The sequence below is a fragment of the Bariatricus sp. SGI.154 genome, from assembly GCF_050313795.1.
Classification (GTDB): Bacteria; Bacillota; Clostridia; order Lachnospirales; family Lachnospiraceae; genus CAMBRQ01.
On sequence record NZ_JBNPMC010000007.1, the window covers coordinates 1 to 57671 of the forward strand.

General features: G+C 41.9%; 60 protein-coding genes and 1 riboswitch (1 of these 61 running past the window's edge). Of the genes, 56 read left to right on the top strand and 4 right to left on the bottom strand.

Annotation, left to right across the window (positions count from 1 at the left end; genetic code table 11):
* Positions 1-25: 25 nt before the first annotated feature.
* The 10 genes from ACQRBN_RS05080 (at position 26) to ACQRBN_RS05125 (ending at position 11442) form a co-directional block, all read left to right on the top strand.
* Positions 26-994: a Gfo/Idh/MocA family protein gene (locus ACQRBN_RS05080; protein ID WP_427737981.1), complete on the top strand. Its 969-nt coding sequence runs from the start codon at positions 26-28 to the stop codon at positions 992-994.
* A gap of 11 nt (positions 995-1005) precedes the next feature.
* A complete protein-coding gene (locus tag ACQRBN_RS05085) occupies positions 1006-1560 on the top strand; it encodes a prolyl-tRNA synthetase associated domain-containing protein (RefSeq protein WP_427737899.1) in 555 nt (184 codons plus the stop codon).
* 123 nt (positions 1561-1683) lie between these two features.
* Positions 1684-2295, top strand: a complete 612-nt coding sequence (locus tag ACQRBN_RS05090; RefSeq protein WP_427737901.1) for a DUF4143 domain-containing protein — start codon at positions 1684-1686, stop codon at positions 2293-2295.
* 211 nt (positions 2296-2506) lie between these two features.
* Positions 2507-2872 (top strand): helix-turn-helix domain-containing protein, encoded by a 366-nt coding sequence (locus ACQRBN_RS05095; RefSeq protein WP_427737902.1) that lies wholly within the window; start codon positions 2507-2509, stop codon positions 2870-2872.
* Positions 2873-2875: 3 nt separating this feature from the next.
* Positions 2876-3679 carry an ImmA/IrrE family metallo-endopeptidase gene (locus tag ACQRBN_RS05100; RefSeq protein ID WP_427737903.1) on the top strand — a complete coding sequence of 268 codons (804 nt, stop codon included), beginning with the start codon at positions 2876-2878 and terminating at the stop codon, positions 3677-3679.
* A gap of 3 nt (positions 3680-3682) precedes the next feature.
* A complete protein-coding gene (locus ACQRBN_RS05105; protein ID WP_427737905.1) occupies positions 3683-4618 on the top strand; it encodes a hypothetical protein in 936 nt (311 codons plus the stop codon).
* Between the two features lie 99 nt (positions 4619-4717).
* Positions 4718-7474: an NYN domain-containing protein gene (locus ACQRBN_RS05110; protein ID WP_427737906.1), complete on the top strand. Its 2757-nt coding sequence runs from the start codon at positions 4718-4720 to the stop codon at positions 7472-7474.
* A gap of 106 nt (positions 7475-7580) precedes the next feature.
* Entirely contained in the window at positions 7581-8051 is a 471-nt protein-coding gene (locus tag ACQRBN_RS05115; RefSeq protein WP_427737907.1) for a hypothetical protein, read from the top strand.
* A 52-nt stretch (positions 8052-8103) separates the two neighbouring features.
* Entirely contained in the window at positions 8104-10221 is a 2118-nt protein-coding gene (locus ACQRBN_RS05120) for a HaeIII family restriction endonuclease (RefSeq protein WP_427737908.1), read from the top strand.
* Between the two features lie 57 nt (positions 10222-10278).
* Positions 10279-11442, top strand: a complete 1164-nt coding sequence (locus ACQRBN_RS05125; RefSeq protein WP_427737909.1) for a DNA cytosine methyltransferase — start codon at positions 10279-10281, stop codon at positions 11440-11442.
* Between the two features lie 111 nt (positions 11443-11553).
* Here ACQRBN_RS05125 and ACQRBN_RS05130 read toward each other — a convergent pair whose 3' ends face one another.
* Entirely contained in the window at positions 11554-12822 is a 1269-nt protein-coding gene (locus tag ACQRBN_RS05130; RefSeq protein ID WP_427737910.1) for a hypothetical protein, read from the bottom strand.
* 124 nt (positions 12823-12946) lie between these two features.
* Here ACQRBN_RS05130 and ACQRBN_RS05135 point away from each other — a divergent pair, with 124 nt between their 5' ends.
* A complete protein-coding gene (locus ACQRBN_RS05135) occupies positions 12947-13468 on the top strand; it encodes a very short patch repair endonuclease (RefSeq protein ID WP_427737911.1) in 522 nt (173 codons plus the stop codon).
* A gap of 31 nt (positions 13469-13499) precedes the next feature.
* Here the strand turns inward: ACQRBN_RS05135 and ACQRBN_RS05140 are convergent, their stop codons facing one another.
* On the bottom strand, positions 13500-14849 hold the full coding sequence (locus ACQRBN_RS05140) for an MATE family efflux transporter (RefSeq protein ID WP_427737912.1): 1350 nt from the start codon (positions 14847-14849) through the stop codon (positions 13500-13502).
* Positions 14850-14927: 78 nt separating this feature from the next.
* Between ACQRBN_RS05140 and ACQRBN_RS05145 the strand changes: the two genes are divergently transcribed.
* Together ACQRBN_RS05145 and ACQRBN_RS05150 are read left to right on the top strand one after the other, a co-directional pair.
* Positions 14928-15719 (top strand): MerR family transcriptional regulator, encoded by a 792-nt coding sequence (locus ACQRBN_RS05145; protein WP_427737913.1) that lies wholly within the window; start codon positions 14928-14930, stop codon positions 15717-15719.
* Positions 15720-15798: 79 nt separating this feature from the next.
* Positions 15799-16692, top strand: a complete 894-nt coding sequence (locus tag ACQRBN_RS05150) for a DMT family transporter (protein WP_427737914.1) — start codon at positions 15799-15801, stop codon at positions 16690-16692.
* Here the strand turns inward: ACQRBN_RS05150 and ACQRBN_RS05155 are convergent.
* A complete protein-coding gene (locus tag ACQRBN_RS05155; protein WP_427737915.1) occupies positions 16689-17237 on the bottom strand; it encodes a TetR/AcrR family transcriptional regulator in 549 nt (182 codons plus the stop codon). The two genes, ACQRBN_RS05150 and ACQRBN_RS05155, sit on opposite strands and share 4 nt — an antisense overlap.
* 228 nt (positions 17238-17465) lie before the next feature.
* On the opposite strand from ACQRBN_RS05155, the gene ACQRBN_RS05160 reads away from it, so the two are divergent.
* Positions 17466-18329, top strand: a complete 864-nt coding sequence (locus ACQRBN_RS05160) for a DegV family protein (RefSeq protein ID WP_427737916.1) — start codon at positions 17466-17468, stop codon at positions 18327-18329.
* A 64-nt stretch (positions 18330-18393) separates the two neighbouring features.
* Positions 18394-18825, top strand: a complete 432-nt coding sequence (locus tag ACQRBN_RS05165; RefSeq protein WP_427737917.1) for a hypothetical protein — start codon at positions 18394-18396, stop codon at positions 18823-18825.
* Between the two features lie 182 nt (positions 18826-19007).
* Here the strand turns inward: ACQRBN_RS05165 and ACQRBN_RS05170 are convergent, their stop codons facing one another.
* A complete protein-coding gene (locus tag ACQRBN_RS05170) occupies positions 19008-19328 on the bottom strand; it encodes a helix-turn-helix domain-containing protein (protein ID WP_427737919.1) in 321 nt (106 codons plus the stop codon).
* Positions 19329-19455: 127 nt separating this feature from the next.
* Here ACQRBN_RS05170 and ACQRBN_RS05175 point away from each other — a divergent pair, with 127 nt between their 5' ends.
* From ACQRBN_RS05175 to ACQRBN_RS05375, 41 genes are all read left to right on the top strand, one after another.
* Positions 19456-20025: a hypothetical protein gene (locus ACQRBN_RS05175; RefSeq protein ID WP_427737921.1), complete on the top strand. Its 570-nt coding sequence runs from the start codon at positions 19456-19458 to the stop codon at positions 20023-20025.
* Positions 20022-20741, top strand: a complete 720-nt coding sequence (locus ACQRBN_RS05180) for a LytR/AlgR family response regulator transcription factor (protein WP_427737923.1) — start codon at positions 20022-20024, stop codon at positions 20739-20741. Before ACQRBN_RS05175 ends, ACQRBN_RS05180 begins: the two co-directional genes overlap by 4 nt.
* Positions 20742-21184: 443 nt before the next feature.
* Positions 21185-22063 carry a sensor histidine kinase gene (locus ACQRBN_RS05185; protein WP_427737924.1) on the top strand — a complete coding sequence of 293 codons (879 nt, stop codon included), beginning with the start codon at positions 21185-21187 and terminating at the stop codon, positions 22061-22063.
* 268 nt (positions 22064-22331) lie between these two features.
* On the top strand, positions 22332-25514 hold the full coding sequence (locus ACQRBN_RS05190; RefSeq protein ID WP_427737925.1) for a type 2 lanthipeptide synthetase LanM family protein: 3183 nt from the start codon (positions 22332-22334) through the stop codon (positions 25512-25514).
* A gap of 179 nt (positions 25515-25693) precedes the next feature.
* Positions 25694-26119, top strand: coding sequence for a hypothetical protein (locus ACQRBN_RS05195; protein ID WP_427737926.1), 426 nt, complete (start codon positions 25694-25696; stop codon positions 26117-26119).
* Between the two features lie 61 nt (positions 26120-26180).
* Positions 26181-27275 carry a hypothetical protein gene (locus tag ACQRBN_RS05200; RefSeq protein ID WP_427737927.1) on the top strand — a complete coding sequence of 365 codons (1095 nt, stop codon included), beginning with the start codon at positions 26181-26183 and terminating at the stop codon, positions 27273-27275.
* Entirely contained in the window at positions 27272-28039 is a 768-nt protein-coding gene (locus tag ACQRBN_RS05205) for a hypothetical protein (RefSeq protein ID WP_427737928.1), read from the top strand. Before ACQRBN_RS05200 ends, ACQRBN_RS05205 begins: the two co-directional genes overlap by 4 nt.
* A complete protein-coding gene (locus tag ACQRBN_RS05210) occupies positions 28036-28878 on the top strand; it encodes a hypothetical protein (RefSeq protein ID WP_427737929.1) in 843 nt (280 codons plus the stop codon). The genes ACQRBN_RS05205 and ACQRBN_RS05210 overlap by 4 nt, the downstream gene beginning before the upstream one ends.
* Before the next feature lie 3 nt (positions 28879-28881).
* A complete protein-coding gene (locus ACQRBN_RS05215) occupies positions 28882-29523 on the top strand; it encodes an ABC transporter ATP-binding protein (protein WP_427737930.1) in 642 nt (213 codons plus the stop codon).
* Between the two features lie 122 nt (positions 29524-29645).
* Positions 29646-29939, top strand: coding sequence for an IS3 family transposase (locus ACQRBN_RS05220; RefSeq protein WP_427737931.1), 294 nt, complete (start codon positions 29646-29648; stop codon positions 29937-29939).
* 703 nt (positions 29940-30642) lie between these two features.
* Positions 30643-32232 carry a hypothetical protein gene (locus ACQRBN_RS05225; protein ID WP_427737932.1) on the top strand — a complete coding sequence of 530 codons (1590 nt, stop codon included), beginning with the start codon at positions 30643-30645 and terminating at the stop codon, positions 32230-32232.
* Between the two features lie 20 nt (positions 32233-32252).
* On the top strand, positions 32253-32774 hold the full coding sequence (locus tag ACQRBN_RS05230) for a YcxB family protein (RefSeq protein WP_427737933.1): 522 nt from the start codon (positions 32253-32255) through the stop codon (positions 32772-32774).
* A gap of 73 nt (positions 32775-32847) precedes the next feature.
* A complete protein-coding gene (locus tag ACQRBN_RS05235; protein ID WP_427737934.1) occupies positions 32848-33372 on the top strand; it encodes a YcxB family protein in 525 nt (174 codons plus the stop codon).
* A gap of 786 nt (positions 33373-34158) precedes the next feature.
* Positions 34159-34278: a phage holin family protein gene (locus ACQRBN_RS05240; protein ID WP_427737982.1), complete on the top strand. Its 120-nt coding sequence runs from the start codon at positions 34159-34161 to the stop codon at positions 34276-34278.
* A 159-nt stretch (positions 34279-34437) separates the two neighbouring features.
* On the top strand, positions 34438-34824 hold the full coding sequence (locus tag ACQRBN_RS05245; RefSeq protein ID WP_427737935.1) for a hypothetical protein: 387 nt from the start codon (positions 34438-34440) through the stop codon (positions 34822-34824).
* A 53-nt stretch (positions 34825-34877) separates the two neighbouring features.
* Complete coding sequence (locus tag ACQRBN_RS05250) at positions 34878-35714, top strand: hypothetical protein (protein WP_427737936.1); 837 nt, start codon at positions 34878-34880, stop codon at positions 35712-35714.
* A 61-nt stretch (positions 35715-35775) separates the two neighbouring features.
* Positions 35776-36132 (top strand): hypothetical protein, encoded by a 357-nt coding sequence (locus ACQRBN_RS05255; RefSeq protein WP_427737937.1) that lies wholly within the window; start codon positions 35776-35778, stop codon positions 36130-36132.
* A gap of 20 nt (positions 36133-36152) precedes the next feature.
* Entirely contained in the window at positions 36153-36314 is a 162-nt protein-coding gene (locus tag ACQRBN_RS05260) for a hypothetical protein (protein WP_427737938.1), read from the top strand.
* A 21-nt stretch (positions 36315-36335) separates the two neighbouring features.
* The gene (locus tag ACQRBN_RS05265) at positions 36336-36488 is read left to right on the top strand and encodes a hypothetical protein (RefSeq protein WP_427737939.1); all 153 of its coding nucleotides are present in this window, start codon (positions 36336-36338) and stop codon (positions 36486-36488) included.
* Positions 36489-36561: 73 nt separating this feature from the next.
* Positions 36562-37002: a hypothetical protein gene (locus tag ACQRBN_RS05270; RefSeq protein ID WP_427737940.1), complete on the top strand. Its 441-nt coding sequence runs from the start codon at positions 36562-36564 to the stop codon at positions 37000-37002.
* Between the two features lie 215 nt (positions 37003-37217).
* On the top strand, positions 37218-37703 hold the full coding sequence (locus ACQRBN_RS05275) for a Panacea domain-containing protein (RefSeq protein ID WP_427737941.1): 486 nt from the start codon (positions 37218-37220) through the stop codon (positions 37701-37703).
* Complete coding sequence (locus ACQRBN_RS05280) at positions 37696-38496, top strand: hypothetical protein (RefSeq protein WP_427737942.1); 801 nt, start codon at positions 37696-37698, stop codon at positions 38494-38496. The genes ACQRBN_RS05275 and ACQRBN_RS05280 overlap by 8 nt, the downstream gene beginning before the upstream one ends.
* 201 nt (positions 38497-38697) lie before the next feature.
* The gene (gene fliB, locus ACQRBN_RS05285) at positions 38698-39846 is read left to right on the top strand and encodes a flagellin lysine-N-methylase (protein WP_427737943.1); all 1149 of its coding nucleotides are present in this window, start codon (positions 38698-38700) and stop codon (positions 39844-39846) included.
* A 42-nt stretch (positions 39847-39888) separates the two neighbouring features.
* The gene (locus ACQRBN_RS05290) at positions 39889-41244 is read left to right on the top strand and encodes a M18 family aminopeptidase (RefSeq protein WP_427737944.1); all 1356 of its coding nucleotides are present in this window, start codon (positions 39889-39891) and stop codon (positions 41242-41244) included.
* A 29-nt stretch (positions 41245-41273) separates the two neighbouring features.
* Positions 41274-42005 (top strand): DUF554 domain-containing protein, encoded by a 732-nt coding sequence (locus ACQRBN_RS05295; protein WP_427737945.1) that lies wholly within the window; start codon positions 41274-41276, stop codon positions 42003-42005.
* A 151-nt stretch (positions 42006-42156) separates the two neighbouring features.
* Positions 42157-42513, top strand: coding sequence for a hypothetical protein (locus tag ACQRBN_RS05300; protein ID WP_427737946.1), 357 nt, complete (start codon positions 42157-42159; stop codon positions 42511-42513).
* 173 nt (positions 42514-42686) lie between these two features.
* A complete protein-coding gene (locus ACQRBN_RS05305; RefSeq protein WP_427737947.1) occupies positions 42687-43196 on the top strand; it encodes a shikimate kinase in 510 nt (169 codons plus the stop codon).
* Positions 43197-43674: 478 nt separating this feature from the next.
* Positions 43675-44967: a UDP-N-acetylglucosamine 1-carboxyvinyltransferase gene (locus ACQRBN_RS05310; protein ID WP_427737948.1), complete on the top strand. Its 1293-nt coding sequence runs from the start codon at positions 43675-43677 to the stop codon at positions 44965-44967.
* 138 nt (positions 44968-45105) lie between these two features.
* A complete protein-coding gene (locus ACQRBN_RS05315) occupies positions 45106-46284 on the top strand; it encodes an MFS transporter (RefSeq protein WP_427737949.1) in 1179 nt (392 codons plus the stop codon).
* Between the two features lie 194 nt (positions 46285-46478).
* Positions 46479-47030 (top strand): CD3072 family TudS-related putative desulfidase, encoded by a 552-nt coding sequence (locus ACQRBN_RS05320; RefSeq protein WP_427737983.1) that lies wholly within the window; start codon positions 46479-46481, stop codon positions 47028-47030.
* A 22-nt stretch (positions 47031-47052) separates the two neighbouring features.
* Entirely contained in the window at positions 47053-47613 is a 561-nt protein-coding gene (locus tag ACQRBN_RS05325) for a CD3073 family putative ECF transporter S component (RefSeq protein ID WP_427737950.1), read from the top strand.
* An 11-nt stretch (positions 47614-47624) separates the two neighbouring features.
* Positions 47625-48500 (top strand): energy-coupling factor transporter ATPase, encoded by an 876-nt coding sequence (locus ACQRBN_RS05330; protein ID WP_427737951.1) that lies wholly within the window; start codon positions 47625-47627, stop codon positions 48498-48500.
* Positions 48497-49360, top strand: a complete 864-nt coding sequence (locus tag ACQRBN_RS05335; RefSeq protein ID WP_427737952.1) for an energy-coupling factor transporter ATPase — start codon at positions 48497-48499, stop codon at positions 49358-49360. The genes ACQRBN_RS05330 and ACQRBN_RS05335 overlap by 4 nt, the downstream gene beginning before the upstream one ends.
* Complete coding sequence (locus ACQRBN_RS05340; protein WP_427737953.1) at positions 49357-50157, top strand: energy-coupling factor transporter transmembrane component T family protein; 801 nt, start codon at positions 49357-49359, stop codon at positions 50155-50157. Before ACQRBN_RS05335 ends, ACQRBN_RS05340 begins: the two co-directional genes overlap by 4 nt.
* A gap of 148 nt (positions 50158-50305) precedes the next feature.
* Positions 50306-50405: riboswitch (SAM riboswitch) on the top strand.
* 148 nt (positions 50406-50553) lie between these two features.
* Positions 50554-51741: a methionine adenosyltransferase gene (metK, locus tag ACQRBN_RS05345; RefSeq protein WP_427737954.1), complete on the top strand. Its 1188-nt coding sequence runs from the start codon at positions 50554-50556 to the stop codon at positions 51739-51741.
* A gap of 200 nt (positions 51742-51941) precedes the next feature.
* The gene (locus ACQRBN_RS05350; RefSeq protein ID WP_427737955.1) at positions 51942-53438 is read left to right on the top strand and encodes a HAMP domain-containing sensor histidine kinase; all 1497 of its coding nucleotides are present in this window, start codon (positions 51942-51944) and stop codon (positions 53436-53438) included.
* On the top strand, positions 53431-54120 hold the full coding sequence (locus ACQRBN_RS05355; protein WP_427737956.1) for a response regulator transcription factor: 690 nt from the start codon (positions 53431-53433) through the stop codon (positions 54118-54120). The genes ACQRBN_RS05350 and ACQRBN_RS05355 overlap by 8 nt, the downstream gene beginning before the upstream one ends.
* Before the next feature lie 156 nt (positions 54121-54276).
* Positions 54277-55656 carry a TrkH family potassium uptake protein gene (locus tag ACQRBN_RS05360; protein ID WP_427737957.1) on the top strand — a complete coding sequence of 460 codons (1380 nt, stop codon included), beginning with the start codon at positions 54277-54279 and terminating at the stop codon, positions 55654-55656.
* 12 nt (positions 55657-55668) lie between these two features.
* Positions 55669-56310: a potassium channel family protein gene (locus ACQRBN_RS05365; protein ID WP_427737958.1), complete on the top strand. Its 642-nt coding sequence runs from the start codon at positions 55669-55671 to the stop codon at positions 56308-56310.
* Between the two features lie 83 nt (positions 56311-56393).
* A complete protein-coding gene (locus ACQRBN_RS05370) occupies positions 56394-57194 on the top strand; it encodes a TrmH family RNA methyltransferase (RefSeq protein ID WP_427737959.1) in 801 nt (266 codons plus the stop codon).
* 142 nt (positions 57195-57336) lie between these two features.
* On the top strand, positions 57337-57671 hold the 5' portion of the coding sequence (locus ACQRBN_RS05375) for an NfeD family protein (RefSeq protein ID WP_427737960.1). 109 nt of this gene lie beyond the right edge of the window; only the first 335 of its 444 coding nucleotides appear in the window; its start codon is at positions 57337-57339; its stop codon lies off the right edge, out of view.

The following is a 57671-nucleotide window of genomic DNA, read 5'->3' on the forward strand; positions in this document are numbered from 1 at the left end:
TTTATGGAATAGGAGGAAATGAATGATGAAATTTGCAATCTTAGCACCAGGCGGTATCGCTCATAAAATGGCGCAGGCAGTAGCAGGTCTGCCGCAGGTGGAACGTTATGCAGTGGCATCCAGAGATTACGGAAGAGCGAAAGAGTTCGCAGATCGCTGGAAATTCGAAAAAGCCTATGGTTCTTATGAGGAGATGCTTAACGATCCGCAGGTGGAACTGGTATATGTGGCAACTCCGCATTCCCATCATTATGAATATGCGAAGATGTGCTTAGAGCATGGGAAACATGTTCTGGTGGAGAAGGCATTCACGGTCAATGCAATTCAGGCGGAGGAATTGATCAAATTGTCACATGAAAAAGGGCTTCTGCTGGCAGAGGCGATCTGGACACGCTATATGCCAAGCCGGAAGATGATCGATGATCTGATTGCCAGTGGCGTGATCGGCGAGGTGACTTCGCTGACGGCGAACTTAGGTTATGTGCTTCCGCATAAAGAGCGTATGCAAAGTCCGGCGCTTGCAGGCGGCGCGCTTCTGGATCTGGGAGTCTATCCGATTAATTTTGCATTGATGGTGTTCCATGAAGAGGTGAAAGAAGTGATGTCTGCGGCGGTGATGTCACCGAAGGGAGTCGATTGGAGTAACAGTATTACGTTGACTTTTGAAAGCGGCAAGATGGCAGTTCTGCACAGCAATATGCTGGCGTTGACAGACCGCCAGGGAGTCATCCACGGAGATAAGGGATATATTGAAGTTCAGAACATCAACAATTGTGAAGAGATCCGCGTATTCGACCTGGATCGCTATATGACTGCATGGTATGTGGTGCCGGAACAGATTAATGGATATGAATACGAAGTGCTTTCCTGTATCAAGGCAATTGAAGAGGGGAAGGTTGAGTGTGAAGAGATGCCTCATAGCGAGATCCTGCGGGTAATGCGTCTGATGGATGGTATCCGGGCAGACTGGGGTATGAAGTTCCCTTGTGAATAGAGGAGAAAAAAATGGAATTATATGAAGGGCGCCCTGCACATACAGAAGGGCGCGAGGAAAAGGAAATAAAGGTATATGATCTGCTGGATTCTCTGGATATCCCTTATTACCGTACGGACCACGAGGCGGCTTTCACGATAGAGGCATGTCTGGATGTGGATAAGATTCTGGGGCTTGAGATATGTAAGAATCTGTTCTTATGTAATCGACAGAAGACGGCGTATTATCTGCTTGTTATGCCTGGAAGAAAGGCTCTTAAGACGAAGGAATTGTCAAAACAGATCCCGACATCGAGACTGTCCTTTGCCTCGGGCGAGGACATGGAAGAGTATCTGAATGTAACGCCGGGGTCGGCAACGATTATGGCGTTGATGTACGATACAGAGAACCGGGTGCAGTTACTGGTGGATGAAGAAGTGCTGAAGGATGAGGAATTCGGGTGTCATCCTTGTGTGAATACTTCCAGTATGAAACTTCGGACGGAGGATGCATTCGGCAGATTCTTGGAGGCGGTGCATCATGATTATATAACGGTCAGGCTGAGTGGTGATCGTGTTGGTGAGTGAATTAGATAAACAGGTGTTGAGATTTGCCCCTTTCTGTAATTTGGCGATTGAACCATAGATTACGGGAAGGGGCTTTTAAATATCCTCGTTATCCTAAAATTAATCTTCAAAAAAACTGCGATTTTGTTTGATGCAATTCCTGCACAGTTAAACAAGAATGCTTCAAGATATCAGGTCTCCAGCGTATTAGAGGGGGAAAGGGCAGATGGCATCCTGGAATTGATTGCTGAATTAAAGGATTCCAAGACCGTTCTGGTATCGTATCATTCCAATGATCCGAACGCAGGGATGTCCAATAATAAAGATTTGGCAAGGTTTAAATTGTTCTTATGCGATACAGGATTGTTTACTACATTGATGTTTAAAGACAGAGATTTTACTGAAAATATAATTTATGAAAAACTTCTGAGTGACAAAGTTAATGCTAACCTGGGGTATCTTTATGAAAATGTAGTTGCCCAGACGCTGACAGCCAATGGAAATGAATTGTTTTATCACACATTCATGAACAAAACTTCCAGACATAATTATGAGGTTGACTTTCTGCTGGCAAGGAAGAATAAAATATGTCCGCTGGAAGTTAAGTCTTTCGGGTATAAGACACATGCGTCTTTGGATGCGTTTACGAAAAAGTTTTCGGATAGAATTCTGCGGAGATATTTGATATATACGAAAGATATGAAGAAGGATGGAGATATTATCTGCTTGCCGGTGTATATGACGTGTTTTTTATAAAAAGTGTAAAAGTAACAAATTGCGGCAAAAATCAGCCCTTTTGGGACTTAGTGGAGAAAATTGAGAATAAGATGAATAAAGAATGTAAGAAAAAGGCGAGAAATCTTATTTCATGAGATAAATGCATTGCATCGTTGTTCAAAATAAGTATAATAATATATAGTAGAGAGAATAACAAACTGCCAATGTAAAAAGAAAAGGAGTGGGTAACATGACAAAGTACATTGATAATGTAAATGCTTACCTGTCGCAGATGAAAATTAAGCAGACATATATCAGTATGAAGGCTGGAATTGATACAAAAAAGTTATCACGCATCTTGACTGGAACTCAGGATATAAGCAGTACAGATATGGAGAAAATTGCAAATGCATTAGGAAAGAAAATAGAGTTCTTCTTAACGGATTCTTTTCGTGTACCCAATATTAATAGTTTGGCACCTGAGAAGATTGCCTTTTATGCAGGTGAGCCAACAGAGCGGCAGGAGGAAATTGCTACTAAATTATTCCAACTAATGGAAAATATTGATGAAGTTATGAGTGCAAAAGGTCGTTTTTTAAATATATCTAGGGAGTAGTGCATGAATATAAGTCGTTTTAGAAAGATAATTGAGTATAGCGATTCAAATAAAGATGATATTGAATCTAAAGTGAGAAAATTCTATTCTCTGGTTGGAATGAGTAGTGATAAAGAAGTGTTAAATATTCTGCAGATTGTAAGAACTTTTTTTTTAAGAAGAGGATATCTTGTCCTGGAGATTCCTTTTGCAGACGAAGAAATAGGTGCTCTTTGTTACAAAGGTGATGCGCTGGGGTATATTGTGCTTAATACTTCACTGCCTAAAGTGAATGTAAATTTTGCCATATGCCATGAGATTTATCATGTGTATTTTCAAAAAGGTGAATTCAAACCCAGGGTAGAATTTGCAAATGATCATTATTATGAGTATGAAGATGAGTTTGCTGCAAATCTATTCGCTGGAATGATCCTGATGCCAGAGACAAGTTTTAGACTTATGTATCACAAGTTTAAGACTGATTCTAAAGGGAATGAACTGGATACCATGGTTCGCTTAATGAATTATTATGAAGTGCCGTATATGTCTGTTCTTATTCGATGTAATGAGTTGGGTTTAACCGAATCGAACAGCATTTCAGAAGAATTTTTCAATATGGATTGTGAAACTATTAGAGAGAAGTTTGTAGAACTTTGGCTGGATTATAGTATTCTGGAAGCAACCAAGAAAGATGATTATGCTCATCTGGAGAGTATAGTGAACCAGTTTGGAAGAGAATACATCAAAGATTCCTATCTGAATGAAAGAACGCTAAAAAAGGTAATCAGAAATATGCGGATATTATATTCTGAAATAAAGGGGGAGTAGTATATGGCAACTGTTTATACAGATACTCCCCATAATTTCGATAAGATAGAATCCTTTGTGATCATAGATACAAGTACAATTGTTGCGGAGATTTATAGAAGGAAAAGGTGCTATTTCTATGATGCGTGCTCATTCAGAAGACATGCGAATCTGGATGCCCGAGAGTCCGAGTGTTTGCTTGAATATATGAAAAGGCAAGATGGAATTGTCGTTATCACCAGATGTATATTAATGGAATTGGCATCATACAGTGGGATATTGAATCAAGAATACATTCAATATATAAAGGACATAAAAACTTTTGGTATCAATGTCCTGATTATGTATGAGGAAGACTTATTTGCAATAATGGATATGTGTTTTGGTACAAACGCGGCAATTAACAGTTATCTAATATGGGCTGTGAGAATGATAAAAAGCCCGGTAAGTACAATTACCGAAACTTTTGATCAAAATGCTGATTTATGTGATGAGGTTATCAAAGGGAAAAACTCTGAAAATAGAGGAATATACAAGCGATTCTTTGAAACAGTCAGAAATAATAAGGAATCAGACGATAATTTGGGCGAAGAGATGTTGGCGATCTGCCTACATATTTTATCACATATTCCTGGTGAGGATGACGGAAAGTTCTGCGTAATTACAGATGATAAAAGCGCCGGAAGTAAGATTGATACGCTATTCCAAAGAACATCAGATCAGCATAGAGGGAAGAAAATTATAATATTTAGCACGCCCAAATTAGTGCCATTTATGTATGCGGAAAACATTTTGACAGATAAAGAATGCATGAAAGCAATTCTGAGTGTGGGAAGTAATGGAAACATTGTGGTATTGGGGACGCGAAATTATGATCTGCGGACAAATGAAATATCTACAAGTTGTGATGAACTTGCAGATCTAATAATGACTCCGAATGCAATACATATTATATTTTAGTTGCCAAGCATTCGGAGGGGCTGCCAGTGGCAAGTTCTGTAGGTCAAAAACGCGTATGCCCACTGTAAGATGAATCTCTATAAAAGAAGAGGAATTATAATGGAAGATATATCAGAGAACAAGCAAAAAAAGCATATCTGCGTGGGCATTCTCGCCCATGTGGATGCCGGCAAGACAACATTATCGGAGAGTATGCTGTATCTTAGCGGCAAGATCAGAGAACTTGGCCGTGTAGACCACAAGAACGCATATCTGGATACTTATGAATTGGAGAGAAACAGAGGGATCACCATTTTCTCCAAGCAGGCAGTGTTCGAACTTGGTGATAAGAAAGTAACACTTCTGGACACCCCAGGGCACGTAGACTTCTCCGCAGAGATGGAACGTACTTTACAGGTTTTGGATTATGCAATCCTCGTAATTAGTGGAATGGACGGTGTGCAGGGGCATACTCGTACGCTCTGGAATCTGCTTCGCCGTTATCGTATCCCGGTTTTCCTATTTATTAATAAGATGGATCAGGAGGGGACGGACAGAGAACGTCTGCTTCGAGAACTGAAGATCAGCCTGGATGAGGGATGTATTGCATTTGATGAGGATGAAAGTGTACTTTTTGAGAATCTGGCTATGTGTGAGGATGCGGCTTTGGATGAGTATCTGCAAAGTGGGGAACTGTGTGTAGAGACGATGATCCGGCTGATTGAAAAGAGAAAGGCTTATCCTTGCTATTTTGGCTCTGCGCTGAAACTTCAGGGAGTGCAGGAATTCATGGCTGGTCTTAGGAAATATACAGTTCAGAAGGCCGGTTGTAAGTTGGCAAAGCATCCAAAGGGAGCGACAGAGGACAGATTTGGCGCAAAGGTATACAAGATTTCCAGAGATGCTCAGGGTAACCGCCTGACCCATCTTAAGGTGACCAGTGGAGCATTGAAAGTGAAAGATATTCTGGCAAATGAAGCGGATGCGGAAGAGCACTGGGAAGAAAAGGTCAATCAGATCCGCATCTATTCCGGAGAAAAATACGAAACTGTGCAGGAAGCGGAAATGGGAAGTATCTGTGCAGTTACCGGTTTGAATTATACTTATCCGGGGGAGGGGCTTGGAGTAGAAAAAGAATCTCAGGCACCGGTTCTGGAACCAGTCTTAAATTATCGGATCGGACTGCCGGAAGGATGTGATGCTCACACGATGCTTCGCAATCTGCGTCAGTTGGAGGAAGAAGATCCGATGCTTCGGATTGTGTGGAATGAGGAATTGGGTGAGATCTATGCGCAGATCATGGGCGAGGTGCAGATTGAGATACTGCAGAGCCTGATTCAGGAGCGTTTTCATGTAGCAGTGACATTCGACACCGGTAATATAGTATATAAAGAAACGATTAAAAATACGGTAGAAGGTGTAGGTCATTTTGAACCGCTTCGTCATTATGCGGAGGTGCATCTTTTGTTAGAGCCCGGAAAACCGGGAAGTGGTCTGGTGTTGGATACTGATTGCAGTGAGGATATGCTGGACAAGAACTGGCAGCGTCTGATATTGACGCATCTGGCAGAGAAAGAGCACAGAGGCGTATTGACAGGAGCACATCTTACGGATGTGAAGATTACATTAACTGCCGGACGGGCACATCTGAAACATACGGAAGGTGGAGATTTCCGGCAGGCTACATACCGGGCAGTCCGTCAGGGATTGATGCAGGCAGAGAATGTGCTGTTAGAGCCATATTATGAATACCGTCTGGAACTTCCGTCTGAGATGGTTGGACGTGCCATGATTGATATTCAGAAGATGTCCGGTGAGTTTGAGCCTCCGGAAACAGATGGAGAAATATCTATTTTGACGGGAAGTGTTCCGGTAGCGACTATGCGGGATTACCAGATGGAAGTCAATAGTTATACGAGAGGACGAGGCAGACTTAGCTGCACTTTTAAGGGATATGAGCCTTGTCATAATGCAGAAGAGGTGATAGAAGCAAGTGGATATGATCCGCAGCGGGATTTGGATAACCCGACCGGGTCAGTATTCTGTTCTCATGGCGCTGGTTTTGTTGTTCCTTGGGATCAGGTGCTTGAGTATATGCATATTGAGAGTCAGCTGCAAAAGGAGTCTGAGACAGAGTATACAGAGCAAGGAGACATGCTGGCAGCGAGAGCAAAGGCGCTTGCTCAGAAAAGAAACATCCAGCCATCTTTAAGTTATAAAGAAGAGAAAGAGTTAGAAGAGATATTTATCCGTACTTATGGGAAGATCGAGCGAAGATTAAGTCCTGCTTCTAAGACGGTAAATGGCGAGACGAAGAGAAGAGCACAAAAGAAGGAAGAACCAGTACAGGAATATCTGCTGGTAGACGGCTACAACGTTATATTTGCCTGGGATGATCTGAAAGAACTGGCACAGGACAATATCGAAGCGGCAAGAAATAAACTGATGGATATTCTCAGTAACTATCAGGGGTTCAAGAAGTGTATCGTGATTCTGGTATTTGATGCGTATAAGGTAGACGGCTATGCGTTAGAGATTCAGAAGTATCACAATATCCATGTGGTCTATACCAAGGAGGCGGAGACGGCTGACCAGTATATCGAGAAAGTCGTACATCATATAGGGAAGAAGTATCATGTGACGGTTGTGACATCCGACGGAGTTGAGCAGGTTGTCACTTTGGGTCAGGGCGGCACGCTGATCTCCTCGCGGGAATTCAGGGAGGAGTATGAGATTGTAAGGCGCCAGATCCGGGAAGAGTATGAAAGCCGCAGAGAGACTGGCAAGAATTATCTGTTCGATCACATGGATGAAAAACTGGCGGAAGAGATGGAAGATGTGAGACTGGGGAGGAAGAAAAGGATTGGAAATAATTAGTAAAGGGCAGGAAACCAAAGTATATTCTGTAGTTGTAAAACGAATAGGTTTTGATTGAAATTGCAGAACAGATGTTCTATAATGGATATGGGGAGATGGTCTTGGCATGAAAGAATATATGAAAAAGGCGTTAGTTATATTACGAGAGGGGAAAATTCATAAAGACTATGTAATGTTAGGAAATGCAAGTTTGATAGAAACGATAGAGAACACTTTTCGAAGTATAGAAAGAGAGATTAGAGTATGCCTTATAAGTAAAAATGTGAAAAAGGTTCAAGAATGTTGGCTCAATGAATTAGAGGAATATAATTGGAAGAACTTAAAAAAATGTAATTTGTTAGTCTTTTCAAAAGGTACAGGCAGGGATATGCCTATGGAAAGATTTAGATTTTGGGTGAAGAAAAGTTGTGTTAAGAACCATTATGAAGGAATTGTTGCGTGTACAGCAACAGAAATATTTGTATTTCCACAGTTAAAATATCAAGATATTTATCTCATAAAGAATATAGTTCGTAATGCTTGTAAAAGCGAGGTAGATATGGCGATGATAGGAAGTACTGATTGGATATTTGTATAAATATTATTAAACCAATATTGGGAATAAAGAATTATTAAGTGGAGGTCGATATATGGGATTTAAAGTGATTTCAATGTTCTCCGGTGCGGGGGGCTTGGATATGGGATTTCACAATAAAGGATTCGATATATTGTGGGCGAATGATTTTGATAAAGATGCGTGTGATACATATGATCTGTGGGCTAATTATAATGCTGATGGAACGAGAAAGAAGATCGAAGAGCGTACGGAGATAGTGTGTGGAGATATTGCGAAGGTTGATCTTAAGTCGATATTACCAGGGGTAAAGATAGATGTTATATTAGGCGGATTCCCATGTCAGGGATTTTCGCTGGCAGGTCCAAGGCAGGTTGATGATTCGAGAAATGTGTTATATCAGCATTTTGTAGAATTGGTTAGGATTAAAAGACCAAAAGTTTTTGTGGCTGAGAATGTAATTGGGATCAAGACGTTAGGTGGCGGAGTCGTATTTAAGAAAATATTAGAAGATTTTTCTTTGTTGGATTATACGGTGTCAGCACCGACAATCAATGCTAAAAATTTTGGTGTGCCGCAGGATCGTATGAGAGTGTTGTTTATTGGAATTAGGAATGATATCTGTAACGGCGGAGCATATAGATTTCCGGAAGGGAGTCTAGAAGTAGTAACCTTGGGAAAGGCATTGAAAGATCTGGAACCGGTAGGTATGAATGACGTATGTCAGGCGCCATTTTCGTCAAGGTATATGTCGCGGAATAGAAAAAGAGGGTTTGATGATGTGTCCTTTACGATACCTGCAATGGCAAAGCAAGTTGCGCTAAGTCCTGATTCTGATGGGATGAAGTATGTGGGTGTTGATCAGTTTGAATTTATAGGGAATCATAATCGGCGTTTGAGTTACAAAGAAACCGCGGCTATTCAAACATTTCCAAAAGGCATGGTGTTTTGCGGAAATCTGGATAGTAAATATAAGCAGATTGGAAATGCGGTTCCGGTTAAATTAGCAGAAGCAATTGCTGTAGAAGTGAAAACAATTCTTACAGTTGAGGATTTGCGCCCATTTCTCAATTTTGAAAATCCGGAAGATGAATGTTATGGAAAAAAAAGTGATAAGAGGATTAATAATACCGTGATTTCCGGTAAAGCATTTGAGTATGCAACTTTAATCGAGACTTATAACATTTTGCAGGAAAAGGGATGGGAGAAATCGCAGTTAGAGATTAAAGATGATAAGAATTATAATAGTATAGCAAGGGCTTATGAGATAGTAAGAGGATGGGATGAAGAAGATGAGAGTGAGGATGATCAGTTTCATATAGAGATTATGAAGAATCCTTATAACCGGGCTGCAAGGGTAGCTGCGTTATATTTGTATAAGGCAGAACCAATATTACAGAATCCCAGGGGGCTGTATGGCGTATTTAGAGCATTGCCAGATTCTGCAGGAGTTCATGGGGATGTCAGAGATATAGGTTTTGCTATTTATTCGGATAGTGAGCATATTGAAAAAGTTGGTGAAATAGGGATTAGTTGTAAAAATAACCATGAGGCTGTGAAGCATCCCAGAATTACAGAAAAGTTGGATTTTGCGTTTGATTGGACTGGTAAATATCATTGCAGTGATAGATTTATAACTGAAATGAAAAAAATCCAAACAATGATAGAAGATTATGCAAGTCGATTTAAAAGATGGTCTGAGGTAGAAGAAAAAAAAGAAACGATATACTATCCTATTGTGAAACTCTTTGTAGAAGAGATTGAAAGATTGGGGAAGATAGAAGCAGAAGCAACAGTCGATAGAAAAAAAGAGGCGAAAGAATTTGCCAGGCTGCTTTTTGAGTATATGTTTGGAAATTATGATTTTTACAAAATTATTAAGGATACAAAGACAGAATCGACAAAAATATATCCATATAATATGCATGGCTCGCTTATGAATTCTTATCAGGGGCATAAGAATAATCAGGCAGTGAAATTTATAAGTCTGCCGGAAGAGATTGTAGAAGTCAGAATGAAACCGGGGAGCAAAACGACATTGGAAATTTATTTTGATCAATGGATCATTTCGATGAGATTGCATAACGCGGATGCTAAGATAAGAAAAACCTCGTTGAAGTTTGATGTTCAGATAAAAGCGCAGCCTAGAAGACTTAACGGTTATATTTTACGCTGGGAAGAGTTGGATTGTTAAGATGTTAAAGATATCTTTAATGAATATTTGTTCTGGATAAGTAGAAGGAGCAGGAATATGAAGAAACCATTTAATTTTATAGACTTGTTCTCGGGGATCGGTGGGTTTCATCAGGCTATGACAAGACTGGGAGGACAGTGCGTATTTGCCTCGGAGATTGATCGATATTGTATTGAGACATACTATGAGAATTATAAGATGAATTCGGATTGTGATATAAGAAGTATAGATGAGAAGGAGGTTCCGCCGCATGATGTACTGTGTGCGGGATTCCCTTGTCAGGCATTCAGCAAAGCGGGAAAACAGGAGGGCTTGGATGATCAGACCAGAGGAACGTTATTTTTTGAGATTGAGCGTATTTTGAAATATCACCATACGCCATATATCGTGTTGGAGAATGTAAGGAATCTGGTGTCGCATGATCATGGGAATACATGGAAGGTTATTCGTGGCGTCTTAAAGAAATTAGGATACCGGCTGACGGAAAAGCCGTTGATATTGAGCCCGCATCATTTCGGAGTGCCGCAACTTAGAGAAAGGGTTGTTATCCTTGGAAAATACGAGCCTAATCGTGTAGACGAACCGTTGGATATTGTTTTTCCGGATGTGCTGAAAAAAGAGCAGAATTCGATATATGATGTGATTACAGATCAGAAAGTGGATGAGAAATATTACATATCTGACCACGAAGAGATGGTTCTTAATGCGTGGGATGAATTCTATCATGGGATAGATATGAAGGTCATAGGATTCCCTATCTGGTCCGAGTTCTTCCGATATGAGAAAGCGCCGGAAGAATTCCCTAAGTGGAAGCAGGAATTTGTAAATAAGAATATTCAATTATATCAGAATAATAAAGCATTTATAGATCAGTGGTTTGAAAAATATGATGATCTAAAGAACTTTACTCCAACACAAAGAAAGATGGAGTGGCAGGCGGGAACGAATATCGATACCATATGGGAAGGCGTGATACAGTTCAGACCATCTGGCGTTCGGGTGAAGGTTCCGACGTGTTTTCCGGCATTGGTTGCAATCGTTCAGATTCCGGTGATTGGAAGATATAGAAGGAGAATGACGGTAGAAGAAGCAGCAGCGCTTCAGAGTTTCCCGAAGGAATTCATATCTAATCCGTCGGACGCGCAGGCATATAAGCAGTATGGCAATAGCGTGAATGTGACGGTGATTGAAGAGTGTGCGAAAAAGTTGTTTCAGTTGTGACAAGTGTGAGGAGTACAGAAGGATTCCTGGATAGAAAAATGGCGGCAGTATTGCCGCCATTTAGAATTGTCAAAGCATCCGGAGGGAACTGCCAGTGGCAGGTCCTGTAGGTTATAGTTCAATGGTCTCTATCACGAACTCATCTAATACTTTGTGATCAATCATAATCTTTGGCTCTCGCAGTTTCCCGTTGCTGTTAACGCCTTGTTTGAACATACCGAGGAATTGCTTGTTTGAATTATTGATATCTAGTATGTAGACTTTCTTCAAATCGATATGATGCTTCATCCGCTTGTGATAACTCATCGGGTTATCCTTGTTCTGGACGCGATTCCAAAACTGTGTAACCTCATAATTGAACCCGCTGTCTTTGTATGTTGTATGTTCGCAGACGATGTAGTAGATGTGATGGTCATAGTCTGTCTGGTTAAGGATATTGAATATTGTGCTCCAGTCATTGCCCTGGATTCCGGGTGAGTTATCACTATGTGCCTTCAGATCTCCGTAGTCTGATAATGGCGGGAAGAACAGGTCGAGGTCGATTCCATCTTTCTTTTTGTTCTGCTCATATCGAATCAAACTATGCAGTGAATTACGAGAAAGATATTTTTCGAATAAATATTCGAGATAGAACCCTGCCCATTCGGGTTGATACTTGTTTCTATAGTTGTCTGCAATCATTTCTGTATAGCAATCTATACCATTCCATCTCTTTGGAATCTGCCTGAAGAAATCAGCGATAATATTCCGAATCTCCGGTGTCATTACCGATGATCTGACAGGGGCGCTGCTTCCGGGCGCCTGTATAGCAGGTGGTGCAGATAAGATATGATTTTCTGCGGATGAATCCTCTGCAATATTGAATTTATCATCCAAAAAAGTGGAGACATAGTCGGGATGAAATACGGTGATTCGGTTCCCCATGAAATCAATCTTCTGAAAGATCCCATCCGTGACTGCGCTGCTCATATCGCTGGTATAGACATGTGCGGAAGAATTATTCGCTTTCTTATTCACGAAATCTTCAATATTAAAATCGCAGAATAAGGTAAGCCCATCCGGTGAACTATAGATTCCCAGAAGCAAAGGTGTCATATTGTGCATAATGGACATATCGTAAAAATCCTGTAGATCATTCGGTATTTGTATCCGTTTCTTATAGGCGGGATGTGGATTGCCAAGATACGTGATATTCTTAATGCGAATAGAATATGCATGTCCACGGTATTCACCGACGATACGTCCATCTTTGCTAAGATCTATGTGTGGGAAATAGCGTGTTAATGCAAGAAATATTTCTTTCCTTGTAAGGCTATAATCACACCCTAAAAAGATGTCCCCGTCTTTGTCTACCTGTTCCACGATTGTTTTTCCTATCATAGGTTTCATCTCCTGTGCTGTAATTGATAAAAAATATGAAATCTCTGGTCAAATTTGTTATAATTGATTATACAGCATATTGTTGCTAAGGGGAATAGATTTTACGATTCGAGGAAGTGATGTCGTGGATGTCTTAAGTGAAGAGCAGCGCCGCAAGACGATGCAGCGTATCAAGGGAAAGAATACGAAGATAGAGGTGCAATTAAGGAAAGCACTATGGGAGAAAGGGTATCGCTATAGGAAGAATTATGACCGGTTAATCGGGAAACCGGATATAGTTCTGACAAAATATAAGATAGCAATATTTTGCGACGGCGAGTTCTTCCATGGAAAAGACTGGGAGATATTAAAGCCGAGATTAGCAAAAGGCAAGAACCCGGACTATTGGATACCGAAGATATCCCGCAATCGGCAGAGGGATGAAGAGGTGAATAAAAGACTGTTGTTCGAAGGGTGGACGGTGATTCGGTTCTGGGGGAAAGATATCCAGAAGAATCTGGACGAATGCGTCAGGACAATTGAAGAAGTGATAGATGAGATGAAATGGGAAGAGAGTGAATTGGAGATAGAGTTGGATGAAAGCGAGATGAACTATGAGTTGCCAAAGCATCCTAAGGGAACTGCCGGTGGCAGATCCTGTAGGTAGAAAAGATGGATAAATATTTTCGAGGCGGAGATTACTTTCGAATCTCCGCCCCAATATTTTCATTAGAGGAGTGGTGTTTATAATACACAAATAACCCCAAAGTAAGAACCAGACACATCCCTTCCGCCAGCGTAGCCGCCCACCAGATTCCATCTCCCCCGAATAAACGGGTCAGCACCTGAAGGCTTACGGCAACAAAGACAAATCCTCTGCCAAGCGAGACTGCCATGGCGGACTTAGGATACTCGATCGCAGTAAAGAATCCGCCGATAATAATATTGAATCCACAGATCAGGAAGGAGTAAGAGAATGTGTAGAACACTCTTACAGAATCCATCCGCAACTGTGTAAGTTCCGGTGATATGAACAGATTCACCAGCGGGCTTGCGATGATTCTGGATATGATAAAAGCAGCAACCGAGAATGCTGTTCCGAAATAAAGCGCATATTTCAGCAGCCGATGATAATTGTCGGGTGCCTTTTTGCCATAATGGTAACTGACCAATGGCTGTATGCCTTGGGCGATTCCTGCCATAGACATTACGATAATCGTGCTTACATAGGTTACGATCGTATAACTTACAATGGCTTCTTCATTAAGGTATGCCAGTATCGCATGGTTGAATAAGAAGATGACAATTCCCGCGGAGAATTCGGTAATGCCGGAGGAAAGCCCGATCTTTATGGTTCGCCACAGCAGAGACAGTGAAGGTGTGAATCTTACCAGTTTCATATGCGTCTTACTGCTGCAGAAATGCGTCAGGTACAAGAGGACCACACATAATTGCGACAACCCTGTAGCAAATGCCGCACCCCATACGCCCTTGTGGAATACCATTACGAACAGATAATCAAGGATGCAGTTCAGTACTGCGCCGGTTGTAACGATAATCGTCGCCTTCATCGGATATCCATCCGTCTTAATCAGTACTTCCAACGAATAAGAACAGATAAAGAAGATGCTAAAGCAGGCAATCGTGTTGAGATAAGTCTGAACGTATTCAATCGTAAGGTCTGTGGCACCCAGGAAGATTGCGATATCTCTGGATTTCCATAAGACGATTACGGTTGTCAGGATAGAGACAATCATTACGGTCAGAATGTTCTGGGTAAATACTTCGCGTGCTTTCGTATCCTGCTGTTCTCCGAGATAGATTGCAATAATCGTGGATGAACCGACTGCGAATAATAAAGCAATAGAAAAAAGCAAAGTCACAAAAGGCATTGCGATATTCACGCCTGACAGAGCCAGTTCGGATACGCCTCTGGCGACAAACAATCCATCAATCATGGTATAAAGTGCGTAGACCCACTGTGCGATGAGTGACGGAATAATAAAACGAAAGAAATCATGCTTTAATGATTTTCCTTCTAACTTCATAAATAAAACCTCCCTTATTGTGTTCTATTCTAAACCTTGGTATAATACCAAGGTCAAGAGCGAATTAGGAGAAATGGAATGAAAAAATATTTTAAGATTGGTGAGATATCTGAATTGTATCATATCGGAACGGACTCTCTGCGTTATTATGAGAAACTTGGCATCTTAAAGCCGAAACGCGGTGAGAACCAATACCGGCTCTATCATACGGACGATATCTGGAGATTGAACGTAATACGGGAACTGCGGGAACTGGGGTTTTCTATGGAACAGATTGGCACATATCTTAAGAACCACACTGTGAGCAGAACCAAAGATCTTTTGCAGGATGAGTTTCAGATGATTGAAGAAAAACAGAAGAAACTTAAAGTACTTCAGAAGAATGTAGAAGAAAGAATACAGATGCTGAATCAATGTGAAGAAAAAGAGATGGGGAAGGTTCATTTCTGCAAGATACCCGATAGGAATTGTCATTATATTGATGAAGGATATGAGCAGGATGAGGAGATGGATGTGCTGATTAAGCAGCTTCTGAACAGGAATCCGGAGAAATTGTATATTATAGGAAGCAATCATATCGGTTCGATCATTCCTGCAAAAAGTGCCGGAAATGGCAGGTGTCGGGAATACACGGGAGTATTCATGATTGATGAAGAAGGTGATACGGTGATTAAGGGCGGGGATTATCTGACTATCAGTTACCGTGGCAATTGTGAGCAGAATTACCAGTTTTTGCCGAGGCTTTTTTCGCACGCAAGAGATGAAGGCTATAGGATCGTAAGTGACGTATATGAGATTCTTTGGGTGGACATCCACGTATCCGGGGTGGAAGAGGAACATATAACGGAACTTCAGGTCAGAGTAGAATAACGGAAGTCATCTTATTTGTATCATATAATTAGAACGATAGAAATAGTGCAGCTAAAGAAATAATGAGAGGAAACATACGATGAAGAAATTAGCGTTTATCATGCCTGTGCTATCAGGTATTATGTGGGGCAGTGCCGGGTTATTCGTGCGACAACTGGGTGAAATAGGAATGAACAGTTATACGATTGTATCTACCAGAGTCGTGGCAGCGGTTGTGATTCTTTGGATTGGGATTTCCTTATTGGACAGATCGCTATTCAGGATTAAAATCAGAGAATTATGGATATTTATAGCGGGCGGCATAGTGGGGATGTTTGGTCTAAACCTCTGTTATAATGAAGCAATCGAACAGTTGACGTTGTCGCTGGCAGCAGTTCTGTTAAGTTTGTCGCCGATATTTGTATTATTTCTGGCGGCGATTTTATTCCGGGAGAAGATTACCTGGAAGAAGACCGTCTGTATGTGCATGGCGCTCGCAGGTTGCATCTTGGCGAGCGGTGTGCTGGAAACTAGCTCCGGGATGAAGTGGACGGCGGCTGGAATCCTGATTGGAGGGGCAGGGGCATTCTTCTATGGGTTGTACAGTATATTTACGAAGATTGCTATGGGAAAAGGATATCATGCATTGACAATTACGTTCTATTGTCTGGTTATGGTGATGCTTGTTCTGCTTCCCCTGACGGATTGGAAAGGTGTTGGTATAGCTGTATCAGAGGGAGGCGGAAGATTTGTGTTGTTCATGCTTCTGCATTCTCTTTGCACTTCGGTTCTTCCGTATGTACTTTACACGGTTTCGCTGGAATATGTTGAAGCAGGGAAGGCATCCATCTTGGCAGCAGGTGAACCTGTAGCGGCGATGGTATTCGGCGCGGTGTTTTATTCAGAAATCCCGACGGCCTTATCCCTTATTGGTCTGGTGCTTACAATTGTAGCATTGACATTGATGAGTATGCCCGACAGAGAGACTTCTTAATTGTGATTGCGGATTGTAAGAAGGATCTTCTCCAGGATCTTTGTTAATTCTTCGGGAGTTTCTCTCATTCCATTTGATGCCCAGGAGATATACAGGTTGTATAGTGCGCCTGCGAATGCCTGCAGACCGTAATAGTGTTCGATGCCATCTTCCGGAGCATGCCACATCTCAAGTACATATTTGCTGATGGAAGTCAGAAGCATATGACCTAGTCCGCTTTGAAACAGGCTGTCGAGGAATTCCTTGTGCTTTTCAAAATAAGAAAAGCAATGGAGCATATGAGCGGATTCGTAGCATTGTGTATTCAAAGGCAGTTGCCTGGCTTCTTCTTGGTAACCGATTAAGATGTCTTCCAGATAAGTAGAGAAGATATCTTCTTTGGAGTGGTAATTGCGATAATACGTCATCCTTGAGACGCCTGCCTTCTCAGTGAGTTCGCAGACGGATATGGCAGAGAGTGGCTTTTCCTTTAATAATTGTATCAGAGCAGTAACCATGCATTCTCTGGCTAGTGCATTCGCTTGATTCTTTCGATTTTTATTCATGAACAAAACCCCCTGATTTGTAACAGTTGACGGATACAATATTGAATTTGTGATTTTAAAATGTTACAATTTGTCACACTTGATTATAAGTATAATTGAAAGATATCGCAAGAAGAAAAAGGATGATATTTGCGTGATAGGTATGCGATTTGAGATGAAGGATGATGCGGAGATGAAAGATGATGCGCAGATGAAGGATGACGCGCAGATGAAGGAGGATATGCACATATGAAGACAGCTGTTATGACAGATAGCAATAGTGGAATTACGAAAGCGGAGGCGGATGAACTGGGAATATTCCTAATGCCGATGCCTGTGATTATTGATGGGGAGATCTGCTTTGAGGGTACAGATCTGACACAGGAGATGTTTTATGATGGCCTTAAGTCTGGAAAGGATGTATCCACATCACAGCCATCTCCGGGAGATGTGCTGGATATGTGGGATGAGATTCTTGAGATGGGTTACGAAGATCTGGTCTACATACCGATGTCCAGCGGTCTGAGTAATTCTTGTGAAACGGCGATTGGACTGTCGATGGATTACGATGGAAAAGTGCAGGTGGCAGATAATCATAGGATATCTGTAACCTTGCGTGAATCTGTCCTGGAAGCAAGAGAACTTGCGCAGGAGGGCGCTTCTGCAAAAGAGATTAAGGAGGATCTGGAGGCAAGAGCCTATGATTCCAGTATCTATATTACGGTTGATACGCTGGAATTCCTGAAAAAAGGAGGAAGGGTTACGCCTGCCGGAGCGGCTCTTGGAGCAGTCCTGAACATTAAGCCGGTGCTTACCATACAGGGAGAGCGTCTGGATGCATTTGCAAAAGTGCGCGGAATGAAAAAAGGCAAACATAAGATGATAGAAGGACTCAAGCAAGACCTGGAAACCAGATTCCGGGATGCAGATATGAGTAAAGTGGTGATTGCTGCTGCCGGTGCAGGGCTTACCAAAGAAGAGGAAGAAGAATGGACGAATGAGTTAAGAGAAGCATTTCCGCAGGTAAAAGTTCATTATAATCCGCTGTCATTCAGCATCGCATGTCACACAGGACCGGGAGCAATCGGTACCGGGCTTGTGGTTCGAAAGTAGGGATACATATTTTAGCCTGATTTTCTGCATACTAAGGAAAAATGTAGAAAAGAGGGCATGGAATATGGAGAAACAGACAGTTACTTTATTGGAAGAATGTAATTCGGGATGCAAAATGGCGGTAGGTAGCATGGATCGGCTGAAAGATTTTGTTATGAATGCCAAGATGGGAAGACTTCTTGAGGATTCTAAGGACCAGCACAAGAAACTGGGAGAGGAAGCCGCAGAACTGTTGGTAAAAAGTGGCGGAGAGATTAAGGGACCGGATAAGGTGGCAACGGCATTTTCCTGGATTACTACAGAGATGAAACTTCTGATCAAGGATGATAATTCGCAGGTTGCGAAACTATTGACAGAGGGCTGCAACATGGGAATTCAGTCCATTAGCGAATGTATCAATAAGTGTCCGGAGGCGTCGCATGAAAGTATTGCGCTTGCGAAGAAACTGGTGAAGTGTGAGGAGAAACTCCGGGAGGAATTGAAGGAATTCTTATAGGTAGAGTAGAATAGAGGGATATAAAACGCACTCAGAAGAGAGTATGATATGCCCATTGTCAAGTAGACAGGTGAAATATCACAACACTTCGGAGTGCGTTTCTTTTGTTGATTACTTAATCAATGGTCAGAAATCATACTATTTATGGTCAATGATACTTAAAAAATTGAATTATGCTATAATCAATTCAGGTGAGAAGATAAAAGTTTTAGTACCTCAAGAAATTCTTCCTGCCGTTTGAGGGGGAATTTTTCAACAACAATTTTAATCTGCTCTGAGGTAGTAAGTTCTTTATCGGGATAAACAAAGATATCACATAGAATATCCTGTGGTGCAAGCTGTAGTGCGTTGGCAATATTGCAAATACATTCCAGGCTCGGATTCGAAGATCCCTTTTCAATTCGATTCATAAGACTTGGAGAGATATGAATTGAATCAGCCAGTTTTTTCTGAGTCATGCCTTGCGACTCCCGTAAATATTTGATTCGTTCTCCGATTTCCATAATGATATCAAACTCCTTCACCTATATTGTAACAGTAGAGGTAAAAAATAGAAATTTACTAATATGCAATCGGTTTACAAATAGTAAATCCTGGCGCGCTGTAAAGATAAAAGGATGGCATAGTACGATGATATATAATATAGTTGAAGTTGAGAGCATTAAATTGGGAGTTGGAAATATCGAGAGCCTTGGATTGTCGAGCAAAGAGGTCTTAAAGGAGAGTATTTCCTGGCTGCGAGAAAGATATGAGGTAACCGAGGATATTCGTTATCTGCAAAAAGCAGTTTGGCATATCTATGCGTATTTGGAGTTAGGCTATCCCTATGAAAGTGGAGAAACAGAATTCAATATAATATTGAAGTATTTGAAAATGGATATTGAAGAGGTATTTCCTAAAAAAAAATGGCGTTGTACCAAGGTACCGCTAACGAAAGTAAAAATAAGCCAATTATTGGGCAGATGGAATCCGGTATTGCATTCCATGAGGGTAGGGGATGCGGTGGAAGACATTATGGATAAGGTATCAAATGGAAAAGAGGGAGAGTATATATATCACTGTGGAAAGGTTATAAAGCAGGATGCGGATCATATATTGTGGGAAAAAACGTTTAAACTCTACGTCAATAAAGAAGAAACAGTGTTTCATAATATAAATGAGAATCGATATTATGTTTTGTCTGAGGAGCGGTACTTATGATAAAGATTGCGATTGTGGAAGATGAGAAGAAGATGCGGGAGATGACGTATCAATGTATAGAGTCATCGGCAGATCCTTCGGTAGAAATAGAGATTATGCAGTATACAAAGGCGGAGGGATTCCTGGATTATCTGGAGAAGGGTTGTGGGTGTGATATCCTTTTGACAGATATAGAACTTCCGGGGATAAGCGGCGTGGAGTTAGGACGGGTCGTGCGAGAAAAATACCCGGAGATGTATCTGATATTTCTGACTTCGCATTCAGATTTTGCTGCAGAAAGTTACAGACTGGATGCATATCAATATATCATGAAGGAAGATATGGACTACAGGCTTCCGGTGGTCATGCGGGGGCTGATCCATAGAACGATTCGGGAAAGCAAAGAGTATCGTTGGATTGGTACGAACCTGGATCGAAGAAAGATCTATTATAAGGATATCATCTGCATTCGAAAGGCGAAGGCTTCAAAATACGTCGAATATGTTATGGTGGATGATGTTTGTAGGGAGAGGATAACGATCAGTCGGCTCCTGAAAGAACTAGATAGTGACATATTTATATTGGCAGACCGGAGTTACATAGTGAATATGAATCACATTATAAGAGTAAGAGGGAATACCATCTATCTTGAGGGAAATGAAAGGGTAACGATCAGCCGGGCACAGATAATGAAAGTGAAGGAGCAGATCAGCCAATACTGGAGGAATCAGGAATGAGAGAAGTGGTATTGCAAGGTGTTTTGGCTGCAACATCCATATGGGAAGTCTGGCTGGTGTACCAGATTGTGTATATTACGATACTGGAGAAGGAGTATCTGGGGAGGAAAGAGAAGATTATAATATGGGGAAATATTATAGTTTTGGGGAGTTTGTTGGCAGTGAACCGATCAGTGGCTTTTTTTTCGTATGTTATGCTGATGTTCAGTATTATTGTAACAAGTCTGTGTGTATGGTCGATTAAAAGAAAAGCATGGTTTTCGATTATAGGAGTTGTGTTCGCCGGTTATATATTAATTGCGGTGTTAGATTTTTCCTTTGCATTTTTGTGTATGGATTTTCTGAAAGCAGATTTTAAACATGTGGTTTATATTTATGCGGTGTCTTGTTGGAAAAGTACTATTTATGTAGTTTCCAGAGTAATAATCTGGTATATGATTCATATGTTAAAGATGAAGAAAGCAGATATTGGAAGAGAAATACAAGAGTACAGATGGATTTTGCTGGCAATGAATTTTTTGCTTTATATGCTCATGAGAAATTATCAGATCGTGATGGAACGAATGGTAAAAGGTAAAGAACAGATACGGGGAGTTGACAGTGGGATTTCTTTACTGATAATTTCGGTAATGATCTTATTTGCAGGACTTTTCCTTCTTAAATATCAGATTTTAAAGAAGGAAAAAGAAATTTTAATCATACGGGAAAATATGATGAGTGAAAAATACCAAGAGATGTTAAAGACGCATCAAATAGTCCATGATATGAAGAACCATTTTATTATTTTCCAACGATATGAGCGGGAGCAGGAATGGGAGAAATTGAGCCAGTATATAGAAGAGATTAGTAGAGAACTTTTATATACGGATATACGGAATTGGACTGGCGAAGGTGTGTTGGATTTTATACTAAGCCAGAAAAAAGCAGAAGCAGAGAGGAAACATATTAAGTTTTGTATATCTACAACACAGTTTACAGGGTTGCCTTTTTCGGACAATGAGTGTATTTCTTTGTTCGGCAACCTGTTAGACAATGCAATAGAGGCTTGTGAAAAGATACAAAATAAGGGCAAGCGGATAGAGGTAAAAATGAAAAAGCAGAATTTTATTTTTTCTATAGAAATATTAAATAGTATTGAAGAAGTACCGCTGCAAAAAAGTGGAGAACTTATTTCTACGAAAAAGAATAAGAATATACATGGATATGGAATAAAAAGCATAAAAAAAATAGTCAAAAAATATGATGGTACTTTTGGTTGTCAGGTACAAGAGGATGGGTTTCATGTAAATCTTTCTTTTTTTGATGACGAAAATGTTTCATAATTTTAAAGAAAGCGAGGGGAAGAATATGGAAGAAAAATTTCTATTTGAGTGTGTAGGAGATTTATCAGAAGAACTTGTGGAAATTGATAAATTACTGCCATGCAAGGAGCGGCTTTGTAGTGTCGATTCTAAGACTATTGGGTGTGGCCATTTTCTGACAATATACTGTTGCTAATCTTCTGGAAGGTAAAAGCGGTAGGTTCTTATTATGATACATGCTGCTTTTACCTTTTGCAAATATGAGAGACAAGGCGCAGAGGAGGCTGATGTGAAAAGAAGTTATCTATCTGAAAGAGAATTTACTGAAAATCCGAAATGTAAAATTGACGGGAAAAAATATGAATCCTGGAAAAGGCTATTAGGCGAAGGTATCTTAAGAATCTCTATGAAACACAACACTAATTTGAGTGCTTATATGGAGGGGAAACCATACAAGGTAAGAAATATAACAAGTAATAATGGATTGAGTAATGGAGGATTAATAGAATATATTAATATGCCATTAAGCGGTCAGGAAAATTCCCCTTTTAAAAGGCGAATCGAAGGAAAAGTGTTTTTCGCAGAGTTTTATGAGAAAATACTGAGATATGGAAAAGAAAGATTAACAGAGTTATTACAAGGTAAGGAGAAGTTTTATACAGAAGAGATCTATCAGGACTACATGTTGCATCTGGCAGAACAATTACAGGCAATTTGCTTAAGGACATTAATTGCAGAATTACATAATTATAGATTGAAAGGATGGTTGCAAGGGCAGGATTCAAAAGAGGAATATGATTATTTTTGCCGGGAAGTTGTCTGTAAGCCGGAGTTTATAGAGACATTGTTTGAAAAGTATCCTGTGTTATACAGGTGTATGGAAGAACGTATAGAATGCTTGTCTGAATATTATGCCGAAGTTATTCTGCATTTTCAGACAGAACGGGATCAGATTCGGCAGATTCTGTGCAAAGGAAAGAAAACAAAGAAGATCACAAGGATCTCAGGTGGATTCTCGGATGTACATAATCGGGGGAGACAGGTTTTAAAAGTTAGACTGGATAATGGCACAGAACTATTGTACAAGCCGCATTCTATGGAGAATGAGCAGAATTATCAGAGCCTCTTAAAGTGGCTGGAAAGAAAAACCGGAATTACACAAGGGTATTATGGAATATTGTCGTATCAGGATCACAGTTGGAGTGCCATTGTAGAATATAAGACCTGTACTTCACAGGAGTCGCTCAGAAGATATTACGAGAGACTGGGAGTTCAGTTGTTCCTGGCATATTTTCTTGGGACGAAAGACCTGCACTGTGAGAATGTCATTGCATCAGGGGAATATCCGATATTGGTCGATCTGGAGACTTTCGTGAATCATCCGCATAGTAGGAGTAGAACAACGGCAGGCGAAGAGATAATTTATCAACTGTCGAGATCCGTGTTATGTACAGGTCTGCTGCCGGTTTACAGTTGGAATCGCAGTGGTAATGGAGTCGATGGAAGCGGAATCAGTGGAAATGAGGGACAGAAGTATCCGTTTAGAGTCCCAAGAGTCGTTGACGGCAGAACATCAGAGATGCATATTGAGTATGCGTATCCGTATTCACAGAATACGCAGAACCTGGCTACTGTTCAGGGGCAGTTTTATCATCCGGTATTATATGAAGAAGAGATCCTGGACGGATACACAAGCGCTTATTCTCAAGTGATAAGCCATAAAAAAGAATTCAAAAAGATGCTAAGGTTATTACAGGGAACCAGAAGCAGGGTCCTAGCAGCAGATACACAGCGGTATAGCATGCTTTTATCAAGTTCCTATCATCCCAGCCTGATGATGGACGGGGCAGAGCGAGAGATCTTCTTACATTCCTTATGGAAGGGGCGTGAGGAAGATGACAGGCAGATTGTTGAGAGTGAGATCAAGAGTCTTTTGAATGGAGATATTCCGTATTTTTATTATTGTCTGGATGAAAGGAATCTGGTAACGGCACAGGGTGAGGAGATGACCGGATATTTCGCATGTTCGGGTATGGAGATGCTGTATCAGAGACTAGATGATCTGGATGAGGCGGATCTTGAGAGTCAAGCGGAATACATCCGAATATCATTAGAACTAACGTCAGAAAACCAGGAAAAGTGTATGAATCGTGTATACCGTGCAGAGGAGAGTGATCAGGCAGTAATGACGCGAGAGGATATGGAATCAATCGCTATAAGGCTGACCGAAAAGGTACTGAAGCATGCAGTATGGAATCTGGTGCAGACAGAGGTGAACTGGCGTATAGCACATTTTTCTTCAGAAGGAAGCAAGACATGGAATATCAGTCCGATGGGGATGTATCTATATGACGGATTGGCAGGAATGTTATTGCTAATGTATGCATTATCGGACAGAGCCATCCTGCCGGAGGTATGTAGTGCAGGATGTGCGGATGAGTATCGTCTGGCAGATAGAATCCGGCGGACGGATGCAGACTTTCCGGGAAATGTCGAAGAGTATCATTCATATTTGGTGGAAAATGCAGAAAAAATAAGAAAAATCTATACAACGTTGAAGCATATGCTTTTTCAGTATACGGACAGGGGGATGTCATCGCTTGGCAATCTGCAGTCAGAAAATACAGGGACATATAACGGAGAAAGTTCGATTCTCTATGTCTATCTGACCTTATACAGACAGAGCAAAGAAGCGGAGTATCTGGAATATGCCGGGAAACATGCAAGGATTGTGGAACAGTTGATAGAGAAGGATGAAAATTATGACCTGCTCTCTGGAAATGCAGGAGCAGCACAAGTATTGCTTCTTGCATATCAGGTTACCGGTAGCCTGAGATACCTGGATATGGCAGAACGGACAGTCAGGGTATTGGAACAAAAGGGGGAGAAGCAGGAAGCCGGAATTGGTTGGATTACAGAAAAAGGAACACCGCCTATGGCAGGGATGGCTCATGGAAACAGTGGAGTGCTTATGCCGGTAATGGCACTATGGAGAGAGACTGGAAAAGAAAAATATAAGAAACTGGCAGAGCAGATCTGGGCGTACGAGGAGTCATTATACCGTCCGCAGATTAACAATTGGGCAGATATCAGAGGAAAAGGTTCAGAACCGATTCCGATTGATACGGTTGCATGGTGTCATGGAGCAGCGGGAGTCCTGGCTTCGAGGATATATTGTTATCGGATCGTGGAAGATCCTGAGTGGAAAGTGCGCCTCAAAAAAGATATATTGCGGGCATACGCAAAAGTAAGAGAGTATTGGAAAAGGGATAGCTGGTGTCTATGCCATGGGATATGTGGTAATGTGTGGATCATGGAATATCTGAATGAAACTTTGGGAGAGGAGATGGAGGTGAAATCGAAGATACAATTGGGTGGTGATTTTAAACTGTTGCCGCAAGAACGGATGAATCCTGGAATGATGGGCGGATATGGTGGGATTCTGTATTATCTCCTGAATAGAAAATTATGATGGTCTGACAAGTGTATTTTCAAGGTCAAAGAGTTGAGATTTTTCGTGTTTAAGGCATAATAGAAATAGGCAGTATAAAGAATTAGAAGATTGATAGTTATGTGAAGGGAGGGAATATGGACAAGCAATTACTTATTAAATAACAGTAGAAGCAAAGTATAGTAAAAGGAGATGAGATTATGACTAAAGCAAGAAGAAAATTAGCGTTTTTTTTGGCGGCGATTACATTGATTACAGGTCTTTGGGCTGGTTTAATGACAACACACGCACAGACTACGGATTATTATTTTAATTTGACGGTTAATACGAGTGATATATCGAAAAGGACTGTAAAAGCGGGTGGATCTGCGTATGAGACGATATTTTATGTAACCCCAACTTATTTTAACAGGAACATAAGATATCATGCTGCTTCGTTCTACTTAGATACTCATTCACAATATGGTGTGGATATTACACTTACTAAGGCGCAAACTAATCAAACGGTAACAGGAAGGTATTATATTACGCCACCTTCAAATAAGTACTATTATTTGTATGGAACATATGATGCGGCGGCAACGTCTGGTTCTAGTTTGTATGTGGAAGGAAGGTTTACGCCGTAGAGAAAAGGATTTGAAGGCAGTTCCTGGCTGCCTTCAATTTTTAGATAAAGAGGAAATGAAAATGAAGAATAGAGTATTAGCATTCTTGATAATGGCACTGCTGAGTATGTTTTTGGCTGGAGGGTGCAGTGATAAAGAGGATAAAGTTGCTGAAGAGACTATATCAAGGATTGATTTCCCTTCAGAATTGCATAAAACTTATGGTGAATACGTAAAAGCCGATGCCAGGATTCTTGTCCCGGATGCGATAAAAGGAGAAAAGATTCATAAAGTAAAAGCTGCATTGATTGATATGGATGTAGAATTGATCAAGAATAAAACTGAGGAATATACGCAGAACCAATTTGAACAATTCCAGATTCTGGAACAAAAAGATTACCAGGGGATTACAGTGTATGACCACGAATATGTGGATAGAGAAGACGGAGGGTTTAGCATTACTTATTCTGAGAATCAGAACAGTATCTTGTATTTCCCGAAAGATATGACGTTTGTGTTATCGGCATTTCGTCTGGCAAATGATCCGGATTATAATGGGGATTTGTTTCAGAATAGAGAAGAATTTCCTTTTGCGAGTCGGCAGGATGCGTTTGTGAATATTAAGAAATATCTGGAAGAAATCGGTGTGAAAATAGGGGAAGATTATCGATGCTATTATTTGGATTATGAGACAATGGAGCAAGAAGAGAAGAAATATGATGCGGATGCAGGATTAGGGAAGAAGGTATGGTCTGAATCGGATAATGCATATTATTTTGCTATCAATCAGGAAGTCGAAAGTATTCCTGTATATGTTCCTCTGTTTGGAATTTATAACGAAGATATTGATTATAATGCTCCGATTCAAATAATGTATAAGGATTCGGGGATTGGTTTTATACAGACAGGTAATTTGTACGAAACGGAAGAAACGGAAGAATATGTAAATGTAATAGATATTGGTGAGATATTTAACAGTATAAATGAAAAATACAGTATGTTGATTTCGGAAGAGGTTGTGACGGTTACCCAGATGAAATTATGCTGGATTCCCAATCATGACAGCGATGAACTTATCTTAGCGTGGAGTATTCGTGGAGCGTTATCTTCCGGTACAGAGGTACAGATGTTTTATGACGCTCAGACGGGAAAAGAATTAATAGGAGTATCTCTATGAAAAAGACGCATTATTTACGATGTGATTTATTGCGAGGACTGCATTCGCTTAACTTTTTAATAGCCATTTTAGGCTCTTTTGCTACTATGGTCATTATTGCAAAGACGCAGGTAAGGTTTCCGACGGATGTTATCTATATTTATGATGGAATCAGAATGACCAGAATGGCACTGCTGACGCTGGCATTTAGCGCAATCCCATATGCGTCTTGTTTTTGTGATGACTTTAATGACCGATACATTTATGTATCATTGATAAGAGGAAATATTAAGAAATATGTTTGGTCTAAGGTTTTGAGTGTTTTCTTTAGCGCATGGCTGGCAATGTTTATAGGAATGTTGATCTTTTTTTGTGTGGCTGGACTTCGATATCCATGGGTTTCTCAAGACAACGCATTCTCTCAAATGCTAATTGGTAATTATTCGCCGATTTGTTTTTTGGTCGAAAGTGCAATGAGAGAAAGTCTGTTAGGAGGTGTTTTAGCAATATGCGCTGCATATGGATCACTCTTTTTAAAAAATCGGCTTTTTGTATATACTTTCCCGATTATGATGTATTACTTTGTCATCAATTATGTAGAGAAATGGCTTCAACTGCCTGACTGGTGTGTGTTGTACAGGATATATGGTGCATTTTATGAAGTTTGGGATAAGGAATGGCAGGATTTTCTATATGCGGTTTTGATGACGATTTTGTTCATGGTTTTTTTTGGATGTTTGATACATAGAAAAATTGAACGGGAAATACGAGGAGGGAATGAATGACGAACCAAGGGTATATGCTCCGGATGATATGGCAGAGGCTGGGGCGTGGAAAGACTATGGTATGGGTGTGTCTGAATGTTGTGTTTATGGACATATATTTGTCTCCGGTAAGGGATTTTGCAAGTATGGTTGGAATAAAAGCCAGACCGTTCTTTTTGCCGTTTCTGCTGTCAGATATCTATTATTTGTCTGTATTCATGCTGAGTGTCTTATATTTTTATTCAGACGTACCGTTTTGGGGGCGCAGACAAATGTATATCATGGTTCGAATGGGAAGAAGAAAGTGGAATGCTTTTAACTGTATGTATATATTGTTTGGTGGTTTTTTGATATGGTTTCTTGCATTCGTTATCAGTGTTATAGTGATGGGCACGCAATGGGGATTCGGATCGGATTGGGGGAAGATCATCGGAACATTTGCAATGACAGATGCGGGCATTCAGACGCAGCAGTTGGTGGATATCCCATATGGAACGTTGATATCGTATGAACCGATACATTTTATGCTTCTTTCATGGCTTTTAAGTGGTCTGGTTATAAGTGTTGTAGGAATGTTCATGTATTGTGTGAGTCTTTTTATGGGCAAGATATGCAGTGCGATAGCAGGGAGCGTTTTGGTTATTTTGCCGGGAATTGCAGAATATCTGTTTGGAACACCGTTAAACTATGTTTCTCCGGTTTCCTGGATGCGAATTGGTATTTTTCAGAGTGGACGAATTATGAGAATGCCATCTGAAAGGTATATGATATGTGTATTGATTGGGTTATTAGTTGCAATGATAATCATCTGTGACTGGAAGATACGAAGGAAGGACTTGTGTTGGCGGGAAGAGGATTAGGATATGGAAGAGATGATAACTGTAAAGGAAATTGATAAATATTTTGGAAAAAAGCAAATACTGGATAAGATATCTTTTTCGATGGGAAAAGGACAGATTTATGGTTTTGTCGGGTATAACGGATCTGGAAAAACAGTATTGTTCAAATGTATATGCGGATTTCTTCGTGTTGATTCTGGAGAAATATGGATTCGGGATAAAAAGATGGGAAGAGAAATTGATTTGCTGAATAATGCGGGAATCATTATAGAAACTCCGTCGTTTTTGGGTGCAAAAAGCGGATATGAGAATTTGGACTTTCTTTATAGAATACGCAATAAAAAGGATAAAAAATATTTACAGAAGGTATTGGAGAAAGTGGGGTTGGATCCGGATTCTGGTAAGAAGGTGAGGGATTATTCTATGGGGATGAAGCAACGCCTGGCAATTGCACAGACCATTATGGAGAACCCGGAGATTCTTATACTGGACGAGCCAATGAATGGACTGGATAAGCAAGGCGTAGAGGACATGCGCGCTCTTTTCATAGAAGAGAAAGAAAAGGGAACAACCATTTTGCTAGCTAGTCATAATAAAGAAGATATTAATATTTTATGCGATGAAGTATACGAGATGGATCATGGCAGACTATCAAAGTATCGATAGATGAGGGTGTAATCTGGGCACTGCGAGAAAGTTCTACGCAGACGATAAAAGTGTAAAGAATGTCTAGATGCGTTATGTTGTTGACGTTACCATTAATGCAGAAGTAGAGTCGGTAGAAAAAAGTGTTTGTTAACCGGACGGTTGATAAACAGACAAGAGGTGCGATATCAGAATCAAATCCAGGTGGATGGGCTTTTGTATCTTTTGAACCAAGTTATATGTTTTATGTAAATGATAATGTGGTAACGGATTTGAGGTTAGAGTATGTGCATGAAAATATGCCGGGAATCTCATCGATAAGTTTTTCTTATGAAGGGGCATCTATTTTTGCCGGCGGCAATTTTACTGATAAAGAGACACTTGTAAAAATGATTGAGGATTATATAGATTACTATAACAACAAACGCCTGCAATGAGATTCGGAGGAGACTGTCTGAAAACCTGGATAATTTAGTCAGATGTAATAATAATTGATGCAGTTATTTCCTAAATATAGTATAATGGAATCAACAAAAATAATTCTGAGGTGTCCTCTTATGCAGGTATGGGTATTACATCCTATGTGACAACTTAATTACTAAACATCTGGCGTCGTATGGAAAATGTAATAAATGAAAAAGCGAAAGTCTCTGCGGAGGCATAACCACATTGGTATTTTTCGTAGACAGAAAGGCGGCGATAAAAGTGAAAAAACTAGAAAAAGTGAAAAAACTGGAAAACCTTTTCGTTATTGTTTCATCGTAATTGGTTTACTTCTTTTATTGGCTATTCATTTTATAGGAGAACCATATCCAAACTACAGAACACTTATTTCGGCGTTTGTAAAAGCATATGTATGGCTGATTGTTGTGTTTAATTTCGGTTATTTGATAATCAGAAAAAGAAATAAGTGACAATTGTAATACCTAAAATACTGATTGTCTAGGGAGATACGGACGAATCTTTAAAAGTGCATAAGGAGTAAATTTTACTGAGGATTATAAAGATTGTACATAGGCATTATAATCCTCGGCTTTTTATTCCCACGAGCAACGAGCCAAGCGGACATGTTTGCATGTCCATTTGGCGACTGCCGCGAGACCTTTGGCTTATGAATTATATACGAGGAAGGGAGAGAACATGAAAAAGAAAAGAACAAAGTATATATTGATTGTCGTGATATTAGCGCTTATACTGGCTGCATCTGTGATTGCTGCGCTTGTCATATATCGCGGTGTGGGAAGGACAGGCGCTGATGCTACATTTCAGGATTATAAGATAACGGTAGAAGACAATCTCTATAACAGTGGCACAAGAACCGGATTCATAGATCTGGCGATCAAGGGTGACGGTTCTCCGTTCGAGAAACTTTTTTACACTTCCGATGATGTTCTGGGGAACGGATTCGACTTTATCGTTGACGACGAATGCCTTCTGAGAGTATCCCAGGGTTCGACCCGGTTGAAATGCAGAGCATATGAGACTGCATATAAGGGCAGGACACAATATCTGAGAATCTATTATATCAGTGGCAGCCATCAGATCAAAAAAGATTCTGTGGATGTTGAGATTATGTATTCCGGGGAAGATAAAGTAGAGTCAAACGTGCCGGTGAGACTAAAAGTAGACGAGGAATATATCAGTTCCGGGGCGGGAGAAGGAATGAATGAGATGCGAGTCTCAGCGACGGGCATCCTCTATCCGAATATAGCATCATATAAGCAGCCTTATATGACAAGCGGCACTATGGAAATCGATGGCAAAGACGCAGAATGCCTGCTGGCGATCGACCAGAATGTTCAGGCGGGAGAGATAGGCGGAAAGGAGGTCATCAAGCCTAAGTTAAGGTATGAACCGGAATATGATGATGGATCAATTATCTATGCTGTAGAATTAGAGAACTGGAAGCAGATTGAACAGATCCGATTCAGTGACAACGGATTCTATTTTACGGAGGAAGCGAAAGAGAGGGCTGCCAAAGAAGAAAAAGATGCAGAAGAGGCAGCGCTTCAGGATAAGGGAAAGGAACGAGGAGATTTCACAGGGGATAAGGAAGCGGTTATGGATCAGATGCTGAATGCCATCGACCACTATACGACGGTGCAGGGTACATTCCGCATGAAAGGCAGACAGTTGGGATGCGAAACGGAGGCTTCTGTAGAATACAAGATCGATAAAGAAACGCCTTATTCTTATGAGAGAGTCTGCTCGGCGGATATTGACTGGACGGCGCTGGCGGATGGCAGTAAGGCAACCGTATATTATCATGCACAGAAGGTTTACCGTACGACAGGGCGTACCCTGGAAGATGAGTCAATCGTGAAGATGGATGTCAATGAGCGGGTAAGGCCGCAGGCAAAAGATATTGATCATTACCGGAATAATATTACAGATCTATATTATGCGACATACAGCGTATATCCTCAGTCTATCGCATTCATATATCTTTTTGATCCGGATCAGTGGGAAATCGTTGGTGAAGAGGCAGTTGCCGGACGGAATTGCTGGAAGATTGAAGGCAAAGGGGAATCCTATCTAAACCCGGTGAATAGCATCGAGTTGTGGATTGACAGAGAGACTGGGTGCGTGCTTCAGTATAAAGGATATGAAGGGCGTGATGAGAATCGGACACAAGTTGAGTACTTGGTGACAGACTCTATAACATATAATGAGGCGGTTACCCCTGTGGAACTTGATGGGACATATAGCGATTATGCGGATTGGTCATAAGTGGGATGAAAGGGAAAACTATGGAAGCAAAAATTAAGATTGTAGTTGATGAAGAGAGAGCCATGGAAAGAGTGAAAGCATCAATCGGAAGGATGAAAGTGAAAAAGAATCTTTGGATTTTGTGCGGTGTTTTGACGCCTCCTCTTCTGATAGATACATGTATTCGGATTTATCAGTATCGATATAATTTTGGAATGCTTTTTATTCATGTGATTATGGGAATTGTAGAGGGGATTTGGGTTTGGTTTTGTGTACGGGGGAATGAACTTAGGCTCATACATCAGGCAAAAAGGCAGATGAAAAAAATGAATTATCCATTTGAACAGTTCCTTTCGTTTGATGATAAGCAAATCGAGATGGAAAGCGCAAATCAGACGAGAAGATTCTATTGGGAGTCTATAGAAACTGTGTGTGAAGATGATAAGCATTGGTTTTTGGGGCATGAAGGCCTTGTCATAGAGAAAGAACTGCTGACCAAGGAGCAGTTGGAGTTCGTTAAAAAGAAGTGCGATGCGATTAAAAACCATAGTAAATGGATGTAATTAACGGGATTTTAACGGAAGAATTTTTCGTGGTATTGATAAAATGATCAGTGGAGGGGATGAAAAGAGAATTATGGAGGCAAAGATTAAAATTATAATTGATGAAGAAAGAGCCATGAAGCGGATTAATGCAGCAACCGATAAGATGAAACGGTGGAGAAACCTGAAAATTCTCTCCAGGGTTAGTTTTATGCCGATTCTACTGCTTTCACTAGTTCAAATATATGTATATCGATATGATTTTGGCATGCTTCTGAAATGGGGAGTTATAGGATTGGTCGCAGGAGGCTCATTATGGTTTTGCCGTCTTGGAAGCAGGAGGCTATTTATGTTTCAGTTGAAGAAACAGTTGGCGGCAATGCAGTATCCTGTTGAGCAGATCCTTTCATTTGATGAAGACGAAGTAGAAGTGAATAGTGAAAAATCAATGAAGAAAACACGCTGGGATTCGATTGAAATGGTATGCGAAGACGAGAACTACTGGTTTTTGGAATATAGTGGAATCATCATTGATAAAGATGTGCTGACTCCTGAGCAATATAGATTTATAAGGGGAAAATGTGACGCTGTTAAAGAGCATCCAAAGTATATCGACTGAAAGACACCCATACGAATGCGTATGGGTGCAGTTATCCACTATATCTTCCGGAATATACTACTTTATCCAGACCAAATGCTCCGTCAGTAGATGAAAAAGAATATTCGTTAAATTGGTCAAATGCCCAGGAAAGATATCGCTCATTTCATCTCGCGTCATAGCCTTAGATCTTCTGGATGTTCCGACGTCTACAGTGCCTGTTAAGTATCTTCCGATATAACGATAGCCGGCATTATATAGAGACAATGCTTTGTTATAATTTAAAACTGTAGAAGTATCACATGCGATAGCGCTGCGATCAGGGTTACTTTTACTTAATAGTAGTGACATCCACGTAGTGACATCGCCTTTGTCTGTTATAGGTAACACATGGAATGCTTGCATTCCTTTGACTTTTTCGCTCAAACATTTAATCAAGGTTGTGTTGCGAGAACTCTTTCATCCATTCTTATTCATCCTTTCTATCCAGTTCCAATATTTATTTGTGTGATAATCGATTATCTGATTATTAAAAAGACGAGGGATCGTATTTTGGAAACTGATATTTGAAATTCAAAGACAAAAATTATAGATAGAATTATGGTTTACGCATCTTCTTTTAATTTTTTACTAATTTTATGATAAATATATGAATGAAGAGGTGTTTAGGATGAAAACAGAGGTATGTAGTTTGGTGGGGGCTATAGGAGGTTGTTTCATGACGGTATTCGATAAAGGAGGAACGGCATGAAACACGTTAATTATTTTTATGAGTATTGATTATCTTTCGGGAATTGTATTGGTTATATTGTGAATGAATTGATTAGTATCACTGAGAATGCAGGGCTTATGGGAATACCTATGCCATCGATTATCCGGCGTGCTATTGACATCTTGGTTAACAAGGCAGAGCATAAAGAAGGGTAGAAGGTTTTGATAAACGTCAGTGATACTTTTACATGTTTTGCCAGGGACTTTGGAGAAATTATGATGGTCCGATAAAAGCGCATTCGTGGTCAGGTAATTGAGATTTTGAACGGTTTGATTTATACTATAAATAGTTGTGGCAGTAGGAAGGCGGAACGAATGAAAATGAAATTATCCAGACGATATGTATACATTTTTGCCGGAGTTGCAGCACTTATTGCTTTATTGTTATGGGTGCATCCAATTGCATTTATAAAAACCGGAATTCTGACAAAAGAGAAGGTAGATCAGTATGAAAAGCAGTATGATCTGGGCGCTGCGAGAAAGTTTGATGCGAATGATAAGAGCATAAAGAATGTCTATATGTTTTATATTGGAAATGAAGCCGTGGAGGTGCAAGATGAAACGGTGGACAGTCTTATCGATGTTAACGTGCGAAAAGTTGCTCCGTTTCTATATTGTTGGAATATACCAGAAGGAAATTGGGGAATCTTTCGGGTCACGTTGGGAAACGACAAATATTATTGCCTGTATATTACAAATTAATTTCATTCATAAAGTACATGTTAAAAAGCATTAATTATACAAGGCGGAAGTCGATGAAGAAAAATGTTATCAAAATAATAGCAGCCACACTGACGCTTTTTCTGCTTTGCAGCAATGACATAAAGGCGGAAACTCAAGAAGAATATATAACAATTGAAGAAAAAAAGGAATATTTATGTGAAAAAGGCTTAGAAAAAGATATATTAAATGGAATGCGAGAAGAAGCCGTTAATAAAGTGTATGAAAGTGTTATAAAAAAAGGTGACGTTACCATTGACGCAAAAGTAGAGTCGGTAGAAAAAGTGTTTGTTGACCAAACGATTGATAAACAGACAAGAGGTGCGATACCAGAATCACAATTACGAATTACGGCAACTTTAATGAATTATGCTGATACAAGGCATCAGTATATACAAGGTTGTGATTTGATTATTGATTATTTATGGGTGGTTTCGCCGGGCGCAACAGGGAATGATGTAATCACATTAAATTGGAATAGTTCGGTTTTGTCGCTTAGCGATTATGGTGGACCGCTGAGTGCACATAATTATGTGACAAATATGTCAACTGGTTCACAGGACTTTTATAATTTTATATCTACGCCGGCACATAGCAATTCAGCTGGAATAGGTTGGTATGCTCAGTTGCGAAGCCCTAACATTTCACCTAAGATTCAAATAAATCCAGGTGGATGGGCTTTTGTATCTTTTGAACCAAGCTATATGTTTTATGTAAATGATAATGTTGTAACGGATTTGAGGTTAGAGTATGTACATGAAAATATGCCGGGAATTTCATCAATAAGTTTCTCTTATGAAGGGGCATCATTTCTGCCGGTGGTAATTTTACTGATTCTTTATCTAAAATCACAACATATAGATCCATGTTAGCTGACGATTGGGGATAAAGCGGATTGAGAGAGGATAGATGCCCTTATAATTACGAGAGGATATGCAGCGAAAGGGTATTGTGCTAAGTGCAGTACCCTTTAACGTATATCCTCAGTCTATCGCATTCATATATCTTTTTGATCCGGATCAGTGGGAAATCGTTGGTGAAGAGGCAGTTGCCGGACGGAATTGCTGGAAGATTGCAGGCAAAGGGGAATCCTATCTAAACCCAGTGAACAGCATCGAATTGTGGATTGACAAAGAGGCTGGGTGCGTGCTTCAGTATAAAGGATATGAAGGGCGTGATGAGAATCGGACAGAAGTTGAGTACTTGGTGACAGACTCTATAACATATAATGAAGTGGTTACCCCTGTGGAACTTGATGGGGCATATAGTGATTATGCGGATTGGTCATAAGTGGGATGAAGGGGAAAACTATGGAAGCAAAAATTAAGATTGTAGTTGATGAAGAGAGAGCCATGGAAAGAGTGAAAGCAGCAATCGGAAGGATGAAAGTGAAAAAGAATCTTTGGATTTTGTGCGGTGTTTTGACGCCTCCTCTTCTGATAGATACATGTATTCGGATTTATCAGTATTGATATAATTTTGGAATGCTTTTTATGCATGTGATTATGGGAATTGTAGAGGGCGTTTTGTTTTGGTTTTTAGGGCATGAAGGTCTTGTCATAGAGAAAGAACTGCTGACAAAGGAGCAGTTGGAGTTCGTTAAAAAGAAGTGTGATGCGATTAAAAACCATAGTAAATGGATGTGATTAACTGATTTTTAACGGAAGAACTTTTAGTGATATTGATAAAATGACCGGTGGAGGGGATGAAAAGAGAATTATGGAGGCAAAGATTAAAATTATAGTTGATGAAGAAAGAGCCATGAAGCGGATTAATGCAGCAACTGATAAGATGAAACGGTGGAGAAATCTGAAAATTCTCTCCAGGGTTAGTTTTATACCGATTCTACTGCTTTCACTAGTTCAAATATATGTATATCGATATGATTTTGGCATGCTTCTGAAATGGGGAGTTATAGGATTGGTCGCAGGAGGCTTATTATGGTTTTGCCGTCTTGGAAGCAGGAGGCTATTTATGTTTCAGTTGAAGAAACAATTGGCGGCAATGCAGTATCCTGTTGAGCAGATCCTTTCATTTGATGAAGACGAAGTAGAAGTGAATAGTGAAAAATCAATGAAGAAAACACGCTGGGATTCGATTGAAATGGTATGCGAAGACGAGGACTATTTAGTGGAATCATCATTGATAAAGATGTGCTGACTCCTGAGCAATATAGATTTATAAATGAAAAATGTGACGCTGTTAAAGAGCATCATAAGTGACACAGATTGAAGTGATATTTACACAACGAATTTTGAAACCTTCATAATCCTGGTTTCGGTGGATCGGATAACATAAAAATTTTTAAAAAGTCACCCCAAATCCTATAAAAAGTGATATAATAAATACTTACTATAAGGAAGGAGGTCAAGACAATGGGTTACAACGTATTAGATGTTTGTCGTCATGTGATAAATTATAGCAATGAAAACGATTATGGCATTTCTAATCTTAAACTCCAGAAAGTGCTTTATTTCATACAGGCTTATTTTCTAACGAATAAAAAAGACCGCACTCCTTGTTTTGAGGAAAAAATTGAAGCATGGGATTTTGGTCCTGTTGTGCCAGAAGCATACCATGAGTATAAGCAATATGGAAGTGGAGATATTCCTACTGTCGAATCTTACATTCTGTTTGACGAGGATAATATTTGGAGTTCTAAGAGAGTTAGTTTTAATGATGACATTATTTTAGATGAAGACAAAGCACTTATAGATAAGGTTGTTGATAAGTTTTCCGAATATTCTGCTACTGATCTTGTATCATTAACGCATAAACAGTCACCATGGCTTGATGCTTACGTCCCATATCAGAATAATGAGATTACAATTGAGGCAATAAGGGAGTATTTTAATGGTTGATGGTAATTTGGATATGTTGCTCCGAACAACGGACAACACAGCAATGTCTTTGGAGCAGTCAAAAAAATTCAATAATACTAAAAGAAAAATAAATGCAATTTGTAAAGCATTAACACTAGAGACGCAAAAATATGACCCACAGAAGACAGTTGAAAACATTAATGCTTATATTGCGTCATCTAATAAGTTAGACAGGATACTATATTCAGAAATAAGCAATTATGTTTTTTCGTTAGAAATGACACAACGAGGCATTTTTGCAACAAATCTAGAAAAATTGCTGTTATATTCTTTGGATGAAAATAATAATGTGGCTGAAGATAGTAAGAAATTGATAGTTAAGATTTATGACCATTTTCAACTTGCGTTGCATCAGATAGAAAATGTCAATAATATTTTTGCTAACAGTATCGAAGAAGCCAAAGAAAACTTGCAAAAGGAAGTCAAAGGTGTTGAAAAAGAGTATATATCTATACTTGGTATTTTTGCATCCATTGTGTTGGCATTTGTAGGTGGTATTACATTTTCTACATCTGTTTTGCAAAACATATCAGCGGTAAGTATATTCAGATTATTGCTAGTGATTGATTTTTTGGCGTTTGTTCTTATCAATATCATTTATATTCTCGTTAAGTTTATTTTTACAATAAATGAGAAGAACGCAAAATTATTTAACGTTAAAGCATTGAATATTACATGTTTAGTTATTGCACTTGTTATAATAGTTGCATGGTTGTTCAATGCTAATCAATTACCTGGTTTTATATCTGAATTTCTTCCTTGGAGCAAATGACAAAGAACCTCCTGGCCGTTATGGCCAGGAGGGTTTTGTATGCCCTGTAAATGTCCGTTGTCGTGAGAGAAAAGTGATCGTCCAATTTTACTACGGTATTAATTGGCGGTTACTTTTATTATTTTTACAAGTTTTGATATTGTACAGATCTTCAAAAATGTGTAAGATAGAATCAATGCATTTATATAGAAGGAGAACGGCATGCTATACACAATCCCAGATTATTATAAACAATTTTCCTGCACTGCCGATGAGTGTGAGGATACCTGCTGTGCTGGCTGGCAGATCGCTATAGACCGCAGATCACTGATCAGGTACGGACGGACCGCAGGGAAGTTCAGAAGGCAGCTGCACCGTGGGATTAACTGGCTGAAGGGGACCTTCCGACAGTCAGAAGATAAACGCTGCGCCTTTCTGAATGAAGATAACTTGTGTGATATGTATACTGCGCTTGGCAGGGACAGCCTGTGCAGAACATGCCGCCTGTATCCTCGGCATATTGAAGAATTTGAAGATGTCAGGGAGATTACATTATCTGTATCTTGCCCGGAAGTGGCAAGAATTCTGCTTGGCAAGGAGGAACCGGTTACCTTCCTGAATTATGAGAGAAACGGGGAAGAAGAGTATGAAGAGTTCGATCCGTTCCTGTATTCCAAACTTGTGGATGGGCGGGAGGTAATGATTAAGATTCTCCAGGACAGAACTTTAGATATCGAACTTCGAGTGGGACTGGTGCTGGGAATTGCCCATGATATGCAGGTACGGATTCGAAAGGGAGAGATATTCTCCTGTGACGAGGTGTTTGAAAGATATCAGAAGGAAACTGCCAGGCAGTTCGTAAATATGCGGCTTAGGGAAAGCAGGAAGAATATAAAGCAAAGATATGCATTTGCCCGGCAGATGTTCCGTAATCTCTATCGATTAGAATTGCTTCGGGAGGACTGGTGGATTCGTTTGCAGGAAACGGAACATGTATTGTATGAAACCGGATATGATAAGTATGATACGATTCATCACGAGTTTGCAAAGTGGATTGGGGAATACATGCCACAGTGGAAGGTGCAGTGTGAACAATTACTGGTATATTTTCTCTATACGTATTTCTGTGGCGCCGTGTATGACGGAAGAGCGTATGCGAAAGTCCAGATGTCGGTAATCAGCGTGTTTCTTATCTATGAGATGCTGGTGGCTAGATGGATGAAGAATGAGGGAATGCTGGATTTTGAAGATGTGGTGGAGATTGTCTATCGGTATTCCAGAGAAGTAGAGCATTCGGATCAGAATCTGGAGATGATGGAGAAGATGATGGAAGAACAATTGATTCCGTGGTTTCGCGCTGTCTTCAGGTGAGGCACTGGCATTTTTAGAGGATGAATATGGAGGTATAGATCAATGATTATGAAAGATATGGCAATTGCAGATAAAGTAACAGATAATGAGAATTGCGAGACGGTTCGGCAGCTGTTTGCATTTATTGAGGCGAGTCCCAGCCCGTTTCATGCGGTTTCCAATATGAAACGGGAACTGGAGGCGCAGGGATATACCCGGCTGCTGGAAGGCAATGCCTGGAAACTGGAAGAAGGTGGGAAGTATTATGTGATCCGAGGTGGCTCGTCTATCATAGCATTCCGGATTCCGAAGAAAGATTTCAGAGGTTTTCAGATCATGGCGAGCCATAGTGATTCACCGAGTTTCAAGGTTAAGGAGAATCCTGAGATTGAGGTAGAGGAGCATTATGTGAAGTTAAATGTGGAGAAATACGGCGGTATGCTTTGTGCTCCGTGGTTCGACCGCCCTCTGTCTGTGGCGGGGCGCCTTGTGGTAAAAGAGGGAAATAAGTTGGTGACAAAACTGGTATCCGTAGACCGGGATCTGTGCATGATTCCCAATCTTGCAATCCATATGAACCGTGAGGCAAATGAGGGATATAAATACAATGCCCAGAAGGATATGCTGCCATTATATGGGTGTGAGTCTGCGAAGGGCGGGTTTATGGCGCAGATTGCAGAGGCAGCAGGCGTGGAAGAAGAGAATATTATCGGAAGTGATCTGTTCTTATATAATCGTATGAAAGGGAGTGTCTGGGGAGCGGATGAGGAATTCATGTCGATTGGGAAATTGGATGATCTCCAGTGTGCATTCGCATCTTTAAGGGCATTTCTTGATTCGGAGGATGGGAAGAGTATTCCGGTTCATTGTGTGTTCGATAACGAGGAGGTTGGCAGCGGCACAAAACAAGGGGCGGCTTCTACTTTTTTATTGGATACGCTTCTTAGAATTAATGAGGGTTTGGGACGGACGATGGGGCAGTATCATCAGGCGTTGGCGTCCAGTTTCATGCTGTCTGCGGACAATGCACATGGGGTGCATCCGAATCAGCCGGATAAAGCGTGCCCTACGAACCGCCCGTATATCAATGGCGGAATTGTAATTAAATTCAGTGCAAACCAGAAATATACAACAGACGGTCTGGCAGCAGCGGTATTTACGCAGATCTGTAATAAAGCAGGTGTTCCTTATCAGATTTTTGTAAACCGTTCGGATATCCTTGGGGGATCGACTCTTGGCAATATATCAGGAACCCAGGTGGCGCTGAACACGGTGGATATTGGATTGGCCCAGTTGGCAATGCATTCGCCATATGAAACGGGCGGCGTAAAGGATACGGATTACTTGATTAAGGCAGCAAAAGAATTCTTTCGGGCGGCAATTGTAGAAGTCGGCGAAGGAGAGTATCAACTGTTGTAAGAAGAGAGAGTAAAGGAGAGATAAGAGATATGCCCATAGGAATTATTGTGAATGTGCTTTCTATTGTTATAGGGGGAATTATAGGCGCTTTGGCAGGACATAAGCTGAGTTCGGATTTTAAGACGAATATTAATATGATCTTTGGTGCCTGTTCTATGACAATGGGGGTTAGTTCCATTGTTTTGATGGAGAATATGCCTGCGGTAATATTCGCGGTTATTATCGGAACGTCGTTGGGGCTGGTGATCCATCTGGGGGATAAGATGAATGTTGCGGCAGGGGGAATGCAGAGGGTGATTGCGAAGTTTATCAAGTCGGAGCATTCGAAGATTCCGGAAGAGGAATTTACGGCTACGCTTACTACAATTATCGTATTGTTTTGTGCCAGCGGCACGGGAATCTATGGCTCGATTGTGTCGGGAATGAGCGGCGACCATAGTATTCTGATCGCAAAATCTATTCTGGATCTGTTCACGGCAATGATATTTGCATGTACACTTGGAATGGTGGTTGCAGTGATCGCGGTGCCGCAGTTCGTAATCTTCATGGTTCTGTTTTTGTGTGCGGGGCTGATATTTCCGATGACGACACCGACGATGATTAATGATTTTAAAGCGTGCGGCGGTGTTCTGATGCTTGCGACGGGATTTCGCATGATTAAGGTGAAGATGTTCCCAACGGCGGATATGATACCGGCGATGATGATCGTTATGCCGCTTAGTTGGGTGTGGACAACCTATGTTGTGCCGTTGGTGAGTTAATGCAACGATATATTCGTGCTTTGTGGGGAGGGAATTGCCAGATGCGGCTACATATTACATAATCTGCCGAGCGCAGTTACTGCGTAATAAGCACGAAATGATGAAAAGTGCATATGATAAAGCAGATACTTATCTTAAGGAGTGTGCGTACATGGATAATCGACTGCCTTATTATATGACATACCCGATGCCTTTGCTGTATGATGACGACAGGATTATGAGAAGGGATCTGGATTACATGAAGAGCATCTATCCGGCGACGGCAAAAAGGCTGGTGCCATATATAGATGAAGAATGTGACCGGATGGAATATGACGGAAGCATGATGTATGATGAATATCCGGATCAGCTGCAGCTTCGGATGATGTGCAGGAGAATCTACGACCAGGCGGCGGAAGGGGAAGAGAAGCCGGGAGAGTGGCTTAAGGACCTGATTCAGGTAATGACCTATCAGGAACTGTACCACAGGCGGTGTGAACACAGGAATTTAAGAAGAAAATTCTACTAATGAAAGGAGGGGCCAGACCTTGAATTGCAAGGGACTGACTCCTTTTGGATTAGTTAACGGGTGTTTTTTTAGGTGTTTTTTGTAAAAATTGGACGATAGACGGATGAGAGAATATGTGATAAAATACTCTCCAAAGTATCAAAAAGAGGGAAGTACATAAGGGAGGAAAATACGTGGATAATATTATATTTATCGGTATGCCGGCGGTCGGGAAGAGTACAGTGGGAGTAATTGTTGCGAAGCGCCTGGGATATCGTTTTGTTGACACGGATATTTTGATTCAGGAAGAAGAAGGAAAGTTACTGAAGGATATTATAAAAGAAAAGGGAATTGATGGCTTCCTTGAGGTGGAAGACCGTATTAATGCGAAGGTGAATACGAAGAAGACTGTAATCTCGCCAGGCGGAAGCGTCGTATATTGTGAAAATGCAATGAAGCATTACAAAGAGATTGGAAAAGTAGTATATTTACAGGCTTCTTATGAGACAATAAATAAAAGAATTGGCAATGCGAAGAAAAGAGGCGTTGTGCTAAAGGATGGTCAGACGCTCAGGGATCTTTACAATGAGAGGGTGGCGCTTTTTGAAAAATATGCGGACATCACGGTCTGTGAAGATGGCTTAAGGCTTGAGAATACGATCCAGAAGGTCTTAGATGCGCTCGGACAGGAGGAAGAAGCGTAAGCAAAAGCCGGCGAAAAAACGGGAAAAATATTACGGATAAATTACGTATTTGTAAAAATTATTTTACAAACGAGAATTATATGGTATAATATCCGCGTAAGCAATGAGCAATGCGAAAATAATTGATGGCGATTGAAGCCGCTTGCGGATTCAATTGACAACGATTATTTTCATAGGGCGAAAGCCCGTGAAGGAAGAAAGCCGAAGGATTTCTGAGTTCGCATTGCGGCCTTGGATACAAAAATAATTGATGGCGATTGAAGCCGCTTGCGGATTCAATTGACAACGATTATTTTCATAGGGCGAAAGCCCGTGAAGGAAGAAAGCCGAAGGATTTCTGAGTTCGCATTGCGGTCTTGGATACAAAAATAATTGATGGCGATTGAAGCCGCTTGCGGATTTAGATATTGAAGAATACAGATAATGGTGTTAATATAGATATTTCGAAAGTGATAAATAAGAGATTTTGAGGTGCAACATGGAACAATATATTATAAAGGGCGGGCATCCACTTGTAGGCGAAGTTGAGATTGGTGGAGCTAAGAATGCTGCGCTTGCAATCCTTGCGGCAGCAATTATGACAGATGAGACAGTAATGGTGGATAATCTGCCGGATGTGAATGATATTAATGTGTTGCTGGATGCGATTGCGGGTATTGGAGCGAATGTCCATCGCGTAGATCGCCATACAGTGAAGATCAATGGTAAGAGCATTCAGAATGTTGACATAGAATATGAGTATATTAAGAAGATTCGTGCATCCTATTATCTTCTGGGTGCGTTGCTTGGAAAGTATAAACGTGCCGAAGTGGCACTCCCGGGTGGATGTAACATCGGAAGCCGTCCGATTGATCAGCATCTGAAGGGATTCCGTGCTTTGGGGGCGGATGTAGAGATTGAACATGGCAAGATTGTTGCAGAGGCAGACCGCTTGGTTGGTAAGCACATTTATTTTGACGTGGTAAGTGTTGGTGCGACGATTAACGTTATGATGGCTGCGACTATGGCAGAGGGAATGACCATCATGGAGAATGTGGCAAAAGAACCGCATGTAGTAGACGTGGCGAACTTCCTGAACAGCATGGGAGCGAACATTAGAGGTGCCGGAACGGATGTTATCAAGATCCGCGGTGTGCAGAGACTGCATCGCACAGAGTATTCTGTCATTCCGGATCAGATTGAAGCCGGAACTTTCATGTTTGCAGCAGCTGCGACAAGAGGAGACGTTACTGTCCTGAATGTAATCCCGAAGCATCTGGAGGCAACCATTGCCAAGTTGGTTGAGATTGGATGCGAGGTAGAAGAATTTGATGATGCTGTCCGCGTGGTTTCCAAAGGAGATCTGACCAGTACGCATGTCAAGACTCTTCCGTATCCGGGATTCCCGACCGATATGCAGCCACAGATTGGCGTGACCCTGGCTCTGTGCAAAGGGACAAGTACGATTACAGAAAGCATATTCGAGAATCGTTTTAAATACCTGGATGAACTGGCAAGAATGGGAGCGAACATCAAGATTGATGGCAATTCGGCAACTATAAGAGGGGTAGAGAAGTTCTCGGCTGCAAGAGTCAGCGCACCGGACCTGCGTGCCGGAGCAGCATTATGTATTGCGGGACTCGCAACAGACGGAATCACGATTGTGGATGATATCGTATATATTCAGAGAGGCTACGAGAGATTCGATGAAAAACTCCGCAGCATCGGTGGTATGATAGAGAAAGTTGCTTCTGAGAAAGAGATTCAGAAGTTCAAGTTAAAAGTAGGCTAGTTCCAAATGGGGACGGGGGTTTTTTCAATTTCCCCCGTCCCCATTTCAATTTGCCGTGTCCCCAATTGGATTTGCCGTGTCCCTTTTTAAAATATCCCTGTCCCTTTTTGTAAATGGCGGGTGTTGCAGGAGGAAATGATGAAAAAGATTCAAAATAGATATGTGATATTAATGATTTCGTCTATTATAAATTTTGTACATGGTAACCCATATATCTGGACGGTGTTCCAGCCATATGTGCGGGAAGAATACGGGCTGACACTGGCGGCATCCAGTCAGCCATTTACAATTATTATCGGAATATTCGCAGTGGGAAATATGATTGGTGGTTTTCTGCAGCATAAGATAGGTGCAAAGGCGACTATACTTGCGGGAAGTGCGGTAATGTGCGGCGGTTTCTTTCTTGCGGCCGTTGCGCCATATGATATGCCGTGGCTGATCTCGGCAGGATATGGCGTGTTGGGAGGACTTGGATCCGGATGCGCGTTTAGTATGCTGGTGGCAGTGCCGCAGGCGTGGTTTCCGGACAAGCGTGGTCTGGTGACAGGGATTACCATTGGTGTGGTTGGCATCTCGGGTGTGTTGATGAATCCATTATGCGATTATGTGTTGGCGGCTCATGGATACCGCACAGCGATGGTGCTGGTAACAGTGATCTATGTTGTGCTGAGCGCGGGAGCGTTTTTCATAGAGGAGCCTTCGAAAGAGTATATAGATCGAATGGAACTGAAAACGGCAGAAAATAGATCGAAAAATGTATTGGGCAATGTGCGGCAATATACGACGCGGGAGATGCTGCGGACACGGATGTATTACATAATCAGTATTGTAATGGCACTTGCAATACCGGCATATGTGCTTGTGAATCCACTTATGAAATCATTGGGAATAGAGCGAGGACTTAGTAACTCGCAGGCACTCATGGGAGTGCTGATCGCGTCCTTTGCCAATATTATCGGAAGATTTGTGGCACCGTGGATATCAGACCGAATAGGCTGCAAGGCAATCATCCGGGTGATGTATGTGATATCGATGGTCTCGATCCTGGCATTGACTGTGGCGAGAGGCGGCGTATTTGTCCTTCTGATCTCGCTGGTGTGTATGGTATACGGTGGAGTGGTGAGCGTATTTCCGGTGCTGGTAGCAGAAAAATTCGGTATGAAATACCAGGGGATGAATTATGGAGCAATTATGCTGGGGTATGGGATTGTCTCAGTTCTGTGTCCGTATCTTTTAGAACTTGCAGGGCAGGAGATGTCTTTTGTAATTGCGGGAATTGCCTGCGCGGTAGGACTGCTGGGGACAGGGCTATTCTAAAAAGGGACACGGCAAATCCAAAAAGGGACACGGCAAATTTAGTTGGGGACGGGGAAAATTGAAAAAACCCCCGTCCCCAATTTGGAGATATATAGGAAATACCTATATGTGTATACAATATAGAAAAAACCGATTAGTCATAGAGTATTTGGCATGATATAATGATTTGGACATAGTGGAGGAGGAACATAGTGATGAAGAAACTGCTGATTGTATCGCATTGTATTTTGAATACTGCATCAAAAGTAGCGATGGATGAAAAGGAACTGGCAGAAGAATATGAGGTGAAAGGCAGGCTGATGAGGCTTGTTATAGAGCAGAATGTTCAGTTGCTGCAGCTTCCGTGTCCGGAGTTCATCATGTATGGTTCTAAGCGATGGGGGCATGTGAAGAATCAGTTTATGCATCCGCATTTTCGCAATGAATGCAGAAAAATGCTTGAGCCTATTTTGCTGCAAGTAGAGGAATACCTTACGTATCCGGAAGAGTTCGAAATTGTAGGAATTGTTTCCGTAGAAGGTAGCCCCAGTTGCGGGCATCGATTGACCTGTGTTGGTGAATGGGGTGGCGAATTGGCAGGAGACGATACGGAATTGCTTGAGACTCGAGATACATGCAGAATGGCAGAAGAGCCAGGAGTGTTGATGCAGATACTTGAAGAGGAACTTCAGAGAAGAACTATGGATGTATCCATTATGAGCATGGAGAAAGCGATTGAGGTGCTTTCTCAAGTCAAATATTTATGAGAGACGAGAGGAGAAACTAACAATGAAAAACAGAAAAGTTTATGTAACTGCATTTTGCGGTGTGTCAGTTGCCATGAACATTGTTCTTGGAATTATCACATCTGCACTTGGAATCCCGCTTTATCTGGATACTTTAGGAACGGTGCTTACAGCGGCGATTATTGGACCGGTTCCGGGTATTATTGTAGGAGCGCTGAGTAACATCATCACTGGATTAATGTACAGTGTTACGGACATTCCGTTCTGCCTGGTTAATATGGCTGTAGGTTTGATCGTGGGTCTTGTGGCTAAGAAGTTCAAATTCACACTGGTCAGTGCAATCGTTACAGGTCTTGCTCTGAGCTTCATCTGTCCGGCAATCGGAACACCAATCGGTATCTATGTATATGGCGGACTGAATGGCTCTGCTTCTGACGTGCTCGTTATGTCACTTGTACAGGCAGGAAAAGATATCTTCCAGGCATCATTCTTAAGAAATGTTGCATCAAACCTGGTTGATAAAGTTGGTACATGTGTCATTGCCTGGGCTTTGATTAGAGCAATTCCGATGCGTTTTTTAGAGAACTTTAAAAAGGAACAGTAAGTGGTTAGATTATGATAAATGTAAAAGATCTTGTTCACAGGTATACCGTGTGGGAATCAGAGACGGAAAAAAGCAAGAAGACCGTGCTGGATGGCGTGTCATTAGACGTCCCGTCCGGTCAGTTTGTGGCGATACTGGGTCCTAATGGTTCGGGCAAATCTACGTTGGCAAAGCATCTCAATGTTCTGTTGCTTCCTGATGAAGGGGTGGTATGGATAGATGGAAAAGACACTGCGGATCAGAAAGTGCTGTGGGATATACGCAGCACGGTGGGAATGGTGTTTCAGAACCCTGATAATCAGATCGTAGGAACGAGTGTTGAAGAAGACGTGGCTTTTGGACCGGAGAATAAGAATTTATCATCTGAAACTATACAGGAAAAAGTAGCCGACAGCCTCAGTGCTGTTGGCTTATTGCATAAGAGGAAAAGTTCGCCGTCACGTCTGTCCGGTGGTCAGAAACAGCGTGTGGCGATTGCGGGGGTACTGGCTGGGAATCCAGGATGTATCGTGCTGGATGAACCGACGGCTATGCTGGATCCCCGATCTCGAAAAGAAGTTTTGGATGTAATTAAAAAGTTGAATAAAGAACATGGAATTACAATTATCCTGATTACTCACCATACGGATGAGGTGGTAGATGCAGATACCATAGTGCTGATGGATAAGGGGCATATTATTCGAAAAGGGACTCCCAAAGAAGTATTTGGCAATCTTGACCTGCTTCGACAGGTGAAGATGGATGTGCCTCAGGTGACAGAACTTGCTTATCGGCTGAACCGGCAAGGGATACCAATGGAACTTCCTGTGCTGACAGAAGAACAGTTCGTGTGTGAACTGACAAAAGCATATGAAAATATTCAAAGTCAGGAGGTGTCCGGACTATGATGAAAGTAGAACATCTTAGATTTACGTATGGGAAAGGGACAGTAAATGAATGCAAGGTGCTGGATGATATTTCCTTTGAGATACGGGAAGGCGAGTTCATTGGCCTTATCGGCTCTTCAGGTTCGGGCAAGACGACACTAATTAAGCATCTAAATGGTCTGTTGAAAGCAGAGTCGGGAACTGTTTGGTTTCAGGGACAGAATATCTATGATAAGAAATATGTGCTGTCTAATCTGAGAAAAGAAGTGGGGCTTGTTTTCCAGTATCCGGAGCATCAGTTGTTTGGCAGAACTGTACTTTCGGATACTTGTTTTGGTCCGCTGAATCTTGGAATGACAAAAGAAGAAGCAGAAGAATCTGCGAAAGATTGTCTGGAACTTGTGGGAATTGATGAAGCCTATTATTACGCAAGTCCGTTTGATCTGTCCGGAGGCCAGAAACGCTGTGTGGCGATTGCAGGAGTATTGGCTATGAAACCGAAGATTCTTGTGATGGACGAGCCGGCGGCGGGACTTGATCCGGAGACGAAACATATGGTATTTGATCTGGTGGAGAAGATTCGACGGGAACGTAATATTGCAATCGTGCTTGTCTCACATCATATGGAAGATGTCGCGAACTATGCAGACAAAGTTCTGGTCTTGCATGAGGGCAGGCTGGCGCTGTCAGGAACACCGCGAGAGATATTTTCGCAAACACATTTTCTGCGAGAGATAGGAATAGGAGTGCCGCAGATTACAACTGCTACTGAGAGATTAATCCAGGCGGGTATCGGGCTTGGGCATCCGGCGGTTACGATAGATGAGGCCGAAGATATAATATTGCAGGCATTTTCTATTCGGAGAGGAGGCAGCGTATGATTCGAGATATTACCATAGGGCAATATTATGCCAGGGGATCCGTGGTTCATGGACTGGATCCGCGGACAAAACTTATGGGAGTGCTGATCTATATCATAGTGTTGTTCCTTGTGAAAAATCCATGGTGGTATCTGGCGTGCCTCGCGGTCATTCTGGTGTTGTATCATGCGGCACGGGTTCCTCTGCCCTACCTGTTAAAAGGGCTGCGGGGAATTGTGATTCTGCTTATGTTTACCTTCTTTTTTCGTTTGATAAGTACTCCGGGGGTGGAAGTGGCGCATTTCTGGATATTTACAATAACGAAAGAAGGAGTTGTAAAAGCCGTAAGCCTCACTTCCAGGATTGCGTTAATGATTACTGGTGCATCATTATTGTCTTACACTTCAACGCCGCGGGAACTGGCGGACGGTTTGGAAAAGGCATTCTCCTTTCTGGAGAAAATACATGTTCCTGTGCATGATATGGCGGTAATTGTCATGATTGCATTCCGATTCATACCTATTATGATTGAAGAAATGAATGCGTTGATGGACGCGCAGGCAGCTAGAGGAGTGGAATTCGAAAAATGTTCTGTTTTTAAGAAATGCAAAAATGTATTTTCGCTTTTGGTTCCATTGTTCTTATCTACGGTCCGAAGGGCATCTGATCTGGCGATGGCAATGGAAGCAAGGGGATATACAGGAGATAGGCAGACTTCAAGAATGTATCCGCTTATATATAAAAGCAACGATAGAATCGCCTATGCAATGATGGGAATATGGTTGACTGCTGGTATTGGAATTAGGGTGTTTTTGTAAAAAGGGACACGGCAAATCCAAAAAGGGACACGGCAAATTTAGTTGGAGACGGGGGAAATTGAAAAAACCCCCGTCCCTATATTGACAAGTGGGCGAAAAGCGTGTAAAGTCTTATTCGTACACATAACAATATAATATTGCAAACTTTCTCTTATTCAGAGCAGTGGAGATACAAAGGATCTAAGAAGCTGCGGCAACCCCCACCTATGGGAAGGTGCCAACCTGAGCGAGTAATCGAACAATAAGAGGATTGGTTTATGAAGATATAAAACAGTCCGCTTACTGCGGACTGTTTTTTTCACGAAAGCAATGAGGTGCCCCATCCTCCCAATCAAGATAGAGAGAAAGTTCGCTAAAGGGGATATGCCCCTTTCAGTAGAAAAGGAGAGGAAAACTATGGAGAAACATTTATTTACTTCAGAATCCGTAACAGAAGGTCATCCGGATAAGATGTGCGACCAGATATCCGATGCCATTCTGGATGCGCTTGTTGAGCAGGACCCGATGAGCCGTGTAGCTTGTGAGACGAGCACCACGACAGGTCTTGTGCTTGTTATGGGAGAGATCACAACCAACGCATACGTAGACATCCAGAAGATTGTAAGAGATACCGTAAGAGAGATCGGCTACACCAGAGGCAAATTCGGATTCGATGCGGATACTTGCGGCGTGATCACTGCAATTGATGAGCAGTCAACCGATATCGCAATGGGCGTGGACAAAGCCTTAGAAGCAAAAGAGAATAAGATGTCTGATGAAGAGATCGAGGCAATCGGTGCAGGAGATCAGGGGATGATGTTCGGCTACGCTTCCGATGAGACACCGGAATTGATGCCTTATCCAATCGCACTGGCTCACAAACTGTCAAGAAAACTTACAGAAGTCAGAAAAGATGGAACACTGCCTTATTTAAGACCGGATGGCAAGACTCAGGTAACTGTTGAATACAACGAAGAAGGAATCCCGACACGTCTGGATGCAGTAGTCCTGTCCACGCAGCATGACCCGGAGGTTACACAGGAGCAGATCCATGAGGATGTTAAGAAATATATATTTGATGCGGTGATCCCTGAGGGAATGGTAGACGATGAGACGAAGTTCTTCATCAACCCGACCGGACGTTTTGTAATCGGCGGACCACATGGTGACAGCGGACTGACCGGACGTAAGATTATCGTAGATACTTACGGTGGAATGGCACGTCACGGCGGCGGCGCTTTCTCTGGAAAGGACTGTACAAAGGTAGACCGTTCAGCAGCATATGCAGCACGTTACGTTGCGAAGAATATCGTAGCAGCAGGACTGGCTAAGAAATGCGAGATTCAGCTCTCTTATGCAATCGGTGTTGCACATCCGACCTCCATCATGGTAGATACATTCGGAACCGGCAAGATCAGTGAGGAGAAATTAGTGGAAATGATCCGCGAGAACTTCGATCTTCGTCCGGCTGGAATCATTAAGATGCTTGATCTTAGAAGACCAATCTACAAGCAGACAGCCGCTTATGGACATTTCGGACGTACGGATATAGACCTTCCATGGGAGAAACTGGACAAGGTAGATACACTGAAAAAATATTTATAAAAATTTTATAAAAGTTTATGGGCGCTTTGGTGTGAAGCGCCTTTTTTCATGATATACTTTATTCTATACATTGCCGGGCAAAATCCGACAGTCGAAAGCGTGGATTGTGGGATGCCTGAATGAGTGTGAATTGCGCGTTCGGCGTGAGAATGTACGTACTATAGAATGCTCGGATGAGTATACTTTAGGAGGGCATGAATATGAAGTTGAAGACACGATTAATTATCGCTTTTCTAACGGTTATCTTAATTCCGATTCTTTTAACGGTTGCTATGGTATGCCTGTTGGGGCGCTATCAGATGAGTGCGATAGAGAAGACATATGAGATAACAGGTACGACGGTTGAGAGTTTGTCGAACCCGGTACAAGTACTGGCAAGGCTTACGGAGAAGTCATACCATGAACTTGATGAGATGGTAACTTATCATCCGGGGAATATGGACGATGCCACACAGTTGGAGGAGTTCAACCAGAAACTTATGAAGAAGAAGTCATACCTGCTGGTCAGAAAGGGAGACACGCTGATCTATGTAGGAACGACGATGGAAGAGGCAGAGCCGGTGATCACCCAACTGCCGAAACATGGGGACTCCGATCTGGAATCGGGGAATGGAGTATACCTGGGAGGCGATGCACAGGCATTGGTAAAACAGGTGGATTTTACGTATCCGGATGAAGAAGAAGGAAGTGCTTTTATTGTTACGAGTGTCAGCGACATGATTCCAGAGGTGGAGCAGTTTTATGTCGATATGCTGATTGGAATCGTGGTTGTGCTGATATTGACGGCGGCGGTGCTTATATTCTGGATCTACCGTGGGGTCATGCAGCCTTTGAGCAAGATGCAGGCTGCGGCTAACAATATTAAGGAGGGCAATCTGGATTTCGAACTGAAGCCGGAAGCGGACGATGAACTTGGAAGACTCTGCCAGGATCTGGAAGACATGCGGAGAAGGCTTAAGGATACTGCGGAAGAGAAGATCAAGTTCGACAGAGATAACAAAGAACTGATCAGTAATATTTCCCATGATCTGAAGACGCCGGTTACGACGATCAAGGGATATGCAGAAGGTATCATAGACGGAGTTGCAGATACGCCGGAGAAGATGGACCGCTATATTCGGACCATTTATAATAAAGCCAGTGAGATGGATACCCTGATTAATGAACTGACGTTATATACGAAGATTGATACCAACAGGATTCCTTATAATTTCAGTACGTTGTCGGTGGACGCGTATTTTGAGGATTGTGCGGAAGATCTTTATATTGAACTGCAGTCACGGAATGTGGAATTCGGGTATTATAACTATGTGGAGGCGGGCGTGAAGGTCATCGCTGATGCCGAGCAGATTAAGAGAGTGGTTCATAATATTGTGAATAATTCGCTGAAATACATGGATAAGCCGCAAGGAAAGATTAATCTCAGGGTAAAAGACGTGGGCGATTTTGTCCAGGTTGAGTTGGAAGACAATGGAAAAGGAATTGCGGCAAAGGATCTGCCGAATATATTCGACCGTTTCTACCGGACGGATGCTTCACGCAACTCATCCAAGGGCGGAAGCGGCATCGGCTTATCGATTGTAAAGAAGATTATAGAAGAACATGGCGGCAAGATATGGGCGACAAGCCGGGAAGATACGGGAACGACGATGTATTTTGTCCTAAGAAAATATCAGGAGGTACCGATATATGAGTAAGATATTGATTGTAGAAGATGAAGAGGCGATTGCTGATCTGGAGAGGGATTATCTGGAACTGAGCGGTTTTCAGGTAGAAGTGGCGAATGACGGAGCGACGGGACTTAAGAAAGCGTTGAATGAGGATTATGATATGTTCATCCTGGATCTGATGCTTCCGGGAATTGACGGCTTCGATATCTGCCGTCAGGTCAGAGATGTGAAGAATACGCCGATTATTATGGTATCTGCTAAGAAGGATGATATTGATAAGATCCGTGGTCTGGGACTGGGGGCAGATGATTATATGACGAAGCCATTCAGCCCAAGCGAGTTAGTTGCCCGTGTGAAGGCACACCTTGCAAGGTATGACCGTCTGACCGGAAGCGCGATGGAAGCGAACAAGGTAATTGAGATTCGGGGACTTAAGATTGATACGACGGCAAGAAGAGTGTGGATTAATGGGCAGGAGAAGTCCTTTACCACGAAGGAATTCGATCTTCTTACCTTCCTTGCAAGCCATCCGAACCATGTGTATACGAAGGAGGAACTATTCCGTGAGATCTGGGATATGGAATCCATCGGAGATATTGCGACGGTGACGGTGCATATCAAGAAGATCCGTGAGAAAGTGGAGATGGATACTTCCAATCCGCAGTATATAGAGACAATTTGGGGAGTGGGATACCGTTTCAAAGTCTGATGCGAATGATAAAATAATAGTATACCTGGGGATAGCAATTATGGGGGCATGGTTGCTATCCTTTGTATTTCGAAGGAGTCCCTGGATGTTGACGAAGGGCATCCTTGTGAATATAATGATACTATTATTAGAAAATATAATTGGAAAGGCAGGCAAATGATGCAGGTTAGAAAGAGTATCCGGTGGAATACGGTGAGAATATTGGCGATAGGGTTCCTGGGAGTGATCCTTCTTGGCGCTTGTCTGCTGTGGCTTCCTGTCTGCAATCAGAAACCGCTTGCTTTCATGGACGCGCTGTTCACTGCGACATCGGCAGTCTGCGTGACGGGACTTGTTACGATTGTGCCGGCGGCTCAATTTACGGTATTAGGTAAAATGATCCTTCTGCTGCTGATTCAGATTGGAGGTCTTGGAATCATTGCATGCATTACCATATTTTTCCTGATACTCAAGAAGAAGATTACATTAAAAGAACGGGTGGTATTGCATGAGACTTATAATACGGATAAGTTGGGCGGTATTGTCGGCATGGTGCGGAAGGTTATTCTTGGCACGTTCGTGGTGGAGGGGGCTGGCGCCATCGCTTATGCGTTTCAGTTCGTGCCGGAGTATGGGTGGATTCGTGGAATCGGATACAGTATCTTCCATGCGATATCTGCGTTCTGTAATGCGGGGATTGATATCCTGGGCACAGATAGTCTTGCTGGATATGCGGGGAATCCGCTTATTAATATTACGACGATGCTGTTAATCGTTCTAAGTGGTATCGGATTCTCGGTCTGGTATGACGTGCTTGGGAATCTTCGGAGGGTTTACCGCCATGAATTGCCGAGAAAATGGTGGTTTACCAGGCTGCGGCTGCACTCTAAGATCGCCATTATTACGACGGCTGCATTACTTGTGACAGGAACAATAGGAATCCTGCTGATGGAATATCATAACCCGGATACACTGGGAGGCATGCCGATAGGGCAGAAGATCATGGCATCATGCTTCCAGTCGGTGACAACCAGAACGGCAGGCTTCTTCTCCATACCGCAGGCATCCCTTCATACGGAGTCAAAACTGTTAAGCTGTCTTCTGATGTTCATCGGCGGATCGCCGGGAGGTACGGCGGGCGGCGTGAAAACGACGACGATTGCGATGCTGCTGTTGATCTGTATTGCATTTGTCCGGGGCGGAGAAGATGTGGAATGCTTCGGAAGAAGAATATCCTCTGCCAATATGCGCGCGGGCATCTCGGTTGTGATGGTTTCGTTTCTGGCGGCGTTGATGGGAACGATGGCGATCACGATGATCGAGCCGGACAGCGTGGCGCTGATGGATATTATATATGAAGTGACGTCGGCAATCGGTACGGTCGGACTGACTGCGAATCTGACGCCGGAACTTGAGCGGGCAAGCCAGGTGGTGATTATGATCCTGATGTACATGGGGCGTTTGGGACCGATTACCCTGATGCTGACATTTGCTGGAAATAGCAACCCCAGAGATAAGATTCGGCAGCTGCCGAAAGAAAGAATTATGATTGGATAATAGGAGATTGGTATGAAGAAACAATATGCGGTACTTGGACTTGGCAGTTTTGGAGAGAGTGTGGCGGTAACGCTGCAGAGCATGGGATGCGAGGTTGTGGCGGTAGACAATCATATGGAGCGTGTTCAGGATATTGCTGACCGTGTGTCTTATGCAATGAAAGCAGATGTGGAAAACCCGGATGTGATCAAGTCTCTTGGAATCAGGAATTTGGATGGAGTGGTTGTGGCAGTTGCGGATAATATGGAAGCAAGTGTCATGGCGACACTGGTTTCGAAGGAGATGGGGGTTCCATATGTGATGGCGAAAGCGAAGAATGACCTTCATGCTACGATACTTAAGAAGATTGGGGCGGATGCAGTGATATTTCCAGAGTATGAGATGGGATGCCGGATTGCGAAGAATCTGATGTCAGCGAATTTTGCGGACTGGATCGCGCTGTCGCCGGATTATAGTATTATGGAGATCCAGGTGCCGAAAGCATGGGTTGGAAGATCGCTTCAGGAATTGGATGTGAGGCGTACCTTTGATGTGAATGTTGTTGGCTTGAAGGAAGGGGAGGCGGTTGAGGTGAATCCTGATCCGGAGAAACCTCTGAAAGAGGGCGCTGTATTGATCCTGGTGGGCGCGAACACAGCATTGGAAAAACTGTAGATAGAAAATGATAGATAGAAAGATTATAACGGGAAAACTGTGGGCTAAGAATTGCAGTAAGATGGAGAAGGGCAGGAAAGCATATGATAACGAGTACTTCAAACCAGAGGATTAAGCATCTGGTGAACTTGAAGAAAAAGCGAAAAGCAAGAGATGAAGAGAAGGTATTCCTGGTAGAAGGCATCCGCATGTTCCGGGAGGTGCCTGTTCGGAAGTTAAGGGAAGTATATGTGACGGAGACATTCTACCAGAGAGAAAAACAGGTGGTGGATCAAGTTCTGGCGGGCAGCCGTATCACCCCGGAGATCTTATCGGATACCGTGTTTTCATATGTGTCAGATACGAAGACCCCGCAGGGAATCTTGTGTGTTGTGGAGCAGATGGGATATACTCTCGATGAGGTGGCAGGGGGAGAATGCCCGCACATCATTGTGCTGGATCATCTGCAAGACCCGGGGAATCTTGGAACGATTCTTCGGACTGCGGAAGGTGCGGGCGTGACCGGAATTGTGATGGATCGGGAATGTGTGGACATCTATAATCCGAAGACGATTCGCTCTACTATGGGTTCGATCTATCGTATGCCATTCTATTATGCGGAAGATCTGAAAACGGCGGTCTGCGACCTTAAGAAAAGAGGAATCCGTACATATGCCGCCCATCTGGAAGGGAAGAGAGATTATGATGAGGAGAATTACTGCCTTCCATGTGCGTTTCTGATTGGTAATGAGGGAAATGGTCTGACGAAGGAGATCGCGGAACTGGCGGATACTTATATTAAGATTCCGATGGAAGGTCAGGTGGAATCTTTGAATGCGGCGATTGCGGCCTCTGTATTGATGTTCGAGGTGGGACGGCAGAGGAGGCGTTCATATCTTAACTAGTGGACGCAGTTCTGAGAAGAAGCATATTCCACGAGGAAGGGACAACATTCCGGGTGTACTTGATTGAGGAATTAAAGTATAGTATTATAATACGAAGAAAAGGTATTTGCTTTTAGATACAGTGGAAAAGAGGCATATGCATATGCAGACTATATACTGGCTATTGTTATTTATCATATTATTGATTATAGAGATTATAACGTTAGGGCTTACTACGATTTGGTTTGCCGGAGGGGCGTTGGCTGCGTTGGCGGCTGAACTGGTTGGATTCGGGACTGTGACTCAGGTGGTGGTGTTCCTAGTGGTGTCCATCGTGCTTCTGGTGATGACAAGACCGATTGCGGTAAAGTATTTTAACCAGGAGAGACAGAAGACGAATGCCGAGAGTCTGATCGGACAGTGTGCGCTGGTACTGGAGGATATCGATACCTTTGAGGGAGCAGGAAGAGTCGAGATCAGCGGGCAGGAATGGGCTGC

Coding starts and splice junctions, on each gene's coding strand:
- ACQRBN_RS05080 (WP_427737981.1), top strand. CDS start 26: ATGAAATTTGCAATCTTAGCACCAGGCGGTATCGCTCATAAAATGGCG.
- ACQRBN_RS05085 (WP_427737899.1), top strand. CDS start 1,006: ATGGAATTATATGAAGGGCGCCCTGCACATACAGAAGGGCGCGAGGAA.
- ACQRBN_RS05095 (WP_427737902.1), top strand. CDS start 2,507: ATGACAAAGTACATTGATAATGTAAATGCTTACCTGTCGCAGATGAAA.
- ACQRBN_RS05100 (WP_427737903.1), top strand. CDS start 2,876: ATGAATATAAGTCGTTTTAGAAAGATAATTGAGTATAGCGATTCAAAT.
- ACQRBN_RS05105 (WP_427737905.1), top strand. CDS start 3,683: ATGGCAACTGTTTATACAGATACTCCCCATAATTTCGATAAGATAGAA.
- ACQRBN_RS05110 (WP_427737906.1), top strand. CDS start 4,718: ATGGAAGATATATCAGAGAACAAGCAAAAAAAGCATATCTGCGTGGGC.
- ACQRBN_RS05115 (WP_427737907.1), top strand. CDS start 7,581: ATGAAAGAATATATGAAAAAGGCGTTAGTTATATTACGAGAGGGGAAA.
- ACQRBN_RS05120 (WP_427737908.1), top strand. CDS start 8,104: ATGGGATTTAAAGTGATTTCAATGTTCTCCGGTGCGGGGGGCTTGGAT.
- ACQRBN_RS05125 (WP_427737909.1), top strand. CDS start 10,279: ATGAAGAAACCATTTAATTTTATAGACTTGTTCTCGGGGATCGGTGGG.
- ACQRBN_RS05130 (WP_427737910.1), bottom strand. CDS start 12,822: ATGATAGGAAAAACAATCGTGGAACAGGTAGACAAAGACGGGGACATC.
- ACQRBN_RS05140 (WP_427737912.1), bottom strand. CDS start 14,849: ATGAAGTTAGAAGGAAAATCATTAAAGCATGATTTCTTTCGTTTTATT.
- ACQRBN_RS05145 (WP_427737913.1), top strand. CDS start 14,928: ATGAAAAAATATTTTAAGATTGGTGAGATATCTGAATTGTATCATATC.
- ACQRBN_RS05150 (WP_427737914.1), top strand. CDS start 15,799: ATGAAGAAATTAGCGTTTATCATGCCTGTGCTATCAGGTATTATGTGG.
- ACQRBN_RS05155 (WP_427737915.1), bottom strand. CDS start 17,237: ATGAATAAAAATCGAAAGAATCAAGCGAATGCACTAGCCAGAGAATGC.
- ACQRBN_RS05160 (WP_427737916.1), top strand. CDS start 17,466: ATGAAGACAGCTGTTATGACAGATAGCAATAGTGGAATTACGAAAGCG.
- ACQRBN_RS05165 (WP_427737917.1), top strand. CDS start 18,394: ATGGAGAAACAGACAGTTACTTTATTGGAAGAATGTAATTCGGGATGC.
- ACQRBN_RS05170 (WP_427737919.1), bottom strand. CDS start 19,328: ATGGAAATCGGAGAACGAATCAAATATTTACGGGAGTCGCAAGGCATG.
- ACQRBN_RS05175 (WP_427737921.1), top strand. CDS start 19,456: ATGATATATAATATAGTTGAAGTTGAGAGCATTAAATTGGGAGTTGGA.
- ACQRBN_RS05180 (WP_427737923.1), top strand. CDS start 20,022: ATGATAAAGATTGCGATTGTGGAAGATGAGAAGAAGATGCGGGAGATG.
- ACQRBN_RS05185 (WP_427737924.1), top strand. CDS start 21,185: ATGTTAAAGATGAAGAAAGCAGATATTGGAAGAGAAATACAAGAGTAC.
- ACQRBN_RS05195 (WP_427737926.1), top strand. CDS start 25,694: ATGACTAAAGCAAGAAGAAAATTAGCGTTTTTTTTGGCGGCGATTACA.
- ACQRBN_RS05200 (WP_427737927.1), top strand. CDS start 26,181: ATGAAGAATAGAGTATTAGCATTCTTGATAATGGCACTGCTGAGTATG.
- ACQRBN_RS05205 (WP_427737928.1), top strand. CDS start 27,272: ATGAAAAAGACGCATTATTTACGATGTGATTTATTGCGAGGACTGCAT.
- ACQRBN_RS05210 (WP_427737929.1), top strand. CDS start 28,036: ATGACGAACCAAGGGTATATGCTCCGGATGATATGGCAGAGGCTGGGG.
- ACQRBN_RS05215 (WP_427737930.1), top strand. CDS start 28,882: ATGGAAGAGATGATAACTGTAAAGGAAATTGATAAATATTTTGGAAAA.
- ACQRBN_RS05225 (WP_427737932.1), top strand. CDS start 30,643: ATGAAAAAGAAAAGAACAAAGTATATATTGATTGTCGTGATATTAGCG.
- ACQRBN_RS05230 (WP_427737933.1), top strand. CDS start 32,253: ATGGAAGCAAAAATTAAGATTGTAGTTGATGAAGAGAGAGCCATGGAA.
- ACQRBN_RS05235 (WP_427737934.1), top strand. CDS start 32,848: ATGGAGGCAAAGATTAAAATTATAATTGATGAAGAAAGAGCCATGAAG.
- ACQRBN_RS05245 (WP_427737935.1), top strand. CDS start 34,438: ATGAAAATGAAATTATCCAGACGATATGTATACATTTTTGCCGGAGTT.
- ACQRBN_RS05250 (WP_427737936.1), top strand. CDS start 34,878: ATGAAGAAAAATGTTATCAAAATAATAGCAGCCACACTGACGCTTTTT.
- ACQRBN_RS05255 (WP_427737937.1), top strand. CDS start 35,776: ATGCAGCGAAAGGGTATTGTGCTAAGTGCAGTACCCTTTAACGTATAT.
- ACQRBN_RS05260 (WP_427737938.1), top strand. CDS start 36,153: ATGGAAGCAAAAATTAAGATTGTAGTTGATGAAGAGAGAGCCATGGAA.
- ACQRBN_RS05265 (WP_427737939.1), top strand. CDS start 36,336: ATGCATGTGATTATGGGAATTGTAGAGGGCGTTTTGTTTTGGTTTTTA.
- ACQRBN_RS05270 (WP_427737940.1), top strand. CDS start 36,562: ATGGAGGCAAAGATTAAAATTATAGTTGATGAAGAAAGAGCCATGAAG.
- ACQRBN_RS05275 (WP_427737941.1), top strand. CDS start 37,218: ATGGGTTACAACGTATTAGATGTTTGTCGTCATGTGATAAATTATAGC.
- ACQRBN_RS05280 (WP_427737942.1), top strand. CDS start 37,696: ATGGTTGATGGTAATTTGGATATGTTGCTCCGAACAACGGACAACACA.
- fliB (WP_427737943.1), top strand. CDS start 38,698: ATGCTATACACAATCCCAGATTATTATAAACAATTTTCCTGCACTGCC.
- ACQRBN_RS05290 (WP_427737944.1), top strand. CDS start 39,889: ATGATTATGAAAGATATGGCAATTGCAGATAAAGTAACAGATAATGAG.
- ACQRBN_RS05295 (WP_427737945.1), top strand. CDS start 41,274: ATGCCCATAGGAATTATTGTGAATGTGCTTTCTATTGTTATAGGGGGA.
- ACQRBN_RS05300 (WP_427737946.1), top strand. CDS start 42,157: ATGGATAATCGACTGCCTTATTATATGACATACCCGATGCCTTTGCTG.
- ACQRBN_RS05310 (WP_427737948.1), top strand. CDS start 43,675: ATGGAACAATATATTATAAAGGGCGGGCATCCACTTGTAGGCGAAGTT.
- ACQRBN_RS05315 (WP_427737949.1), top strand. CDS start 45,106: ATGAAAAAGATTCAAAATAGATATGTGATATTAATGATTTCGTCTATT.
- ACQRBN_RS05320 (WP_427737983.1), top strand. CDS start 46,479: ATGAAGAAACTGCTGATTGTATCGCATTGTATTTTGAATACTGCATCA.
- ACQRBN_RS05325 (WP_427737950.1), top strand. CDS start 47,053: ATGAAAAACAGAAAAGTTTATGTAACTGCATTTTGCGGTGTGTCAGTT.
- ACQRBN_RS05330 (WP_427737951.1), top strand. CDS start 47,625: ATGATAAATGTAAAAGATCTTGTTCACAGGTATACCGTGTGGGAATCA.
- ACQRBN_RS05335 (WP_427737952.1), top strand. CDS start 48,497: ATGATGAAAGTAGAACATCTTAGATTTACGTATGGGAAAGGGACAGTA.
- ACQRBN_RS05340 (WP_427737953.1), top strand. CDS start 49,357: ATGATTCGAGATATTACCATAGGGCAATATTATGCCAGGGGATCCGTG.
- metK (WP_427737954.1), top strand. CDS start 50,554: ATGGAGAAACATTTATTTACTTCAGAATCCGTAACAGAAGGTCATCCG.
- ACQRBN_RS05350 (WP_427737955.1), top strand. CDS start 51,942: ATGAAGTTGAAGACACGATTAATTATCGCTTTTCTAACGGTTATCTTA.
- ACQRBN_RS05355 (WP_427737956.1), top strand. CDS start 53,431: ATGAGTAAGATATTGATTGTAGAAGATGAAGAGGCGATTGCTGATCTG.
- ACQRBN_RS05360 (WP_427737957.1), top strand. CDS start 54,277: ATGATGCAGGTTAGAAAGAGTATCCGGTGGAATACGGTGAGAATATTG.
- ACQRBN_RS05365 (WP_427737958.1), top strand. CDS start 55,669: ATGAAGAAACAATATGCGGTACTTGGACTTGGCAGTTTTGGAGAGAGT.
- ACQRBN_RS05370 (WP_427737959.1), top strand. CDS start 56,394: ATGATAACGAGTACTTCAAACCAGAGGATTAAGCATCTGGTGAACTTG.